The organism is Lysobacter sp. P5_C4, from assembly GCF_054049695.1.
In genome coordinates this window covers 1-54,856 of the sequence record NZ_JBFULX010000005.1, presented here as the reverse complement: position 1 = coordinate 54,856, position 54,856 = coordinate 1, and the positions used below count along the sequence as shown (strand labels likewise).

Below are 54,856 nucleotides of genomic sequence, written 5' to 3'. Positions count from 1 at the left end.
GCGTGGCCAACAAGGTCATGCGCGCCAAGCGCGAGCGCTCGTTCTACGGGCCGCTGTTCAAGTAAGTCCCGCGGGAAGTTGCCACGCGGCGTTCAGCCGGTCGCGATCGGTGCGTTGTCGGTGGCGGCCGAGCAATCGCGCGATGGTGGAGGGCTCGATCAGCCGCACCGGCACCGACGACAGCGCGCGGTGCCTGAGCCCGTGCAGGCCGATGCGCAGTGCGAGATCCGCCGTTGCGCAATCGAGGTCGCGGTAGGACGGATCGAAACCGCTGTCTCGCAGGAAGACGGTGCGGCGCACGGCGATGCATCCCCAGGCGATCGCATCGTCGTTGTCGTTGCGTTGCGGCGCGACGAGGCCCGCGTCCTCGCGTCGTGCGTGCGACATCAGTTCGGTCAGCCATCGCGCATCGAACCCCCGGCAACGGCTGTCGAGGAGCACCACCGTGTCGTTCGAAATGGCCTGGATCGCACGATTGCACGCATCGGCGATTCCCGCATGCACCGCGCTCGCCCAACGCACGCCGGTGAACAGCGCATTGCGCAGGGGCGGCGCGCGGGTGGAGGCCACGACCACGTCGAACGGCGCGTGGTCGGTCTGCGCACGCACGTGGTGGAGGCATTGCTGCAGGGCCGACAGGCCGGCGCGGTCGACAATGACGATGGCGACGTCACGCACGCTCCCGCGCTCGACCGTGGGCTCCGCAAATGTGATGGCCATCGGATTGCGGCTTACTGATGAGGTATCGGCCACGCTAGGGCGAAGCCGCTTCAGCATCGACGAGAAAATTCTCCAAATAGAGAAAAGCGGGACATTCCGTTGCAAACCCGTGGATTGCCGGCGTTCGCGGCCGTAACAATCTGCCCCGAGGGCCAATGGGTAAACGGTTGCAGCCGGCGTCGAATAAGTGAAAGCTGAACGCCGTGCCGTATTTTTCACCATCCGTGTCCGATCCGTGTGGCAAGTCCACGTAACCTTTGACTCACCTGCCCAGGAAGTACCAGGCCCTCATGTCGCCAGGAAGCGCATCTTCAGCCCGCCGTCGACCGGAGCCGAGGCTGCCCGCGGTCGAAACGGCAGCGCATGCATCGCACATGCCGCGCGTGTCGGTCGCGCTATGCGTGTACAACGGTGAACGGTGGTTGCCGGCGCAGCTGGATTCGCTGCTCGCACAGCAGGATGTCGTGCTCGAGATCATCGTCGTCGACGATTGTTCGACCGATCGCTCGCGCGAAATCCTGCGTTGGTATGCGCGGCGCGATGCGCGCATCCAATTGCATGAGAACAAGGCCAACCTGGGCCACCTGCGTTCCTTCGAAAAATGCATGGCGATGTGCACCTCGCCTTTGATCGCACCGTGCGACCAGGACGACATCTGGCATCCGCGCAAACTCGCGATCCTTGCCGACGCCATCGGCAATGCCGACATGGCGTATTGCGATTCGGCCTACATCGACGAAGCGGGCCGCCCGCTCAACCGCCGCATCTCCGACGATCTGGGCGCGATGCACGCCGGCCGGGATGCGTTGCGTTACGCCTTCCAGAACACGGTATCGGGCCACGCGATGGTGGTGCGTCGCCGCGTGTTCGACAACGCGCGGCCGTTCCCCGAAAAGCTCTATCACGACTGGTGGCTCGCGTTGTGCGCGGCAAGCGGCAATGGCGTGGCCTATGTGGACCAGCCATTGGTGCAGTTCCGCCGGCACGACGATGCGGCATCGCCGCTCGGCAAGGATGCGTCGGGCAAGCTTCGGCCCACGCCGCTGGGTGCGCCCTCGCGCAACCGCAGGTGGCTCGAACAGTTGACTTACATGATGGGCGCGATCGGCGACACCCGTTGGGCCGTCGCCACGCAGGCACGCGATTGGCAGAAGGCGCTGCGCACGGGCCTGGACAACGACTTCCGCGGCCTGCTGAAGCTCACATGGCGCGACCGCGCGTCCGTGCCGCCGTGGAACGGTGGCTACTCGTGGCTGCGTGCCATGCGCTTCTACGCGCGCTTCCGTCGCAAGGCCAATCGCGCGCGCCGCGAGCCGAAGCTCACCACCTCGCTGTTCGGCGGCTGATTCAGCGCGGCGTGGTTCAGCGCGGCGGGTGCGCGTACCAGTAATGCTTCGACTTGTTGCCCAGGTTCGGGCTGTAGGCCGGATCGAGCATCGTCGACAGCGCCCACGTTGATTCCAGCTTGCGGTTGTCGGCATCGTTCGTCGCGAACGCGTTGCCTGCCGCGTCGACGCGCATGCGCAGCGACGGCACCCACGTGTGGCGCAAGCCGCTGCGCCCGATGCGCAGCGTGAGATCGAGCATCGCGCCGGTGAGCGTCGCGTAGGTTTCGTCCAGGCCGCCGGCATCGACGAACACGGCCCGCGGCAAGGCCACCAGGCCATGCATCAACGCGGTGAGGTTCTGCGGCAGTTTCGCGCGGCCGGCATACCCATCGCCGTCGGCGCGCGCGCCACCATTCATCGCCGACCACGCGCCATCCACGCCGATCAGCACGCCGTTCCCGATGACGTGCTTCTCCGGATCGAACAACTTGCCGCCGATCGCGCCGCCCTTCGGCCGCGCGGCCCAGGTCACCGTGCGGAGCAGCCACGTGTCGTCTTCCGGCACGCACCGGCCGTCGATGAAGACGACGATGTCGCCTGCAGCCGCGCGCACCGCGGCGTTGAGCGCGGCAGGCGTCGAGGCCGCGACGCGGAGGTCGAGGCCGGGATAACGGGTTCGCTGCACGGCTTGCCGGCAAGCCTGCAACAGCGCCGCATCGCCGGGATCGGCGATCACGACCGTCGCGCTCGGCAAGGGCGAAGGCGGCGCGTAATCGACGATGTAATGACCGGTCGGATGCGAGTGCACTTCGCCCGACAGACCATTGCGTTCGAGATGCTCGAGGATCGCGCGGCGACCCGCCTCGAGCGCATACGGTTTCACCGCATTGCCCGCGGCGGTGCTCGCGTCGTGGATGCGCCAGTGATACAGCACGTGCGGAACATGCACGACCTGCGTCGGTGCGAGGCGGTCCACGCAGCGCAACATCAGATCGTAATCCTGCGCGCCTTCGTAACCGACGCGGAAGCCGCCCACCTCGCGCAACAGCGTCGTGCGATACGCGCCGAAATGCGACACCAGGTTGTAGGCGCGCGCCAGCTCCGGGTTCCAGTCGGGCTTGAAGAAGGCTTCGCGGCGGCGGTTCGCGTCGTCGACCTTGTCTTCATCCGAATAGACCACCCCGGCGTCGGGGTGCGCTGCCACCGCTTCGGCGACGCACAACAGCGCGTGCTCGGGAAGCAGATCGTCGTGGTCGAGCAACGTGACCCAGGGCGCGGTGACGATCTCCAGGGCGGAGTTCGATGCAGCGGAGATGTGGCCGTTGACGGGGCGATGCACGACGCGGATGCGTTCGTCGCGTTGCGCGTAGGCATCGAGTGTCGCGACGACTTCGGGATCGGTCGACAGATCGTCGGCGATGCACAGCTCCCAATGCGGGTACGCCTGCGCGATGACCGAATCGATCGCTTCGGCGAGCCACGCCGGCGACGGGTTGTACACAGGCATCACGACGGCGATGGGCATCGGCGGCAGCTTGTTCGCGCGTTCCACCAGCGCGGCACGCTTGCTGTCGTCCACCGTGTCGAACTGCGCCACCCATTGCGTGTAATCGGGGCCTTCGCCGCGGCGATCGGCGTGGTGGATGCGGCGCGCGTCGAGGCGACGGCGGTTCCAATCCCTGAGGCGGCCGCCCGCGCGTCCGGCGAGGTCGCCCTGGCCGAACGCGCTGCGCGGCAGGACGAGCTTCACCGCGCGCTCGACGCTCTTGCGGCGCAACCCCGGGTGCATCAGGCCGCGCCAGAGCGGCGCCAGCCAGCGATGCCGCGGCTGGTCGAGCACCGCTTCGCGCATGTCCGCTTCCAGCGCGTACATCTGTGCCAATTGCAGGCCCATGGCGCGTTTGCCTTCGGGCAGATCCGGACGCGCGGCCACGCACTTGCGCTGGTCGGCGGCGATTTCGCGATACATCGCGAGCACGCGGCGATTGCGGCGCTCGTAGGTGGCCGCATCGTTCGCGCTGCGGTCGAATACCCAATCACCGAGGTTCGCATCGTGCCGGCGATAGCCGAGCAACGACTGCTGCAAACAGAAGCAACGCCCCGCAAGCACCGCGCGCAGGGTGAGCATGTTGTCTTCGACCATGCCTTCCATCGGCGGGAAGTCGGTCAGCAACGTGCGGCGAATCGCCATCGATGCACCGAGCACCGCGGCCAGCTTGCCCCGGCGCAACAGCCAGTCCTGGTCGATTTCGTACGGCGTGCCGCGCACCGCGAGTTCGATCGGCTTGCCGCGCGCGTCGATGTCGTCGACCAGCGACCCGACGATCTGCGCATCGGGGTCCGCGGTGAACGCCGCGAGCAGCCGATGCACGCGCTGCGGATACGAAACATCGTCGCCCGCCTGGCAGATGAGCACGTCGCCGGTGGCGATGCCCGCCAGTTCGGTCAGGTGCGCGCACAGGCCGAGGTTGCGCGGCGTGCTGCGCACCGTCACGCGATGCGGGCCGCTGTAGCCTTCGAGCGCCTTGCGGGCGGCGGCCAGCGTACCGTCGGGCGAGCAATCGTCGGAGACGATGATTTCGCACGGGATCGTCTGCGCCAGCGCCGAGCGGATGGCGTCGGCGATCATCGCCTCCATCTTGTAGGCGATGACGAGGATCGTCGCGGTCGGGGTGTCGTCGCCCATCGAAGTTGCGCCCTGCGAATCGTGTGTGGCGAAGCCGGCTCAGCGAGCCTTGCGGATCTGCGCCTCGACGGCGGCGATGGCGGTCATGTTCACCACGCGGCGCGGCGTACTGGCGGGCGTTAGGATGTGCGCCGGCTGGTCGATGCCCATCAGGATCGGTCCGATCGCCACGCCGTCGGTCATCACGCGCACCATGTTGTAGGTGATGTTCGCCGAATCCAGGTTCGGCATCACGTACAGGTTGGCGCGACCCTTGAGCGTGGTGTTGGGCATGATGCGCAGGCGCAGGTCTTCGTCCCACGCGGTGTCGCCCATCATTTCGCCGTCGACTTCCAGCTTGGGCACGCGCGCCTTGAGGATCTCGCGCACCTGGCGCATCTTGCGCGCGCTGGCGTCGTCGTGGCTGCCGAAATTCGAATGCGAGAGCAGCGCGACCTTCGGTTCGATGCCGAACAGCTTCAAACGATAGCTCGCCTGCAGCGTGCTCTCGGCGATCTGCTCGGCCGTGGGGTCCAGCTGCACGTGCGTATCGAGGAAGAACCACACGCCCTGCTCGTTGATCACGCCCGTCATGGCCGACGTGCTGGTCAGACCGGGGTCGAGATCGAACACGCTGCGCAGGTAGCCCAGCTTCTTGTGATAGCGGCCGACCAGGCCGCAGATCATCGCATCGGCTTCGCCGCGTTCGACCATCAGCGCGCCGATCAGCGTCGGGCGCGAACGCATCAGGTTCTTCGCCGCCGCCGGCGTCACGCCGCGGCGTTCGGTGAGCGCGTGGTATTGGTGCCAGTAATCGTTGAAGCGCGGATCGTCGTTGATGTTCGTCAGTTCGAAATCCACGCCCGGGCGCATGCGCAGGCCGAGGCGTTCGATGCGCGTTTCGATGACGTCCGGCCGGCCGATCAGGATCGGCGCGGCCATGCCTTCGTCGATCACCGTCTGCACGGCACGCAGCACCGTTTCTTCCTCGCCTTCTGCGTACACCACGCGCTGCTTGTCGCCGCGCGCGCGGTCGTAGACCGGCTTCATCAGCAGGCCGGTGCGATAGATGAACTGGCCGAGCTTCTCTTCGTAAGCGGCGAAGTCGAGGATCGGGCGCATGGCGATCCCCGAGTCCATCGCGGCCTTCGCCACGGCGGGTGCGAGCATCACGAGCAGGCGCGGATCGAACGGGCGCGGGATGATGTAGTCGGGCCCGAAGCACGGCATTTCGCCACCGTAGGCGGCGCCGAGATCGGAGGCTTCGCGGCGCGCGAGCGCGGCGATCGCGCGCACGCATGCCAGCTTCATCGCCTCGTTGATTTCCGTGGCGCCCACGTCGAGCGCGCCGCGGAAGATGTAAGGGAAGCACAGCGCATTGTTGACCTGGTTCGGATAATCCGAACGGCCCGTCGCGATGATCGCGTCGGGGCGCACGCGCTTGGCTTCTTCCGGCGAGATCTCCGGGTTCGGGTTGGCGAGCGCGAGGATGATCGGGCGCCGCGCCATCGTGACGACCATCTCCGGCTTGAGGATGCCGCCGGCCGACAGGCCGAGGAAGACATCCGCACCATCGAGGATCTCGGCGAGCGTGCGCTTGTCGGTGTCGCGCGCGTAACGCTGCTTGTCCGGATCCATGTGGCCGCGGCCGGTGTAAAGCACGCCCTCGCGATCGAAGGCGAGGATGTTTTCCGGCTTCATGCCCAGCGCGACCAGCATGTCCAGGCACGCGATGCCCGCGGCGCCCGCGCCGGCGGTGGCGAGCTTCACTTCGGAAATCTTCTTGCCGACGATCTCCAGGGCGTTGAGCACTGCGGCGCCGACGATGATCGCGGTGCCGTGCTGGTCGTCGTGGAAGACCGGGATGTTCATCCGCTCGCGCAACTTGCGCTCGACGATGAAGCACTCCGGCGCCTTGATGTCTTCCAGGTTGATGCCGCCGAAGGTCGGCTCCAGCGAGGCGATGATGTCGACCAGCTTGTCGGGGTCGCGCTCGTCGATCTCGATGTCGAACACGTCGATGCCCGCGAACTTCTGGAACAGCACGCCCTTGCCTTCCATCACCGGCTTGCCGGCGAGCGGGCCGATGTCGCCCAGGCCCAGGACCGCGGTGCCGTTGGTGATCACCGCGACCAGGTTGCCGCGCGCGGTCATGGCGCTGGCCTGGTTGGGATCGGCGACGATCGCTTCGCAGGCGTAGGCCACGCCGGGCGAGTAGGCCAGCGACAGGTCGCGCTGGGTCACCATCGGCTTGGTCGGGACGACCTTGATCTTCCCGCGCGGCTCCATGCGGTGGTAGTCGAGCGCGGATTGCTTGAGATCGTCGGACATGTTGGCCGTGGCGCGGGGTGGGGTCGTCGATTCTACCCACCGCGCCGGGCGGTGGTTGCCGCGCGATGCTTAGAATGCAGCCTGTCTTCACGGAACCTTCTTTCCATGGGCGTTGCGTCCCTGTCCCCGCGGTGGTCCGCGATGCTGGCGCGCCCGGCGCCGTGGGCCGTCGCGCTCGCGGTGTTCCTGCTCCAGGCGCCGCTGGTACTCAATCCGGGGTACTTCAGCCACGACGAGCTCCAGTGGGCGTACTTCGCGACCCACCTGGACCATTCGGTCGACTGGTTCGACGTCGCGACATTCCAGTACCGGCCCCTCACCTTCAACCTGTGGATGGTGCTGTCGCGCGCACTGTTCGACACGCCGCAGGCCTTCCATGCGGTCCTGGTCGCCTGGGGCGCGGGGAATGCGACGCTGCTGTATGCGATCGGCCGCCGCGCGGGCATCGATGCGCGCACGTGCGCGGTGGCGGTGCTGGTGTTCGCGCTGAGCCCGTACGCGGTGGTCGCGCACGGTTGGGTGGGGACGATCGCCGACCTGGCGTGGCTTTCGTGCGGCCTGGCGATCGCGTGGTTCGGGCTGCGCGCGCAGTCGTTGGGGGCGATCGCCGTCTTCGCCGCGGTCGCGACGCTCGTCGCCCTGCTCGCGAAGGAAGCCGCGCTGTCGATTCCGCTTGTCGCTTCGGTCGCATGGGCGTTCACGCGCCAGAAGCGCTGGGGCGCGGCGGCGCTGGGGGCCTGGGCTGCGGCCGCGGCGTACCTGGCCGTGCGCCTGCCGGTGTTGCTCGAGACGACGGACAAGCCGGCGCTCTACACCGCGAACGTGGCCAATGTCGCCGTGCGCTGGGTCGAATACCAGTTGTTCTCCCCGATGGTCCGCGTGATCGAAGGACAGGCCACGCTCTCCCAGTCGAGCTTCAAGTACCTGCTGATGGCCGCGGTGTTGTGGTGCGCGTGGCTCGCGGCGATGTGGCGCGGCAGCCGGCGCCTGGCGGCTTTCGCGATCATCGCCGGCGGCGCGGCGCTCGGCCCGGTGTTGCTGCTCGGCGCCTCGGCGAACCACTATGCCTACGGCTTCGCGGCCGTGTATGCGCTGTGCGGCGCGGCGGCGTGGGCGCGCACTGCGCGGTGGGGTCGCATGGCGCTCGGCACGATGGCCCTGATGACCGTGCTGCACGGCGTGGTGGTGATGGGCGTGATGCTCGACGTGGGGCGCGTGCAGTCGGTGTTTTCACCGGCGCTCGCCGATGTGCTGCGGAACCGCGCGCTCGATGGACCGGCCTTGCGCCTGCGGCCTGCCGCGGACGCCAAGGGATGGATGTTCCAGCGCCTGACGCACGAGATCCCCGCGTATCGCGAAGTGCCGATCGGAGACCGCATCCGCCTGGTCGGCCCCTCGGAACCGGCCGACTACACGATCGCGCACGACGGCCGGCTCGCACCGGCCCGCTGATCACTGCAGTTCGAACAGGCCTTCCGACGCCATCACCTGGTCGAGCCGGATGCGGTTGGCGAACAGCGAGAAGGCGAGCATGCCGGCGAGCCCGTTGGCGCGCGATACCCATTGGGGCAACCAGCGCGGGTGCGTCAGCGCGCCGCAATCGAACATCGGTTCGAACCGCTGCACGTCGGCGAGCGTCATCTTGCCCGCGAACAACATCCGGCACAGCCGCAGCTTGCGATTGCGCAACGCCCAGCGGAAGAAGGTGTGCACGCCGATCAGGCCGCGCACATAGACCGTGTCCTTGGTGAACGCATAGCCGCCGGTCGTCGGCACGCCCCGGAACACGCGTTGCGCCGAGACGAAACTCTCCAGCGGCGGATTGTCCGCGTCGAGGAAGAAGCGGAACACCTCGATGAAATCCGCGCCTTCCAGCGCGCGCGCGACCGCCTCGATGCGCAGGCTGATGCGCTTCATGCGCTCGATGTCGATGCTGCCGGTGATCTGCTCGGCGAAGGTCGCCAGGCCTTCCTGGGTCGCCGTCGTACGCGGCGAGGACAACGACAGGCTCTGCAATTGCGGCTGCTCGCGCCCGTTGAGGGCGGTGAGCGAATGGACGAATGCTTCGTGCTCGAGCAACTGGTGGCGATCGTAGTCGCTGAACGCGGCGCTCGACCTCAGACGGATGCGCGTGGCGCCGGCGGCGGCCTTCGCGATCAGCTCGGGGTCGAGCACCACTTCGATCAGGCGCGCGTTGAAGAAATCATCGAGCGAGGCCTGCAACTGCAGCTGCAACGCGGTCGCGGAGATCTGCACCTGTTCTTCCGGCGCGAGCAATTCCTTGTCGAGCTCGTTGGCGATGTCGATGAAGTGATGCGCCGCCTCGCGCGTGGTCGGACCGCCGCCGGGCAAGGGTTCGTCGGGGCGGCCGAACAGGCGGATCGAATGTCGCGTGACCTCCGGCGTGCCGAGGTTCTCCAGCAACTCGCAGGCGATGCCCCAGCTGCGCGCGGAATCGCAGACGTAATGGCCGAGCGGATGGTCGGGGTCGGCGGCCTTTTCGATCGCGGCGAGCTCGCGGCGCGCTTCGGTGAAATCGTACTTCGGGTATTCGTGCCTGGGCAGCGCGTATTCGCCGCGGTTGTAGGAGGCCATGAAGCTGGCTTGTTCGCTCGCCGGCCAACTCACCATGTTCAGCAGCCGGATGCTGCGTGCGGCCTTCACCATGCGCGCGTCGAGTGCCGCATGAAAGAGGATGTCGTCGGCCAGCTCGACCATCAGTGGCGACCGTATTTGTCGTCGATGCGTTTGTACAGCGCCTTGTTTTGCACCTTGTCGTTCGCTTTCTGGCTCAGGCGCGTCGCGAGCTGGTTGGCGGCGCCGGCGACCTCGCCGCGCAGCTTCAGGAAGTTGGCGAAGCGATGCGGATCCAAGGTGCCGGCTTCGATCGCCGCGCGCACCGCACAACCGGGTTCCCTGGCGTGCTGGCAATCGCGGAAGCGGCATTGCTCGGCGAGCGCTTCGATGTCGCCGAAATTCTCTGCGATGTCTTCTTCGCCCGTCGGCTTGAGCTCGCGCATGCCCGGCGTATCGATCATGCAGGCGCCCGAGGGCAGCGGGATCAGCGCGCGATGCGTCGTCGTGTGGCGGCCGCGGGAATCGCTTTCGCGGACTTCGCCGGTCTTCATCTTTTCCACGCCGAGCAGCGTGTTGGTGACCGTGGACTTGCCCGCGCCGGAAGACCCCACCAGGACGATGCTCTGCCCCGCACCCAGCCAGGGTGCCAGCGCGGCGACGCTGTCGGGATCCTTCGCGTTCACGGGCACCACGTGCACGCCCTGCGCGACGCCTTCGAGGGCGGCGCGCGCATCGTCGATGGCGTTCGCGTCTTCGGCCAGCGCCTTGTCGGCCTTCGTGAGCACGACGACCGGCACCACGCCGCTGCCGCCGATGAGCACGAGGTAACGTTCGATGCGGCGCGGATTGAAGTCCGCGTCGAGCCCGCACACGACGAACACCGTGTCGATGTTGGCCGCGATCAATTGCTGCTTGTAGTGCTCCCCCGCCGCGCCGCGCTTGATCGCCGTGTGGCGCGGCAGCAGCGCGACGATGCGCTTGCCTTCCAGCAGCACCCAATCGCCGACCGCCGCGCGCTCTTCCGGCGCGATGCCGCCCTTGCGATAGCTGGAGGCGCGCTGCCACTCGGGCGGGGATTCGGCCTTGAAGCCGGCGTCGGGACCTTCGGCGACGACGTAACCGGTGCGGTGCTGTTCGGTCACGCGCGCCGGGCGCGCCTGCGGATGTGCTGCAAACGTTTCCCGCCAGGCCGCGTCGTCCACCTGCGCGGCGTAGGGCCAGCCGATGGCGCGCAGGGAAGGGGTCACGGGCGGGTGCGGGTCGTCATCTGCCGGATTCTAGCGCTCCCCGTGCTGGTAGGCTTGCGTGCCTCCACGTTTTTCGAATGCCGCCGATGTCCCTGCGCAGCCTGAAGACCCGCGAACGCCTGTCCGAAGTCCGATACGAGATCCGCGGGGAGCTGGCGCGACGCGCCCGCGAGCTGGAGGCCCAGGGCCGTACCCTGGTGAAGCTCAATATCGGCAACCCGGGCGCCTTCGGCTTCCGCGCGCCGGAACACCTGCAGCGCGCGATTGCCGACGGAATCGCCCAGACCGATCCCTACACGCACCAACAGGGCCTGCCCGCCGCGCGCGAGGCGATCGCGCAATTCCATCGCCGCCGCGGTACGCCGAACGCTTCACCCGAACGCGTGTTCGTCGGCAATGGCGTCAGCGAGCTGATCGATCTCAGCCTGCGCGCGCTGCTCAATCCCGGCGACGAAGTCCTGCTGCCCTCGCCCGACTACCCGTTGTGGTCGGCGGCGACGATCCTCAACGATGGGCGCCCGGTGTATTACCGCTGCGAGGCGGAGAACGGATTTCTCCCGGACCCGGAAGAGATCGCGACGCTTGTTTCGCCGCGTACGCGCGCGATCGTGTTGATCAATCCCAACAACCCGACCGGCGCGAGCTACCCGCGCGAACTGCTCGAACGCATCGTGGCGATCGCCGCGAAGCATCAGTTGCTGCTGATGTCCGACGAGATCTACGACGAAATCCTGTACGACGAGGCCACGTTCCAACCGCTCGCGCCGCTGGCCGGCGACCTGCCGTGCCTGTCGTTCGGCGGTTTGTCCAAAGTCCATCGCGCCTGCGGCTGGCGCGTGGGCTGGGCGGTGTTGAGCGGCGATCCGCTGGCCAGCGGCGACTTCCACCACGCGATGGATCTGCTCGGCGCGCTGCGTTTGTGCGCGAACGTGCCGGGGCAATTCGCGATCGAGCAGGCGCTGCACGGCGTCGACACCATCCGTGCGTTGACCTCGCCCGGCGGACGCCTGCATGCGACGCGCGAGGCGCTGATCCAATGCTGCGAAGCCAGCGAGCATCTGTCGCTGGTCGCACCGCAGGCCGCCCTGTACGGCTTCCCCGCCGTCATCGGCGAGGCCGCCGAAGGTTTCGACGACCATGCCTTCGCCCTGGAAATGCTGGAGCACGAAGACGTGCTGATCGTGCCCGGATCGAGTTTCAACGTGCCCTTCCGCAATCATTTCCGGGTGACCTTGTTGCCCGAAGCGCCGGTATTGCGCGAGGTGTTCTCGCGGATCGAGCGCGTTCTCGGACGATGCGCCGAAGCGGCCCTCGCGCAACGCAGCGCGGTGGCCTGATGCGCAAGCTCGCCGGCATGCGGTACCTCGCGCTCGGCGACAGTTACACGATCGGCGAAGGCGTCGATGCGTCGCTGCGCTGGCCGGTGCAGCTTGCGCGGGCCTTGCGCGAGGAAAAGATCGGCCTGCGCGATCCGCGCATCATCGCCACCACGGGCTGGACCACCGACGAACTCAACGCCGCCATCGACGCGGCCGAGCCCCTCGGCCACTGGGACCTGGTGTCGCTGCTGATCGGCGTGAACAACCAGTATCGCGGGCGCACGGTGCCGGACTATCGCAGCGAATTCCGGGCGTTGCTCGCGCGCGCGATCGGGTTCGCGAACGGCCGCGCGGACCGCGTGCTCGTCCTGAGCATTCCCGATTGGGGCCTCACGCCCTTCGCGAAGACCGAAGCGCGCGAGCGCGCGAACATCTCCGGTGAAATCGACGCGTTCAACGCAGCCGCGCGCGAGATCGCGGAACAACAGGGCGTTGCATTCGTCGACATCACGCCCGCGAGTCGCGCCAATCCCCTGCAGGTGGCCGAAGACGGTCTGCACCCCGACGGCGCGGCCTACACGACGTGGACGCAGCTCGCGCTTCCCGTCGCGCGCGGGTTGTTGGCGCGATGAACGACGCCGCGCTGCCGGCAGCCGATGCGCTGCGCATCGCTCGGGCGTTCCTGCCGGATCGCTGGTACGGCAATCGTTCGCTGTACTACTACTCGCGCGTGAAATTGCGGACCGACCCGTTGTATCCCGGCGTGATCGACGCCTTGCGCGGGACGTCCGCGCCCGTGCTCGATCTGGGCTGCGGCATCGGCCTGCTCGCACATGCATTGCGGACGCATGGGTTGTCGATGCCGTACCGCGGCGTGGACATCGACGCACCGAAGATCGCGCAAGCGCAGCGTGGCGCCCTGCGCGCAGGGCTGCGGGATGTCGCCTTCGACGTGGTCGACCTGGCGGCCGGCATGCCCGCGCACGACGGAAGCGTCACCGTGCTCGACGTCCTGCAATTCGTCCCGCCGCAAGCGCAGGACGCGATCCTCGCCAGCGCGATCGCGTGCATCGCGCCGGGCGGGAAACTCGTGATCCGCACGGGCCTGGACGACGGCAGCGTGCGCGCACGCACGACGCGACGCATCGATGTGTTCTCGCGCATGGTGCATTGGATGCCGTCCGCGCCGAAGGCCTACCCGGACGCGGACGACCTTCGCGTGCGTTTCGAACGCGCGGGCCTGCGTGCGACGTTCACGCCGCTCTATGGCAACACGCCGTTCAACAACTGGCGGATCGTCGCGACCCGCGACTGAGAGTCCCCTTCAACCGGGAAGCACCACGCGATAACCGCGCGCCTGCAATCGCTCGAGCACCGCGCGCAATGCCTCGACATTGCGGCCGTGCTTCGCGCCTTCGTGCAGCAGGACGATGGCACCGGGCGAAAGCTGTCGTTCGATGCGATCGGCCACGCGGCGTGGATCCGAAGCGAACGCATCGTATCCGCGCGCGCTCCACGCCACGCGCGTCATGCCCTGCGCCTTCAACACCGCCGCAACGAACGGATTGGCCATGCCGACGACCGCGCGGAACCAATGCGGCGTCGCGCCGGTGAGTTCGCGCAGCGTGACCTGCGTCCGTTCGATTTCCTCGCGCATGCGCGTAGGCGGCAAGGCCCAGAACCAGGCTTGCGGATGCGTCGCGCTGTGGTTGCCGATGCCGTGGCCGCGGCGCGCGATTTCGCGCACGAGGTCGGGGTGCGCACGGGCACGTTCGCCGACGAGGAAGAAGGTGGCCTTCGCGTCGAACGCATCGAGCAAGTCGAGCACCGCGGGCGTGTCCTGCGAGGGGCCATCGTCGATCGTCAGCCAGGCCACTGGCGCCTCGGTCGGCAGGCGCCGCAACACCGGGCTGAACAGGGCCGAATCCGGCACCAGCGTCGCCCACCAGAACGGCGCATGCGAGGCGACCATCGCCGGCAGCCCGACCTGCCAGCCGAAACGCCACCACAGCCACGCGACGAGCGCCTGCGACAGCACCAGGCACCACGCCCAGACATGGGGGCGGCGCGGGACAAGGCGGGGAGCGACGACCACGGTCATGGGTGCATCTTGCCCCAAGGATTACAATTGGCGCTCCAGCAGTTCCGGAATGCCCCCATGTCCCTCGACCCCGCCCTGCGTTCGCGCATCGACTCGCTGCTCGCGGACAACCGCATCGTCCTGTTCATGAAGGGACAACCGCAGGCGCCGCAGTGCGGCTTCTCGGCGAAGGCCGTGGGCGCGCTCAATTCGCTTGGCATCGACTACAAGCATGTCGACGTGCTGGCCGACCCGGAAATCCGCGACGCGATCAAGCTCTACGGCGATTGGCCGACGATCCCGCAGCTCTACATCGGCGGCGAACTGGTCGGTGGCAGCGACATCATCGAGCAGATGGCCAACTCGGGCGAACTGCACGGCGCGCTCGGCCTGCCGCCGCCGGATCGCACGCCGCCGACGATCCACATCGGCGAAGCCGCCATCGCGATGCTGCGCACGGCGATCAACGATGCCGGCGGCGATGTCGTCGTGCGCATGGACATCGATCCGCAATACCGCACGCGCCTGCACCTGGCGCAGCCCGATCCGAATGCGATCACCGCAACCTTCGACGGGATCCGCGTCGAGTTCGACCTGGCCGGCGCCCGCCGCGCCGAAGGCCTGCGCATCGATTGGGCCGACGACGCCCGCGGCCGCGGCCTGGTCATCGAGAACCCGAATGCACCGCCGGTGGTGAAATCGATGACGCCGGCCGAGGCGATGCAACGCCGCGATGCCGGCACGTTGCGCATCGTCGACGTGCGCCCGTCGGAAGAACGCGCACTCGCGGCGATCGGTGGCGAGGTGCTGAATCTCGACGGCGGACTGGAATCGATCGAAGCGCTGCCGAAAGACACCGCGCTCGCGTTCCTGTGCCATCACGGCAACCGCAGCGCGCAGGCGGCGGAACATTTCCGTCAGCAGGGGTTCGGCGAGGTCTACAACATCGCCGGCGGCATCGATGCGTGGGCGGACGTCGAGGCGGGCGTCGCGAAATACTGAGTCAGCGCGCCAACAGTGCGCGCACGCCGCGCAACAGCGCGACGACGCCGAGGACGGCGAACAACGCGTCCATCACCAGCCGTGGTTGGATGGGGGTCGTCGCACCCAGGGCATTGTTGTTCGCCTGCATGAATCCGGCGAGATGCCAGAATCCCCAGCCCGCGAGTGCGGCACCGATGAGCAACAGGCCGATCGCCTGTTGCAGCCCGGGTTTCGACCGACGCCTGTAGTCGCCCGTCGTCACTTCGTGAACGACACTTCAAACGAGATGTAGAACGGCGCTTGTTGCGGCACGTAGAACATCTGCCGCGACAGCTTCTCGTCCATGCACTTGGCCAGCGCGGTCTCCGCGCTGCGCCAGTGGTTCGTCGCCCTGCCCTGCGCGTCGAGTTCGAGCACGACGGTGAAGGACTTCGGCGCCTCGTCCGTGCGGCAACTGTCGGCGGCGCGATCGAGCACGCCGGCCTGCGAACGCCGCAGCATGCCCGCGGAAAGCTTCGGCATCGCGGCTTCGTCGCGATCGGCCAGCGCCTTCGCGGCGTCGTAGTCGAGTGTTGCAACGGCGGTCGCCGCCGGGGCGGTGGTCGCGGCTGCGGCGGGCGTGGTCGCCGTGGCGGCGAGGAGCAGCAAGGTGGTGATCATGGTCGCGATGCTAGCGCACTAACCGAAACCGCCACCCGCATCGAGCCACGCTTGTTCAGCCGCCGTGCTCTCGCGGCCCAGCACGCGGTTGCGATGCGGATAGCGGCCGAATTGCGCGATCACGTCGAAATGCTTCTTCGCCCAGCCGCCCTGGTCACCGTTGGGCATCTCGGCATACAGCGCAGCGGCGCGCGTTTGGTCGGCCATGTCTTCGGAGTGTTCGAAGGGCAAATAGAAGAAGACACGCAGCGCCGGCTCGATCTGCCGGTCGTGGCCGGCATCCACCGCCTGCCGCGCGATGCTGCGGGCCAGGCTGTCGGTCGCGAACTGGTGCGCGGTGCCGCGGAAGATATTGCGCGGTATCTGGTCGAGCAGGATCAGCAGCGCGAGCGTGCCCTCCGCAGTCGCCTGCCATGCATCGAGCTCGCGTGCCGCGGCCCGGAAATGCAGGTCGCGAAAGCGCGCGTCGCACTCGCTGTCGAATTCGGGGCCGCCGCCGAACCACTTTTTCTGCCCCGCGTCGCGCCAGAAATCGACGATGTCGTTCGGAACATTCATTCGTCGAACCGCAGGTGCTTCACGCTCTTGCCATGGCGACGGATCAGGCGCAGCGCTTCGATGCCGATCTGGATGTGGCGCTCGACGAATTCGGCGCTGACCCGTGCATCCGACGCTTCGGTCTTCACGCCTTCGGGCACCATCGGTTGGTCGCTCACCAGCAGCAGCGCGCCACTCGGGATGCGATTTGCGAAGCCCGCGGCGAAGATCGTCGCCGTCTCCATGTCGATGGCCATGCAGCGCATCACGCGCAGGCGTTCCTTGAAGGCGGCGTCGTGTTCCCAGACACGGCGGTTGGTGGTGTACACCGTGCCGGTCCAGTAATCGTGGCCGAGGTCGCGGATCATCGTCGACACCGCGCGTTGCAGCGCGAAGGCCGGCAGCGCGGGGACTTCAGGCAACAGGTAATCGTCGGAGGTGCCTTCGCCGCGGATCGCGGCGATGGGCAGCACGAGGTCGCCGAGTTGGTTCTTGCGCTTGAGCCCGCCGCACTTGCCGAGGAACAACACCGCCTTGGGCATGATCGCCGACAGCAGGTCCATCATCGTCGCGGCATTGGGGCTGCCCATGCCGAAGTTGATCATCGTGATGCCGTCGGCCGTCGCGCTCGGCATCGGGCGGTCCATGCCGACGACCTGCGCGCCGGTGAGCCGCGCGAAGTGGCCGAGATAGCCACCGAAGTTGGTCAGCAGGATCGTTTCGCCGAATTGGTCGAGCGGCACGCCCGTGTATCGCGGCAGCCAGTTCTCGACGATCTGGGGTTTGTCTTTCATGCGGCACTCGCTTTCATGGGGCGATTATGACGAAAGACATGGTGGCGCTCGCATCACGTCTCGGGCTAGCGTTCGGGATCGCGCCACCAAGGGGATGTCCGTGTTGCCCAAGCCCATCGTTGCCGTCTTCGCGACGGTCCTCATCGCCGGCTGCGCCAGCACGGGCGCGACCAAGTCCACCGCAGACGCACCGGCCAGGCCGAGCTGGCTCGACGATCCGTATCCGAGCACCTACCAGCGCGTGCAGTCGCCGCCCGTGCTCCTCACCGGCGCGACCGTGCTGACCGGCACCGGCACGCGCCTGGAAAACGCCGACGTGCTGTTGCAGGACGGCAAGGTCGTCGCCGTCGGTGCGGGCCTGCAGGCGCCGGCCGACGCGACCCGCGTGGATGCGCACGGCAAGTGGATCACGCCGGGCATCATCGACATCCACTCGCACCTGGGCGTGTATCCGAGCCCGGGCGTGAGCGCGCACAGCGATGGCAACGAGATGACGGGCCCGGTCACGCCGAACGTCTGGGCCGAACATTCGATCTGGCCGCAGGACCCGGGCTTCCTCACCGCGCTCGCTGGCGGCATCACGAGCCTGCAGGTATTGCCGGGCTCGGCCAACCTCATCGGTGGCCGCGGCGCGACGTTGAAGAACGTGCCGTCCACGACCTACCAGGCGATGAAATTCCCCGGCGCGCCCTGGGGACTGAAAATGGCGTGCGGTGAAAATCCGAAGCGCGTGTACGGCCAGAAGGGTGGCCCGGCCACGCGCATGGCCAACGTCGCCGGTTACCGCGCAGCCTTCATCGAAGCGGCCGACTACATGAAGAAACAGCAGGACGCGAAGGAAGGCCCCGGCAAGCGCGACCTGAAGAACGACACGCTCGCCGGCGCGATCAACGGCGACATCCGCGTCCACATCCACTGCTATCGCGCCGACGAGATGGCGACGATGCTGGACCTGGCGAAGGAATTCGGTTTCAGGATTTCTGCGTTCCACCATGGCGTGGAGGCTTACAAGATCGCCGACAAACTCGCCGCGGCAGGCACCTGCGGCGCGCTGTGGGCCGACTGGTGGGGCTTCAAGATGGAAGCGTTCGACGGCATCCAGGAAAACATCGCGCTCGTCGACCGCGTGCCCAACGGCTGCGCGATCGTGCATTCCGACAGCGAGGAAGGCATCCAGCGCCTCAACCAGGAAGCGGCGAAGGTGATCGCCAACGCGCATCGGATCGGCCTCGACATCACGCCCGAACACGCGATCCGCTGGCTCACGCAGAACCCCGCGAGGGCGATGGGCATCGACGGCATGACCGGCACGCTCGAGCCTGGAAAGATGGGCGACGTGGTGGTGTGGAACGGCAATCCGTTCACCGTCTACGCGCATGCCGAGCAGGTTTACATCGACGGCGCGCGCTTGTACGACCGCAACGATCCTTCGCGACAGCCGAAGTCGGATTTCATGCTCGGCCAGGAGGAAGTCGTGGGAGGTGTGCGATGACCGCCGCCCTCGTCAGGACGCTCGCCGTCGCCTGCGCGCTCGCGCTCTCGGGAACGGCCACGGCGCAGGACCTGCTCATCCACGACGCGAAGGTGCACACGGCGACATCACGCGGCACGCTCGAGCACGCCGACGTCCTCGTCCGCAACGGCCGCATCGCCGCCATCGGCGCCAACCTGCAGGCCGGCAACGCGACCGTCGTCCAAGCCAACGGCCGCGCGCTGACGCCCGCCCTGTTCGGCGGCATCACCGATATCGGCCTGGAAGAAGTCAGCGGCGAAAGCACCACCGTCGACAGCCAGCAATCGCTCGGTGAAGAAAAGGATCCGGCGGTGCGTCCGGAGTTCGACGTCACGCTCGCCTACAACCCCGAGTCGGTGTTGCTGCCGGTCGCGCGCGTGGAAGGCATCGGTTGGACGATGCTGGCGGCGGGCTCGACGACCGGTGGTTCGATCATCGGTGGCCAGGGCGGCGTCGTGCGGCTGGACGGCAGCCTCGATCCCGTCGGCCCCAGGGCTTTGTTCCTCTCGCTCGGTTCAACGGCATCCAACCTCACCGGCAGCTCGCGCGCCGCGCAATGGATGATCCTCGACCAGCTCGTCGCCGAAGCACGCGGGCGCATGTCGGCGGATTCGAAATTCGCGATGCTCACGCCGATGGGGCGCGCGGCGCTTGCGAAGTTCCTCGATCGCCGCGGGTTGATCGTCGTGAACGTCAATCGCGCGGTCGACATCGTGCAACTGCTGCGCTGGAGCAAGCGCAACAACGTACGCGTGGCCGTGACCGGCGGCGCGGAAGCGTGGAAGGTCGCCGACCAACTGGCCGCGGCGAAGGTGCCGGTGTTCGTCGATACGCTCGCCGACCTGCCTGCGGATTTCGATCAACTGGGTGCGACCCTGGAGAACGCTGCGCGTCTGCACAAGGCCGGCGTGGAGGTCGCGATCCAGAGCGCCGGTTCGCATCACGCACGCAAGGTGCGGCAGATGGCGGGCAACGCGGTCGCCAACGGATTGCCGTGGGAAGACGGCCTGGCGGCGTTGACGCGCGTGCCGGCGGAAGCCTTCGGCGTCGATGGCGATTTCGGCACGATCGCGGTGGGCAAGCGTGCGGACCTGGTGCTGTGGAGTGGCGATCCGCTCGACGTCACCGCCCTCGCCGAGGCCGTGTGGCTCGACGGACGCGCGCAGCCGATGCGTTCGCGCCAAACCGAGTTGCGCGACCGCTACCTGCGTTCGCCCAACGGCCTGCCCCGCGCGTATCCTGCCGGCTCCGACTGAAGGCGCCGGGGAGGCTCCGCCATGCATCACCTGAACTGGCTGGCGATCGTGGCTGCGGCGGTGTCCGCGTTCGTGCTCGGGGGTCTCTGGTACGGGCCGTTGTTCAAGCACGCGTGGTGCCGCGAAGCGGGCGTCGAGCCGAACGCGGCACCCAAATCGCACCCGGCGAAAACCTTCGGCGTCGCGTTCGTCGCGGCGCTGATCGCCGCCTACGGGTTCGCGATGCTCCTGCACCTGATGAACACCGGGCCGGAGCTGTGGAAGGCGGTGCATGCCGGCGTAATGGTCGGTTTCTTCTACGTGGCGATGAGCTTCGGCATCAACTACGCCTTCGCCGGCCGCAGCCTCAAACTGTGGCTCATCGACGCGGGTTACCACATCCTGCAGTTCGCGCTGTACGGCCTGATTATCGGCGCCTGGCACTGAAGTGGACGCGCCGCTGCGCTGGTATTTCGATTTCCTTTCGCCCTTCTCCTACCTGCATTGGCAGAAGGTGAAGGGCCTGCGTGCGAGGCACGCGGTGGAACCGGTGCCCGTCGTGTTCGGCGCGATCCTCTCCGCGCATGGGCAGAAGGGCCCGGCGGAAATCCCGGGCAAGCGGGAATTCACGTATCGGCACGTGCTGTGGCAGGCGCGCGCCGAGGGCGTGCCGATGACCTTCCCGCCCGCGCATCCATTCAACCCGCTCGCCGCGCTGCGCGCATGCATCGCCGCGGGCAGCACGGTCGAAGCGGTGGATGCACTCTTCGACTGGATCTGGCGCGACGGGCACGCGGGCGATTCCGAAGCAGCCCTCGCGCCGCTGCTCGATCGGCTCGGCATCACGCCGGGCGCGATCGCCGCCGCGGAAACCAAGGCGGCCCTGCGTACGAATACCGAAGCGGCCATCGCGGCCGGCGTGTTCGGCGTGCCGACCCTGCAGATCGGCGATGCCTTGTTCTGGGGCAACGACGCCCATGCCTTCGCGCTTGCTGCACTGCACGATCGCGCGGTGCTCGACGATGCGCAGATGCAGCGCGTGTCGACCCTGCCCGTCGGGATTTCCCGCCTGCCCTGAGTTGCGGTAGGGTCCGCGAACTGCATCACATATTTCCGCGGAGGGACGTCGGCAATGCGTATCGGTCTGGTGGTGGATTCGGCGTGCGACTTGCCTGGCGATTACTTGCGCCGCAATGGCTTCACGATCCTCCCCATCACCGTCCGCATCGGCGATGAAACCCGCGAGGACCAGCGCGACGAACGCGTCACGCTCGACTTCCTGCACACCCACGTCTCCGAGCACGGCGCCGAAGCGGAGACCGCGCCGTTCTCCGTCGAACAGATCACCGATGTCTTCCTCAAGAAGCTGGTGATCGACTACGACTACGTGTTCTGCATGACGATCACGCGCACGCGCAGCCCGATCTACGACAACGCGCTGCAGGCCAGCTACGCGATCCTCAACGAATATCGCACGGTGCGTTCGGCCGCGGGCCACGACACGCCGTTCGCATTGCGCGTGATCGATACGCAGACCTTGTTCGCCGCGCAGGGCATCACCGCGGTGGAAGCCGTGCGCCTGGTCAAGGCAGGCGAAGGCGCGCCGAAGATCCGCGCGCGCCTGGAAAACCTCGCGCTGCACACCTACGGATTCATGATCCCGCGCGACCTGTATTACCTGCGCGCGCGGGCCCGCACGAAGGGCGACCGCAGCGTGGGCCTGCTCAGCGCGGCGCTGGGTTCGGCGCTCGACATCAAGCCGGTGCTGCGCGGCTATCGCGGCCAGACCGAGCCGATCGCCAAGGTGAAGGGTTTCGACAACGCGGTGCAGAAGTTGTTCGCGCACACCGCCGATCGCGTGCGCCGCGGCCTGATGACGCCGACGGTCTGCCTGAGCTACGGCGGCGAGCTCGCGGAAATGCGCGCCCTGCCCGGCTATGAAGACCTGCGCGTGACCTGCCAGAGCTACAACGTCGAATTGTTCGAGAGCGTCATGAGCCTCACGGGCATGGTCAACGTGGGCAAGGGCGCGCTGGTCGTGGGCTTCGCGTCGGAGCCGCACGCGTTCGAAACCTGAGGCCTTGACGCCGCGCACGCGCCCGGCGGGCGAGCATCGTTGCATCCCGAAAGGAGTCGAACGCCATGACCCGTTACTACCTCACCCTGCCCGATCCGAAAGCCGCGCGCGGCAGCGACGCGAACACGTCCTTCAACGCGCACGGCGCCGCGGAATTCGCATCGGAGTTGGAGCAGGCGTTGCGGTCGACCGCATTGTTCGAACGTTGGCGCGGGCAGCAGAAGGATCCCGATGACATCGACCAGGCGCTGGCCGCGGTCGATCCGGCGGCCAGCGTCACCGGCGAACAGAACGACCTGCGCATCGACCTGGTGGCGACGACCTCGCTGCCCGCGAGCATCCTGCGCCATCGCCTGCGTTTGCTGGCCGGCGATGGTTGGCAGTTGCGGGATGTCGGCGCGTAACCGGAGCGAGGTGGTCTAGGTCGAGGTGGTCGCGCGCTCGCCGACATGCGCTGCGAGCAGCGCCATGCGCCCGTGCACGCCTTCGCGTTCGAACACGTGGTGCAGGTGCGTCTTCACCGTTTCCGGGCTGATGCCGAGTTGCCGCGCGATCTGCTTGTTGCTCATGCCGCGCGCGGCCCAGTGCACGATTTCGCGCTGGCGTTCGGTCAGCGAGGACCAGTCGCCCGTGTGATCCGGCGTGCCATGCAGGGGCGCTTCGGCGATCGGCGCCGGCGCGGGAACGCCGGTGCCGGCGTGCAGGGCCTCGAGGAGCAGCTCGGGCGCGACCACGAACAGGCCCGACTCGGCCGCACGGATCGCACGCATCACCGCGTCGGGGGAATCGTGCTTGTCCAGGCACGCGTGCCCCTGCGCCTCGACGCAGTGCTGCAGTGCCTCGATGTTGGGGCTGCGGTAGAAGTACAGGCGCCGCGGTGCCGGGAGTTGCGGTTTCCGGCGTTCGCGATCGACCTCGGGGTCGTCGCCGTCGAGCAGGAGCAGCGCGGGCTGGCCGTTCGGGGATTCGCGCGGCTGGCCCGGGGCATAGGCGCCCAGCCAGTCGAACTCCCCGCGCATCGCCAGCAGGCGCTGCATGCGAGAGCGCCAGGCGGCGTCGAGACCGATTACGAGCACAGGCATCGCAGCCATCGGGGGCCCTTGGTTGGACACGGTGCGACGCCTCCCCCCGGATGCTCTCGCCGCTCACTCGTGAACGCTGGTCTCCCCGCAAACCGGACACGCGACCGTTCCCCCGACACAGCGATTGCGCGCAGGGGCTGGCACGCGGAATCTCCAATCGCAGCACGAATTCGAAGTCGTGCGCCTCGTCCTGAGTTGCATGCACCCCTTCATGCAACCCCCTGGCGACGGAGACCCAAGGCTCCGTCGCCTTTTTTGTGTGGAACGTGAGGTCGGGCGAGAATGGCGTTCGCTTCGCGTGAGGACGCCGCATGACACCCGACCGACGCCAGGCCCTGTTGTCGTGGAGTGGCGGAAAGGATGCGGCGTGGGCGCTGCACGCGTTGCGGGCCGCGGGCGAGGTCGACGTGGTCGCGCTTGTCACGACGGTCACCTCCGGTTTCGACCGCATCGCGATGCACGGCATCCGCCGCGATTTGTTGCACTTGCAGGGGTTGGCGGCGCGATTGCCCGTGATCGAAGCGATCATTCCACCGCAATGCGACAACGCGACGTACGAAGCATCGTTCGCGACTGCGTTGGCAGCGGCTCGGATGCAATGGCCGGCCTGCGCGGAAATCGCGTTTGGCGATCTGTTCCTTGAAGACGTGAGGGCGTGGCGCGAAGCGTTGTGTGCGCGGCTGGGGTGGACGCCGCTGTTCCCATTGTTCGGGCGCGACACGGCGCAGCTCGCGCACGAGATGATCGACGGCGGATTGCGTGCGCACTTGTGTTGCGTGGACACGCAGCAACTCGATGGCGGCTTCAGCGGGCGCGCGTTCGATGCCCGATTGCTGGCGGCGCTGCCGGTGTCCTGCGACCCGTGCGGAGAGCGCGGTGAATTCCACACACTCGTGCACGCCGGCCCGATGTTCGCCGAAGCGATCGCCGTCGAACCCGGCCAATCGGTGTTGCGCGACGGGCGCTTCGCCTATACGGACTTCAGCGCCGCCGCGTGATGCGCGATGTGTTCGCCGATGAACGAGGCGACGAAGTAGAAACCGTGGTCGTAGCCGGGGCGCATGCGCATGTGGAGTGTGTGTCCCCCCTCGACGCAGGCCGCGCGCAGCAGCTCGGGTTGCAGCCTGTCCTGCAGGAAGGGATCCGCCTCGCCCTGGTCGACCAGGAGTTGCAATCGGTCCTCCGAAGCGCGCAACAGGTCGCATGCGTCCCATTGGCGCCACGTCTCGGGGTCTTCACCGAAATACGCCGCGAACGCTTTATGGCCCCAGCCGCGCGACGCCGAACAGATCGGGGCGAGCGCCGACACGCTGCGATAGCGGCCCGGATTGCGTAGCGCGCAAATCAGCGCACCGTGCCCGCCCATCGAATGCCCGGTGATGCCGCGCACGTCGCTCACGGGGAACGCGGCTTCGATCAATGCGGGGAGTTCCTGCGTCACATACGCGTGCATCTTGTAATTCGCCGACCAGGGCGCTTGTGTCGCATCGACGTAGAAGCCCGCACTCAAGCCGATATCGTCGCCTTCGGCATCCGCGACGCCGGCGCCGCGTGGGCTGGTATCGGGACTGACGATGATCAGCCCGTGTTCGGCGGCGTAACGCTGCGCACCGGACTTCGTGATGAAGTTCTGTTCGGTCGACGTCAAGCCGGACAGGAAATACAGCACCGGGCAACGTGCGTGCTGCGCCTGCGGTGGAACGAAGACGCCGAAGCGCATCTCGCACGCGGTCGACTCGGCCGCGTGCGCCCAGACTTCCTGCGTGCCGCCGAAGCACGCGTGCGATTCGAGCTTGCGCATCAGAAGTGAATGACCGTGCGGATGGATTCGCCGCGATGCATCAGGTCGAAGGCTTCGTTGATGCGGTCCAGCGGCAGGTCGTGCGTGATGAACGGATCGAGTTGGATTTCGCCGCGCATCGCCTGCTGCACCATGCCCGGCAGTTGCGTACGGCCCTTGACGCCGCCGAATGCCGAGCCGCGCCACACGCGACCGGTGACAAGTTGGAACGGCCGCGTACGGATCTCCTGGCCTGCGCCGGCGACGCCGATGATGACGCTCTCGCCCCAGCCCTTGTGGCAGCACTCCAGCGCCGAACGCATGACATCGACGTTGCCGATGCATTCGAAACTGAACTCCACGCCGCCGTCGGTCATTTCGACGATGACCTCCTGGATCGGCTTGTCGTAATCCTTCGGATTGATCGTGTCGGTCGCGCCTTGTTCGCGTGCGAGATCGAACTTCGTCGGATTCGTATCGACGCCGATGATGCGCGCCGCGCCTGCGGCTTTCGCGCCCTGCACGACCGCAAGCCCGATCCCGCCGAGACCGAACACCGCGACGTTGTCGCCGGGTTGCACCTTCGCGGTGTTGTGCACGGCGCCGAGGCCCGTGGTGACACCGCAGCCCAGCAGACACACTTTTTCGAGCGGCGCCTGCGGATCGATCTTCGCCAGCGAGACCTCCGCACACACCGTGTATTCGCTGAACGTGCTCGTGCCCATGTAGTGGAAGATCGGCTTGCCTTCGTACGTGAAACGCGACGTGCCGTCCGGCATCACGCCCTTGCCCTGCGTCGCGCGCACGGCCTGGCACAGGTTGGTTTTCCCCGATGTGCAGAACTTGCACTTCCCGCACTCGGCCGTATAGAGCGGGATGACGTGGTCGCCGGGTTGCACGCTCGTCACGCCTTCGCCGACCTCGACCACCACACCGCCGCCTTCATGGCCGAGCACCGCGGGGAAGAGGCCTTCCGGGTCGTCGCCGCTCAGCGTGAAAGCGTCGGTATGGCACACGCCGGTGTGCGTGATGCGCACGAGCACTTCACCCGCGCGCGGCGGCGCGACGTCGATCTCGACGATACGGAGCGGTTCTCCGGGGGCAAAAGCGACGGCGGCGCGTGACTTCATGGCGTGGGCTCCGTTGGGGGAGCCCACGCTACACCGGCGGGGCGACGCTTGGAATGCGTCCTGTCGGCGCGGCGCATTGCGTTTGCCTTCCTGTCTCGACAGCAGGAGCCACCCATGCGTCGTTCACTCGTCTGGTCCGCGCTCGTCGCAACTGTCGTGCTCGCCGCGTGCGAAGCACCTGCGCCACGCAACGATGCTGCGGCAGCGCAGGCACCCCCGCTCTTCGAAACCTTCGGCGAATTGCATCGCGACATCGGCACCCCGGTGCCGGGTGCACAGCGCTACTTCGACCAGGGACTGCGGCTCGCCTACGGTTTCAACCATGACGCTGCTGGCCGCGCGTTCGCCGAAGCAGCCCACCTGGATCCGCAATGCGCGATCTGCGTCTGGGGCCAGGCCCTCGTGCTCGGGCCGAACATCAACCTGCCGATGGCGCCCGAAACAGCGCCGCAGGCAACCGCGCTCGCCAGGAAGGCGCAGTCGCTCGCCGACAATGCAAAGCCCGCGGACCGCGCATTGATCGATGCATTGGTGAAGCGTTACGCCGATCCCGCACCCGTCGATCGCGCGTCGCTGGACAAGGCGTACGCCGATGCGATGGCGAATGTCGTCGCGCAGCATCCCGAGGACGACGATGCGCAGGCCCTGTACGCCGAAGCGCTGATGAACCTCACGCCGTGGAATTACTGGACCGCCGGCAAGCCCAATGCCGACACGCCCAAGATCCTGGGCGCGATCGAAACCGTGCTCAAGCGCAACCCGAAGCATATCGGCGCGATCCACTACTACATCCATGCGGTCGAGGCGTCCGACGATCCGGGCCGCGCCGAAGCGCTCGCCGACACGCTCGGCAACCTCGCGCCCGGATCGGGCCACCTCGTGCACATGCCCGCGCACATCTACATCCGCACGGGGCGCTACAACGACGCGACGCTCGCGAACTTCCGCGCGTCCACCGCCGACAAGGACTTCCTGGCAGTGTGCCACGGCACCAACGGGATGTATCCGCTCGGTTACGTGCCGCACAACTGGCACTTCGCCACCCTGAGCGCGGGCCTGATGGGCTCGCGCACGCTTGCTACGCAAGCTTCGGAACAGACCGCGCAGCGCGCGGACATGAAACAGCTCGACGCGCTCAACTTCATGCAGCACTTCGTCGTCGTTCCGATGCAGACGCAAGTGCGCTTCGGGCAATGGGACGCGATCCTCGCGCGCACGCAATCGCCCGCCCCGCAGCCCTATCCCACGGGCATCTGGCACTTCGCGCGCGGCATGGCGCAGTTGCGCAAGGGCAATGCTGCGGAAGCGCAGCGCGAACTGGCGGCACTGCAACAACTGGCAGACGACCCGGCGATGGGCAAGCTCATGCTCGGCACCACCAACTACGCCGGCGATCTGCTCAAGGTAGGCGCCGGTGTCCTGCGCGGTGAAATCGCGTCGTCGCAGGGCAAGCACGAGGAGGCCATCGCGTCCCTGCGCAAGGCCTCCGCGCTGGAGGACACGCTCACCTACAACGAACCCGCGGACTGGCCGCTGCCCGTCAGCAATTATTTGGGCGCCGCGCTGCTGCAGGCGAAGCGCCCAGCCGATGCGGCGAAGGCATTCGAAAACGACCTGCAGAAATTCCCGAAGAACGGTTGGGGCCTGTATGGCCTGGCGCAGGCGCAGGAAGCGATGGGCGACCGGCAGGCCGCGGTCGAAACGCGCAAGCAGTTCGATGCGGCGTGGCAGTGGTCCGACACGAAGCTGCAGGCCGCGGTGTTCTGACTCAGTACTGGAATTCCGAAAACACCCGGTCGATGTTCCCCGCCCACGGGCCTTCGTAAAACGCGAGCTTGCGTTCGGCCGGTGTCTGGTTCGCTTCCGCGCTTTCGATCAGCGGATCGAGGAACACGCGCTCGTCGACGCCGCTCTTGTTGCGGCGATCGCGGCGCGCGAGGCCCGCGGCGGAAATCTTCAACACTTCGATCGCGAGCTCGCGCACGGTCGCCTGCGTGTTGCCCAGGCGCGCGGGGAGCTTCAACGCGTGCCGCGGCACGCCGTCGCGCAGGGCGTGGCGTTCTTCGCGCGAGTAATCCTTCATCAGGTCCCACGCCGCGTCCAGCGACGCATCGTCGTACAGCAGGCCGACCCAGAACGCAGGCAACGCGCAGATGCGATTCCAGGGACCGGAATCGGCGCCACGCATTTCCAGGTACTTCTTCAGCCGCACTTCGGGGAACGCGGTGGTCATGTGGTCCGACCAATCGCGCAAGGTCGGCAGCGCACCCGGCGTGACGTCCAGCTTGCCGTCCATGAACTTGCGGAACGACTTGCCGGACGCATCGAGGTATTCCCCGTTGCGATACACGAAATACATCGGCACATCGAGCAGGTAATCGGTGTAACGCTCGAACCCGAACCCGTCTTCGAACACGAAGTCGAGCATGCCCGTGCGATCGGGATCGGTGTCGGTCCAGATGTGCGAGCGATAGGAAAGGAAACCGTTCGGCTTGCCTTCGGTGAACGGCGAATCGGCGAACAGCGCGGTCGCGATCGGCTGCAGCGCGAGCGAGGTGCGGAACTTCTTCACCATGTCCGCTTCGCTGGCGAAGTCGAGGTTGACCTGCACGGTGCACGTGCGCGTCATCATGTCCAGGCCCAGATCGCCGCGCTTTGGCATGTAGTCGCGCATGATCTTGTAGCGGCCCTTCGGCATCCACGGCATTTCGTCGCGGCGCCACTTCGGCTGGAAGCCCATGCCGAGGAAGCCCAGGCCGAGTTCGCCCGCGACCGCTTTCACTTCGTCCAGGTGGCCGTTCGTTTCGCGGCACGTGTCGTGGATGGTTTCGAGCTGCCCGCCGGAGAGTTCGAGCTGGCCTGCAGGCTCGAGCGTGACGCTCGCGCTGTCGCGCGAAAGCGCGATCGTGCGGCCGTGTTCCTGCACCGGCGTCCAGCCGAAGCGCACCAGGCCTTCGAGCAGGGCTTCGATGCCGCGCTCGCCGTCGAAGGTGGGCGCGCGCAAATCGTCCGTGCGGAATCCGAACTTCTCGTGCTCGGTGCCGATGCGCCAGTCGGTGGCCGGCCTGCTGCCGGACGCGAGATATTCGACCAATTCGCGACGGTCGGTGATGGGCAGTTCGGCGACGTTGCTCAGACTCGACATCGGGTCCATCCGTTGCAGGCCCGGCACTATAGTCCTCGAAACGTCCACGCGATCCTCACGCGGACAGGACGCCGCCGTTCCAATGTTGGCACTTGCGCAGGGCGTTCCCGCGCGAGCTGGCTGCCGTCAGACGCCCAGCCAGCGCGAGACCACGGCGCGCGCTTCGTCGACGCCCTGCTTGGATTCGGCCGAGAAGGTCTGCACCGACACGCTGTCGCCGTACACGCGCGTCAGTTCCATGCGTACGGCCTGCAGCGTGTTGGCGGCCGCGCCGCGCGAGAGCTTGTCGGCCTTGGTCAACACCGCATGCGCGGGAATGCCACGGTTCAAGGCGTAGCCGAGCATCTGGCGGTCGTAGTCCTTCAGCGGGTGGCGGATGTCCATGATGACGACCAGGCCCTGCAAGGCATCGCGCGTGGAGAAGTAGCCGTCGAGGAATTGCTGCCAGTGCGACTGCAGGTCCTTGGGCACCTTGGCGTAGCCGTAGCCGGGCAGGTCGACCATGTGGCGCTGCGGGGCGACTTCGAAGAACACCAGTTGTTGTGTCCGGCCCGGGGTCTTGGACACGCGGGCGAGCGCGTTCTGCTGGGCGATGGCGTTGAGCGCGCTCGACTTGCCGGCATTGGAGCGGCCGGCGAAGGCGACTTCGGCGCCGGCATCGGGCGGCAACTGACGGTAGTTGTGCGCCGAAAGCACGTAGCGGGCGCGGGCAAGGGGGTTGGCCATGGGGACAAGGATCGCATGCCGCGCAAGCCCGGCCGGCCTCCGGTTTGACCGGTCGGCGGCCCGACGTCGATAATCCCGCACCTTCGCGACCCGATTTCGGTCCGCGACCACCCGGCGGCCTGGTTCGCCGGACCCAGCAATTTCGGAGCTTTGCATGCGCCACGCCCGCGTCCTGCGCTACGCCGGTCTGACCGCCGCTCTTGCGGTGGCCGCCGTCGCCTTCGCCCAATCCAAGGTGACGCCCGTCGCCCCGGATGCCCAGGTGGAAACCAAGCCGCTGGTCGAGGCCAAGCCGGTGTGGGGCGACGTCAAGCGCGGAGACCAGAAGGCCGGTACGTGCGCGGCCTGCCACGGCCTCGACGGCAACCCCACCGATCCGCAGTACCCGCGCCTGGCCGGCATGCCGGAGCGCTACATCGCGCACCAGCTGGAACTGTTCAAGAACGGCCAGCGCAACTCGGGCATGGCCGCGGTGATGAAGCCCTTCGCCGATGCGCTCACCGCGCAGGACATGCGCGACCTCGGCGCGCACTTCGCGATGCAGAAGGCGGGGGCCGGCGTGGCCGACGACACCGCCATCGCCGCCGGCCCGAACAAGGGCATGAAGTTCTACGAAGTGGGCGAGCGCCTGTTCCGCCAGGGCGACCTGGCGCGCGGCATCCCGGCGTGCATGTCGTGCCACGGCCCTGCCGGTGGCGGCAACCCAGGCCCGGCCTACCCGGCGATCGCCGGCCAGCAATCGGCCTACGCGCAGCGTCGCCTCGAGGAATACCGCGCAGGCACGACCACGCAGACCGACCCGCACCTGTTCAACATCATGGCGTCGGTCGCCAAGCCGCTGACGGATGAGGAAATCCAGTCGCTGGCCAGCTACGTGCAGGGCCTGCACAAGCGCTCCGACGAAGCCACCGCGCAACAATAACCACGGCGGAACCTGCGCCGGCGGAAGCTGTCGAAGCGTTCACGACCTTGATCAGCACGCCGGTCCCACACTGTGGACCGGCGTTTTTTTTGACACCCACAAGGATCCGCATGACCCGTCGCATCGCGCTCCTCCTGCTGGCCCTGCTGCTTCCCGTCGCGGCCTTCGCGCAAACGGCGCCCGCGCCGGTCGAGAACGTCGACTACGAAGTGCTCGACAACCCCGGCACGTTCGACAAGGTGGGCAAGGGCGAGATCGAAGTCGCCGAAGTCTTCGCCTATACCTGCCACCACTGCCACGACCTCGCGCCGAAGCTCGACGCCTGGCGCGCCACGCTGCCGAAGAACGTCAAGGTGCGTTACGTGCCTGCCGGTTATGACGTCGGCGATCCCTTCGGGCGCGGGTTCTTCGCATCGGAACGACTCGGCGCCCTGGCGCGCACGCATGCGGCAACCTTTCGCGCGTTGCACGACGAACAAGTGCTGCCGATGAACCCCAGCGATGCCGAACTCACGGCGTACTACGCCACCCTCGGCGTGGATGCGAAGCAGTTTTCGGCGGCGCTGTCGAGCCCGCAGGTCGCCGCACGCATGCAGGCCGCGCGCGATTTCTCGCTGCGCATCCAGCTCCAGGGCACGCCGACGCTCATCGTCGACGGCAAGTACCGCGTCCTGGGCCGCTCGCTCGACGACATGCTGCGCATCGCCGGCGCGCTGATCGCGCACCCGCCCCGCTGACGTTTTCCCGTCCCATCCATTCCGCCCACCTGGCATTCATGCATCCCGCTGGAGGATCGACCCCCATGACCCGACGCGCCCTGCTCCCCTTGCTCCTCCTCGCCCTCGCCGCCTGCGGCAAGACCGAAGCGCCGACGGCCGCCGCGCCGACCGCGCAGGCCACCGCCGCGATGCCCRCCAGCGCCGACGAACCGGCCGCAAGCACGTCGGCTGCGCCGGTTTCGGCTTCGACCGGCGCCCCGGCCCCCACCGCCGCGGCCGACGCCGCTGCGCAGAAGGCCCTCGCGGCCGCGAGCGATCCCTCCGGCCTGGTCGAAGGCCGCGATTACGTCGCCATCAAGGGCGGCGAGCCGTGGAAGCCGCTGGACGGCAAGATCGAAGTCGTCGAAGTCTTCGGCTACGTCTGCCCGGCGTGCGCCGCGTTCGATCCGCTGGTTTCGGCGTGGAAGGCCAAGCTGCCCGCCGACGTCCGCTTCTCCTACGTGCCAGCGCCGTTCGGCCCGGAGTGGAACCCGTACGCGAAGGCGTTCTACGTCGCCGAATCGATGGGCCTGGTCGAGCGCTCGCACAGCGCGCTGATCAAGGAGATCCACATCACGCAGACGATGCCGGGCGAAGGCGATCCGGTCGACGAGCAGAAGATCGCGAACTTCTACGGCAAGTACGGCGCGAACCCGAAGGAATTCCTGAGCACGATGAATTCGTTCTCGGTGAACGCGCAGGTCAGCAAGGGCCGCCAGTTCATGATCCGCTCGGGCGCGAACAGCACGCCGACGTTGATCGTCAACGGCAAGTACAAGGTCACCGGCAACAGCTTCGAGGACATGCTGCGCATCGCCGGCGGCCTGATCGCGAAGGAGCGTGCCGCGGGCGGTGCGCCTGCCGCCGCGGCGTCGCAGGGCTGATCGCGTCGATCACCGACGGACGATGACGCACCGCCGCCTCAAGCTGCTCAGCGCGAACATCCAGGCCGGGTCGAGCACCCGTCGCTACACGGATTACGCGATGCGCAGCTGGTCGCACGTGCTGCCGGCGGGCAACAAGCGCGGCAGCCTCGATGCGATCGCGCAACTCGCGGGCGGCCACGACATCGTCGGCCTCAACGAAAGCGACCCCGGGAGCCTGCGCTCGGGGTTCACCAACCAGACCCATTACCTCGCGCAACGCGGGGGCTTCGCGTACTGGAGCCACCAGCCGAACCGCAACGTCGGCGGTTTCGCGTCCAGCGCGAACGGCTTGCTGTCGAAGCTGGAGCCCGTCGAAGTGCACGATCATCCCCTGCCCGGCCGCGTGCGCGGGCGCGGCGTGCTGGTCGCGCAATTCGGCAATGGCGACGACGGGCTGACGGTGGCCGTGGCGCATCTGTCGCTCGGCGCCGGTTCGCGCGCATCGCAACTGTCGTTCATCGCCGAGCTGCTGCACGACCATCCGCACGCGATCCTGATGGGCGACTTCAACTGCGATCCGGACCGGCCGGAGATGCAGCAACTGTACAAACGCACGCGCCTGCAACCGCCCGCGTCGTGCGTGCCGACCTTTCCGAGCTGGCGGCCGCAGCGCGCGATCGACCACATCCTCACCACCGGCGACCTGCGGATCGCGCGCATGGAAGCGTTCGCTGCGGCGTATTCGGATCATCTGGCGATCGCCGCGGAGATCGATGTGCCGGAACACGCGCTGCGTTGAGTGCGTCTGAGGGATTCCTGACGTTCGCTCGGGTGGTTTGCTGACTGATCGATTCACGAGGCGTCGGCTATAGTCGGTGCCAGGTCGTTCGTCTCCCCCAACGGATCGTCCATGCTGCGACATACGCTGCCGCTTCTCGCCGCTCTTTTGTGTTGCTCGTCCACGGCGATCGCACAACAGGGCAAACCCGCGTCCGCGCCCGCGCCCGCCGGCAAGATCGTGCCGCCGCCGCTGCGCAATGCGCCGATCGTGGTCGTTCCGCAACGCGACCAGATCCGCGAAGCGTTCGCCGCAGCCGAGCGTGGCACCGTGTCGCCGACCCAGATGGCGGCGATCGCGAATCATCCCCTCGCAGGCTGGGTGGAGTACGCGCAGCTCAAGCGCGACATCGATACCCTTCCGGCGCCGCGCGCGCAGGCCTTCCTCGCGAAGTACAAGGGGCAGGCGCTCGAAGGCGCCTTCCGCGAACTCTGGCTCGCCGCGCTTTCCCGTCGTGAAGATTGGCCCGCGTTCCGCAGTGCGTGGTCGGCGTCGGTCAAGGACGGCGCATTGCGATGCGCCGAACTCCAGTCGCGCGCGGCGACGGGCAATACCGACGCCACCTGGGTCGCCGACGCGCAAGCGATGTGGCGCAGCACGGGCAAGGCCTTGCCGACGGCGTGCGATGCGCCGTTCGCGATGTTGGCAGCGAAGGGCGGCTTGCCTGCGTCCTTGCGCTGGGAGCGCATCGATGCGGCCGCCAACGCATGGGAGCCGTCGGTCATGCGCAGCGCCGCACGCGGGCTGCCGCCGGCGGACATGGCGCTGGCCAACGACTACGCCGCGTTCTTCGAAGCCGTCCACGATCGCGCGCTGACGTGGCCGAAGACGGCACGTAGCCGGCTGATGGCCTCGCAGGGGCTCGCGCGCCTTGCGAAGTCGGTGCCGATGCTCGTCGACACGCAACTGCCGAAGTTCGCGAACGCGCTGCAATTCACCGATGCCGACCGCGCACGCCCGCTGTACCAGGCCGCGTTGTGGACCGTCGCGTCCTACGAACCCGATTCCGCGCGCCGCCTCAATGCCGTGCCCGACAGCGCGTACGACGAACGCCTGCACGAATGGCGGGTGCGCGAAGCCATGTCGCGCAGCGATTGGCCCGCCGCACTGGCCGCGATCCGCAAGATGGGCGACAAGCAGCGCAGCGATTCGCGCTGGACCTACTTCCAGGCGCGGCTTACCGAAATCGCCGGCGACAAGGCGGGCGCGCAGGCCTTGTATCGCGACGCCGCCAGCAAGCCGGAATTCCATGGCTTCCTCGCGGCCGATCGCATCGGGCAGCCCTATGCGCTGTGCCCGGTGGACGTCGCACTCGGGACGTCGCAGCAAGCGGCGATCGCACGCGATCCCGCCGTCGTGCGCGCAATGGCGCTCTACCAGGCCGACCGCCCCGGCTGGGCGCAACGCGAATGGGACGACGCGCTGTCGCGCTTCGACGACAAGCAGCGCCGCCTGGCCGTTGCGGTCGCGCAGGATTACGGATGGTTCGACCGTGCGGTGTTCGCACTCGGCAAGCAGCCCGAAGAAACACGCATGTACGGCCTGCGCTTCCCCCTGCACCACGATGCGACGATCCGCCGCGAGGCCGCAAAAAACGGGCTCGATCCCGCGTGGGTCGCCGCCGAGATCCGTGCCGAGAGCGTCTTCAATCCGAATGCCCGCTCCGGCGCCAATGCGATGGGCCTGATGCAGGTCGTGCCCGCGACCGGCATGGCCACTGCAAAACGCATCGGCCTGCCGTGGAGCGGGGCATCCACCCTCTACGACCCCGACGCGAACATCGCCATCGGCACCGCGTACCTGCGCCAGTTGTACGACAAGTACGGCCCGCCCTACATGGTCCTTGCCGGCTACAACGCGGGGCCTGCGCCGCTCGCGCGCTGGCAGGCGCAGCGGCCCGGCATGGATCCGGATTTCTGGATCGAAACCATCAGCTACAAGGAAACGCGCGAATACGTCGCACGCGTGCTGGCCTTCAGCGTGATCTACGACTGGCGCCTCAATGGCGACGCCGCGCCGGTCAGCGATCGCATGCGTGGGCGCGCGGGGACGCGCAAGGCCTTCACCTGCCCGGCGACGGTCGTGCTGAACACCCCCTAGAATCGCGCCGATGGAGATCTTCCTCGTCGGCGGTGCGGTGCGGGACCGGCTGCTGGGCTTGCCGGCGGGCGATCGCGATCATGTGGTCGTCGGCGCAACGCCCGATGCGATGCTGGCGCAGGGCTTCAAGCCCGTGGGCCGCGACTTCCCGGTCTTCCTGCATCCGAAGACGGGCGAGGAGTACGCGCTAGCGCGCACCGAACGCAAATCGGGTCGTGGGTACCGCGGGTTCGTCGTCGATGCCGACCCGGGCGTGACGCTCGAAGAAGACCTGCAGCGGCGCGACTTCACGATCAATGCCATCGCAGAGCGTGACGACGGCACGCTTGTCGATCCCTGGCACGGTGCACGGGACCTCGAGCAACGCGTGTTGCGGCATGTGGGGCCGGCATTCGTCGAAGATCCCTTGCGTGTGTTGCGCGCGGCGCGGTTCATGGCGCGCTTGTCCGCCCTCGGGTTCACCGTTGCGCCGGAAACGACGGCCCTGATGCGCGAAATCGTGGCATCGGGCGAGTTGGCCGAGCTCGTCCCCGAGCGCGTGTGGCAGGAGCTGGTGCGTGCGCTCGCGTCGAAGACGCCGTCGGCCTTCCTGCGCACCTTGCGCGCGTGCGGCGCGCTGGCCGTGGTGCTGCCCGAAGTCGATGCGTTGTACGGCGTGCCGCAGCGCGCGGAATACCACCCGGAGGTCGACACCGGCGTGCACATCGAACTGGTGTGCGACATGGCGGCGCGGCTCGCGCCGGGGGATGCGGTGGTCGGGTTCGCCGCCCTCGTGCACGACCTGGGCAAGGCGCTCACGCCGGCCGACGTCCTGCCGAAGCATCTGGGGCATGAGCACGCCGGCCTGGCGCCGCTGCGCGCGCTCTGCGATCGATTGAAGGTACCTCTCCAGCATCGCGATCTGGCGAAGATCGCGTGTCGCGAACATCTCAACGTGCATCGCCTGTTCGAACTGCGCGACCGCACGGTGCACGAGTTGCTGCAACGGTGCGATGGGTTTCGCCAGCCTGCGCGAATCGCCCAACTCGGGTTGGTGTGCGAGGCGGACAAGCGTGGCCGCGCAGGACTGGAGGATCAGCCTTATCCGCAGCGCGAGGCGTTGATCCGCTTGCTGGAAGTCGCGCAGTCCGTCCGCGCCGCCGACGTCGCTCGCGAAGGACTGGAAGGTCCGGCGTTGGGCGAAGCGCTTGCGAAGGCACGCATCCGCGCGATCCACCAGGCACGCACACCCGCCTGAGGCACTTCAGCGCGCATCGATTCGCAGCAGCGCATCCCGCGACGGCATCAACACGCTGGTCATCCCCAGCACCACCCCGCACGTATTCGCCACCGCATCCCACGCATCCATCTGCCGCGTCGTCGTCAGCACATCCTGCGCAATCTCGATGCCGATGCCGAGCGCCACCAGGAACAAAGCCGCCGACAGCAACGCACGCCGCGTCGCGAACACCTGCACCGCCATCGCCGCGAGGATCGCGTAACCCAGCAGGTGCTCGACCTTGTCGCCCCCCTCCGGCAGATCGGGCAGGAGCAACGCAGGCAGCAGCGACCCGACGATCACGACCGCGATCATTCCCCACCAGATGCCGAGCCAACGCTGCGGGCGCGCGAACGGCTTCGCTGCGCCGGATCCCAACAGCCGCATCACAGGCGCCAGCTCAGATCGCCGACCAGGAAGGCGGCGCCGAATTCGACGTCCCGCTGGAAGCCCATGGCCTGGAAACGTTCGCCCATCTCGCCGGGCAAGGTGAGGTGCTTGGCTTCCTGGCGCAGGCGATAGCGTTGCGCTTCGTCGTGTGCGCGTGCTTCGGCGGCGAGCAGGTTGGGCTCCAGCCCGTTGCCGATGAGGAAGCTCGCCTGCGTGCAGTAGCCGGCGAGATCGAAGCCCGCGCCCGTGCCCGCTTCGGCGAGCGCGGTGAAATCCACGGAGGCGGTGATGTCCTGCAGGCCCGGCAGGTCGTACACGTTCCCGACCATGCGATGGCGGCGAAACGCGCGCAGTGTTCCGTTCGTGCGCTGCGGCGAATAGAACTCGCGCCGCGGGTAACCGTAGTCGATGAACAACATCGCGCCCTTGCGCAGCCCACCCATGACCGCCTGCACCCAATACGGCAATTGCGGCAACAGTTCGGAGCGATAGCCGTCGGGGAAGGGTTCGTCGCGCTGGCGTTCCACGTGCCGCACCGCTGCGGCGAGCAGCGCATCGGCCGGGCGATCGGCGCGCACGAAGCGGCCTTCCCCATCGATCGCAACATGTTCCTCGAACACTTCGCCATCGCGCAATGTGAAGCGCGGCGTCGGCAGCGCATCGATCACCTCGTTAGCGAACAGCACGCCGTCCCACGGTTCCTGTGGTGGTGCGTCCAACCATTCGACCAGATCGTAGAGCAGCGGATTCAAGCGTTCGCGCAGCCGTCCCTGCTGGCGTTGGCGCAAGTCGGCGCTCGGTTCGAGGATCGCGTATCGCGCAGGCAGCGCGTCGGCCGCAAGCAGCTTCTTGAGCGCGACCTCCGCGAATGCGCCGCTACCCCCGCCGAGCTCGACGACATCCGATTGCGGCCCGAGCTGCTGCAACACCGGCGCGAAGCTGTCGGCCACGCACGCGGCGAACAACGGCCCCAGTTCCGGCGCGGTGATGAAATCGCCGCTCGCGCCGAACTTGGTCGCGCCCGCGCTGTAGTAGCCCAGCCCCGGTGCATAGAGGCTCAGCTCCATGAAGCGCGAGAACGGGATCGCGCCGCCCGCGGCGTGGATCTGTTGCTGGATGCCCTGGCGCAGGCGTTCGCTGTGGGCGAGCGCGTCGGCGTCGGGCACGGGGATGGCATGGGGTTCCGGCGATGCGGACATGGACGGCAAATACATCGACAATGCCGACAGGATAGCCGCAAGGACCGCAAGCGCCCATGACGACCGCCCGTCCCGTTGCCCTGGTCACCGGCAGTGCCCGCCGCCTGGGTGCGGCGATCGTGCGCCGCCTGCACGCCGACGGGTTCGACGTGGCGATCCACTGCCACGCCTCGCGCAGCGATGCCGATGCGCTGGCCGGCGAGCTCGAGGGCGCGCGCGCCGGTTCGACCGTCGTGTTGCAGGCCGATCTGCAGCAGTTCGACCGCCTGCCTGAACTCATTGCGCAGACCATCGGCCGCTTCGGCCGCCTCGATGCGCTGGTCAACAACGCGTCGTCCTTCTTCGCCACCCCGCTCGGCCAGGCGACGCCCGACCAGTGGGACACGCTGTTCAACGCGAATGCGCGCGCACCGTTCTTCCTGGCGCAAGCCGCCGCACCGCATCTGCGCGCGACGCGCGGCGCGATCGTCAACATGGCCGACATCTACGCCGAGCGCCCGCTGCACGCGCATGCGCTCTACGGCATGAGCAAGGCCGCGTTGTTGCAGATGACGCGCGCGCTCGCGCTCGAACTCGCGCCGGACGTGCGCGTCAATGCGATCGCGCCCGGCGCGATCCTCTGGCCCGATGGCGGGAAGGAAGACGCGGCGAAGCAGGCCATGCTCGACCGCACGCCGTTGCACCGCACGGGCACGCCGGAGGAAATCGCCGAAGCCGTGCGCTGGTTGTTGCGCGACGCCACGTACACCACCGGCCAGGTCCTCCGCCTCGACGGCGGACGCACGCTCGAAAGCTAGAGCGTCACCGTTTCGAGCGTTTCGCCGAACGCCGGATGCGCGCGCCACAATTCGGCCAGCGTCACCTTGCGCACGGGGTCGACGAACGCCGGCGCGATGTCCGCCAACGGGCGCAACACGAATGCATGCCGCAATTCCGGCCGTGGCAGTTGCAACTGCGGCAGGTCGAGCACCAGATCGTCGAAATAGACCAGGTCGACATCGAGCGTGCGGTCGCTGAACTTCACGTGCCCGCGGATGCGGCCGTTGTCGGCTTCCAGTTCGCGCAGCCACTCGATCAGTGCGAACGGATCGAGGTCTGTGTCGACGATCGCCGCGGCGTTGAGGAAATCCGGGCCTTCGAAGCCCACCGCCGGCACGCGATACACCGGGGACACCACGATCTCGCCGAAGCGCACGCGCAGCGCATCGATCGCCGCGCGCAGATGGCGCTCGGGTTCGACGTTGCTGCCGAGACTGAGGTAGGCCTTGGTCGTCACGCGCGGCTGCGTTCGATGGACACGCCCACCGCGCGCGCACCGCGCACCGCGCCGGGCTTGCTCAGTTTCAGGCGCACGTGCGAGACGGCGAATTCGTCGAGGATCAACGCGGCGCACCGTTCCGCGAGGGTTTCCACCAAACCGAATTCCGACGCCGACACGTAGGCGATCAGGCGCTTGCTGACCGCCTTGTAATCCAGCGTGTCTTCGATCGCGTCGCTCGCCGCGGGCTTGCGGTTGTCGAAGGCCATCTCGATGTCGAACACGAGCGGCTGCCGGATGCGGCGCTCCCAATCGTAGATGCCGATCAGCGTTTCGATCTGGAGGCCTTCGATGAAGACTTTGTCGTTCATGCGGTCGCGGGCTGGACGGCAGGCAACGATGCCATATCCCAGCGCGGCTGCACGTGGACTTCTCGACCGCTGCGTTGCCCGGCCTGCAGGCGCAGCGCGCCGGCGAAGGCGATCATCGCGCCGTTGTCCGTGCACAGCGCGGGGCGCGGAAAGCACACGCGGCCGCTGCGTTTGACGGCGATGGCGTGCAACTTCTCGCGCAGGCGTTTGTTCGCGCCGACGCCGCCGGCGACCACGAGCGTGTCGCAGCCCGCGGCATCCAGCGCGCGCTGGCACTTGATCGCGAGCGTGTCGACGACGGCATCTTCGAACCCGCGTGCGATGTTCGCGCGCGTGGCGTCCGTCTGATCGCTGTTGCGCCAGGCGAGCAGGACCTGCGTCTTCAAGCCGCTGAAACTGAAATCCAGGCCGGGCCGATCGGTCATCGGTCGCGCGAACTTGAACACGCCGGGCGTGCCGGTTTCGGCGAGCTTTGCGAGTTGCGGGCCGCCCGGATACGGCAGCCCCATGAGCTTGGCGGTCTTGTCGAAGGCCTCGCCCGCGGCGTCGTCGAGGGTCTCACCGAGCAGCCGGTAGCGCCCGATGGCGTCCACGCCGACCAGTTGCGTGTGGCCGCCGGAGACGAGCAACGCGACGAAGGGCGGCTTGAGGTCCGGATCCTCCAGCAGCGGCGCAAGCAAGTGGCCTTCCATGTGATGCACGCCGATGGCGGGGACCTCCAGGGCCCAGGCCAGGGAACGCGCCACGCCGGCGCCGACGAGCAGCGCACCGACCAGCCCCGGGCCGGCGGTGTAGGCCACGCCATCGAGGTCGGCGGTCGTGAGGCCTGCCTCGTCGAGTGTCTGGCGAATCAGGGGGAGCAGCTTGCGGACGTGGTCGCGGCTGGCCAGCTCGGGCACCACGCCGCCGTATTCGGCGTGCAGGGCGATCTGGCTGTAGACGGCGTGCGCACGCAGACCCTCGGGGCCCGGGCGCGCGGTGTCGTAGACGGCCACGCCGGTTTCGTCGCAGGAGGTTTCGATGCCGAGGACGCGCATGGGAGGCAGATGGGGCCTGCGGAGGCTGAAATCGAGGCCGCCGCGCGGTTGCGCCAGCGGAAAGGACGCGGGTATCATACGCGGCTCCCCGGGTCTGCCCGGTGGTCGTCCACTTGTGCAGCAACCCCAGACAGAAGACCGAGAAACCGTATGCCGAGCGTCAAAGTCCGCGAAAACGAGCCTTTCGAGTTTGCCCTGCGCCGCTTCAAGCGCACCTGCGAGAAGGCCGGCGTGCTCGCCGAGACCCGCAAGCGCGAGTTCTACGAGAAGCCGACGCAGGAACGCAAGCGCAAGGCCGCCGCCGCGGTGAAGCGCCAGGCGCGTCGTACCTCGCGCGACGTCACCAAGCGCCAGCGCCTGTATTGATCCCGCGCCGGCGGCGAGCCTCTCGCCCCGCGTCGAATCGATCAGCACCCCGCGAAGCCGGCCGCGCCACAAGCGCCGCCGGCTTTTCGCATTTCTGCGGTGCCCGCCTGTAGAACGGGCACCGGACCCCGCACGGAGCACGCCATGACCCTCAAGAACCAGCTGACCGACGACATGAAGACCGCGATGAAGGCCGGCGAGAAGGAACGCCTCGGCGTCATCCGCCTGATCAATGCCGCGATCAAGCAGAAGGAAGTCGACGAGCGCATCAGCCTGGACGATGCCCAGGTCGTGGCCGTTCTCGACAAGATGGTCAAGCAGCGCCGCGATTCGGTGTCGCAGTATGACGCCGCAGGCCGCGAGGACCTCGCGGGCATCGAACGCAACGAGATCGCGATCATCGAGCACTACCTCCCCGCCCGCATGTCCGAAGCCGAGATCGAGGACGTGGTCGACGGCGCGATCCGCGACAGCGGCGCCGCGGGCCCGGCCGACATCGGCAAGCTGATGGGCGTGCTCAAGCCGCGCCTGGCCGGCAAGGCCGACATGGGCGAGGTCTCGTCGATCGTGAAGCGCCGCCTCGCCGAAGGTTGATCGCGGCGTGGCATCCTGACGCCGATGGCCCGCATCCCCGACGCTTTCATCGACGACCTGCTCGCGCGCACCGACATCGTCGAGGTGATCGCCGCGCGCGTGCCGCTCAAACGGCAGGGCAAGGAATTCGCGTCGCGCTGCCCGTTCCATGACGAACGTTCGGCGAGCTTCACCGTCTCGCCGACCAAACAGTTCTACCACTGCTTCGGCTGCGGCGCGCACGGCACCGCGATCTCCTTCCTGATCAACTACGACCGCCTCGAATTCCTCGACGCGGTCGACGAGCTCGCCAAGCGCGTCGGCATGGAAGTGCCGCGCGACACGCGGCAATCGAACGAAAACCACGACACGACCGACCTGTTCGCCGCGCTCGACGCCGCGGCGAAGTTCTTCCGCAAGCACCTGTCCGCGAGCGACAAGGCGAAGGCCTATGTCGAGAGGCGCGGCATCGCGCCGGAGATCGCCGAGCGCTATGGCATCGGTTACGCGCCCGACGGGTTCAACGCGCTGCGCGACGCGCTCGGCACCGATCAACGCCGCATGCAATTGCTCGAGCGCGGCGGGATGTTCTCGAAGAACGACAAGGGCCACGTCTACGACAAGTTCCGCGATCGCCTGATGTTCCCGATCGCCGATCGTCGCGGGCGCACGATCGCCTTCGGCGGGCGCGTGCTCGATCCCGAGGATTCGCCGAAATACCTCAACTCCCCCGAGACACCGCTTTTCCACAAGGGCCGCGAGTTGTACGGCCTGTGGCAGGCGCGGCAGGTCAACAGCAAGCTGGATCGGCTGATCGTCGTGGAGGGCTACATGGATGTCGTCGCGCTCGCGCAGTACGGCGTGTCGCAGGCGGTGGCCACGCTCGGCACGGCGACGACGCCGGACCACGCGGAGTTGCTGTTCCGCAACGCCGCCGACGTGTTCTTCTGCTTCGACGGCGATCGCGCGGGCCGCAACGCCGCGTGGAAAGCCCTCGAATCAGTGTTGCCGCGCATGAAGGACGGCCGCCAGGCGTTCTTCCTCTTCCTGCCCGACGGCGAGGATCCCGACAGCATCGTCCGCAAGGAAGGCAGCGATGGCTTCGATGCGCGCCTGCGCCAGGCCACGCCACTGTCGGAGTTCTTCTACGGGCAGATGAGCAACGATGTGAACCTGTCCAGCATCGACGGCAAGGCGCGCCTGGCCGAACGCTGCAAACCCTTGCTCGCACAGATTCCCGACGGCGCCTTCGGCGACTTGATGAAGCAGCGCCTGACCGAACTCACCGGCGTCGGTGCGCGTGCGAGTGCGCCGGAAACGCACGTGCCCGCGCAGCGCGCGCGCAACGCGCCGAATGTCCCCGCGCCGAAGCGCAGCCTGGTGCGCAGTGCGATCGCGTTGTTGCTGCAGCAGCCCTCGCTGGCGCTTGCCCTGGAACCGCCGTATCGATTCGCGGCGCTGCGCCAGCCCGGTGTGGAACTGCTTTCGGAACTCGTGGCGCTGGTACGCGAGCGGCCCGATATTCGCACCGGCGGCGTCCTCGAACACTTCGGCGGTCGCGACGAGGCCGCGGCCCTGCACAAGCTCGCCACGCAATCGCTGCCCGGCGAGCAGGAGTGGGAGCGCGAATTCCTCGACGTGATGGTGCAACTCGAAGACCAGACCGTGCAGCAGCGCATCGAGGAACTCAATTCGAGCGATACACCGCTCGATGCTGCGGAAAAAGCCGAATTGCGCGCACTCCTGCTCGATCGCCGGGCGGCAAAGCGCTGACCACCGCGCGCTACGGATACGGATACGGGTAAGGCGGCGGATTCGGCGGCGGCATCGGTGGCGGTTCGGTGGGCGGTGGCGGTGGCGGATCCAGTTCCGCCGCGCCGTTGACGCTCCACTGCAGGTTGGCCACCGACGCGCAGGCGAGCGTTGTCGTCGCATTCGCCGAACGCCAGACGACGTTCTGCCCACTGCCCGTATTCCGCCAGAGCAGGTCCGCGTGCAGGTCTCCATCGAAATCGCCGACGCCGGCGATCCGCCAGGCCATACCCACGGCCTTGACGGCCTGCGGCGTCGCCCTGTTGGCCGAACGCCAGATCACGTTCGCGCCACTGGTCGCGTTGCGCCACAGGATGTCGGCGGCGCCATCGCCGTTGAAATCGCCGACGCCGGCGACGTTCCAGGACAGCCCCACGCTCCCCAGCCCCGCCGCGGTTGCGGCGTTGCCCGATCGCCACGCAACCGCCTGCCCGGTGCTGCGGTTGCGCCACAGAATGTCGGCGTAACGATCGGCATTGAAGTCGCCGACGCCCGCCACGTCCCACGCCACGCCCGCCGATGCGACGGCGAGGGTCGTTGCCGCATTGCCCGATCGCCAGATGCGGTTCTGGCCCGTCGTCGCGTTGCGCCACAGGATGTCGGCGACGCCGTCGTAGTCGAAGTCGCCCGCGCCGACGACGTCCCAGGGCGACGCGAGCGATGCGAGGAACATCGGCAATCGCGAATCCCCCATGCGCCAGATGCGGTCCTGGCCGGACGTGTTGCGCCACAGCACGTCGGCCACGCCGTCGCCGTCGAAGTCCGCGAGCGCGGCGATGTGCCAGATGCCCGGGACCGATGTCAGCGCGGATGCGTGCGATGCATCGGCTGACTTCCACACCACCGTCTGGCCGCTGGCGGCGTTACGCCACACCAAGTCGGCTTGTCCCGCCTGTGCCATGACCGGCCACAGGGCGATCGTTACGGCAGAGCTCCACAGTTGCGCGCGCATGGCCCGCCTCCACCGCCGCACTCAGCGACGCGCGAGTGGATGCGTGGGTCCGCGGCAACGGTTCAAATGCCCCCGCGAAGGCAGGGGAAGGCGAACGGCGGATGCCATCGGCGCACGGTCGCGCATCGGCCTCCACGCTGCCTGCCCCTGCCTGCGCAGGAGGAGTCGATCAGGCCGGCGCGCTCGCCAGCGCCCAGGAGACCGCGGCGCAAAGTGCGAGGAAGAGCAGCAAGCGCGCACTGCGTTCGCTGCGGTCGGCGTTCTTGTCGTGGTGCATGTTGGAATCCCCAGGTTCCGGGGGACCGATATGACGCGCGCGGCGTTGCGATGTTTGGGCAGCGCGTCACATCCCGGCCCTGCGCGGACGGGACGGTGCGGAGTTTGCGGATCAGTGCGCGATGTAACGCGACGTGCGGCCCAGTTTCAGCGGGCAGTCAGCGCCAGGCGAGTGGTTGGAAGTCCAGCGCGGAGGCCGGCGCCAGCCACGGCATCAGCCAATGGTCGATCAGCAGGAAGGCGAACAGCGCCATCAGGTACACGATCGAATACTGGAACGTGCGCATGGCGAAGAACTCGTCCGGCGGATCCAGCAGGCGCCATGCGTACCAGAGGAACACGCACCCCAGCACCACGGCGCCGCCGATGTAGAACGTCCCGCTCATGTGCAGCGCCCACGGCAACAGCGTCGCCAGCACCAGCAGCACGGTGTAGAACAGGATCTGCCAGCGCGTATAGGTCACGCCGTGCGTGACCGGGAGCATCGGGATCATCGCCCTGGCGTAATCCTCGCGGCGGAAGATCGCCAGCGCCCAGAAGTGCGGCGGCGTCCAGAGATAGATGATCAACACGAGCGTCAGCGCGTACGCCCAGTCCGCTTCGCCCTGCATGCCGGTGATCGCCGACCAGCCCAGCAGCGGCGGCGCGGCACCCGCGATGCCGCCGATGACGATGTTCTGCGGCGTCGCGCGCTTCAGCCAGCCGGTGTAGACGATCGCATAGCCGATCAGCGAGGCGAACGTCAGCAACGCGCACAGCGGATTGACGAGGAACACCAGGATCGCCATCGATGCAAGGCCCAGCGCGAGGGCGAACACGACCGCCTGCGACGTCCGCAACCCGCCGGTCGGCAAGGGGCGGTCGTGCGTGCGCGCCATCAGCGCATCGATGCGCTGGTCGAGGATGTGGTTGATCGCCGCCGCGGACGCCGCCGCGAGCCAGATGCCGAGCAGGCCGAACAAGGCCTTGTCCCAATCCGGCAACCCCGGCACCGCGAGGAACATGCCGACGAGCGCGGTGAACACGATCAGCGCGACGACGCGCGGCTTGGTCAGCGTCCAGTACTGGGCGATGTGCGAGCGCACGTGCGTCAGGCGTCCGGCGCGCGCACGCGCGCGATGAGGGTGACGAGCACGAACAGCAGCAGCGCCGCGCCGGCGTTGTGCGCGACCGCGACATGCAGCGGCAGCCCGAGCTTCACGTTGGCGATCCCCAGTGCGACCTGCGTCAGCAGCAACGCGGCGAGCGTGACCCCCCACGCGAGCATCCCCGGGATGCGCATCAGGCGAACGCCGAGAATCCCGAGATACACGAACACGACGCCGGCCATGATCCGGTGCGCCATCTGGATCGCGATGCGCGACTGCCCGTCGAGCACGCCGCCTTCGTAGTCCACGCCGATGCCGCGCCACAGCACGAAGCCTTCGCGGAAATCGGTCGGCGGCCACCACTGACCGACGCACTTCGGGAAATCGTTGGCGCACGCGAGCGCGGCGTAGTTGGCGCTGGTCCAGCCGCCGAGCGCGATCTGCACGGCGAGCAGGCCGACGCCGACGACGAGCAGGAGGCGAATTCGTTTTGCCTGCGCGAGCCGGATCGGCATGTCCGTTGCCCGCCACGCCATCCACGTGAGCAGCGCGAACGTCAGCAGGCCGCCGAGCAGGTGGCCCATCACGACGATCGGTTTGAGCAGCCACGTGACCGTCCACATGCCGAGCAAGGCCTGGAAGACGATCACCATCAGTGTGAGTGCGGCGGTGCGCGCGAGGTCGACGTTCGACCAGCGCAGTGCGGCGATGAGCAGGATCGCTTCGCCCGCGATCGCGAACACCGAGGCCGCGACGTGCTGCCCGTGCATGTACAGCGGAATGCCGATGCCCACCAGCAGCGATGCGAGCAACACCTGCGCGATGCCGAAACGGCGGCGGCGCGCTGCGAGCAACGCGAGCGCAAGCACGATCAGCCCAAGCGAACCGGCGAGCATGCGATGCAACTGTTCGCGCCACGCCTTGTGCGGTTCGACGGCGCGGATCGCGGTGGCGACGTGGTCGACCGCTTCGTTCGCATGTTGCGGCCACGCAGCGCGGCCATAGCACGTCGGCCAATCCGGGCAGCTCAGGCCCGCGTTCGACAAGCGCACGAAGCCGCCGAACACGATCACGCCGAGCGCGAGCGCGACGGCAAGCCATGCCAGGCGATGGAAGTTGCGATGGATGCCGTGGCGGACGATGGACGAGGCGTTGGACGCCATCTCAGTTCACCTTGAGCAGGCGGGACAGGTCGGTCCGCACGTCCCCGGGGTCGGAGCCGGGAGCGTAGCGCAGAACGACGAAGCCGTTCGGATCGAGCACATACACGGGCATGCCCTTCGGATCTTGCGAACGCGGCAAGCCATCGCGCAGCGCATCGCTGGGGCGCAGCACATGCAACGTGGCTGGCCGCGGGCCGTGTGCGGGCAATGCGCCGACCCACAACACGTGCACGCGGTCGGCGTCCTTCCCGGAGAGTTGCCAGACCTTGTCCAGATCGGCGAGCAGGCGTTCGCACGCCGCGGCATTGGTCGTGTCGCAACGCTCGGTCATCGCGAGGAGGCGCCACGTGCGTTCGGCGTCCTTCCACCGGTACGCGGTGCCATCGGCGAGCGTCGGCGTGAGTTCGCGCAGGTCGGCCGGCGGTTGCAGCAGTTCGCCCTTGTTCTTCAGGCCTTCGGGGCGCCAGCCGGAAAAGCGCAGGAGGCCGGCGAGCACGAGGCCGCCGAAGAACAGCACGAAGATGCCGACGAGCATCCAGCGGTTGCGATTGCGCGTGGCGTTGTCGACGGGTGCATTCATGCGCGGGGCTTTGCTTTGCGAATGGTGAGGACGAGCGCGGTGATGAAGACGGCGAGCGACAGCGCCCACCATTGGACCGCGTAGCCGAGGTGGCGTTCGGGAGGCAGCGTGTTCGGGAGGACGTCGAGGTCGCGTGCGTAGCCGATGGGCAGCTTTGGATCTAGGCGGATCACGCGCGCCGGCACGGCGACGTGGAGGGTCGCGCGGATGGCATCGGCGTCCGCCCGCGCCATCAGCCAGCGCATCCCGTCGAGCTGCTGCATCGGCATGCCCACGCGCAGGCCACTGGAGGGCAGCGGCGTCATCAGGCCGCGCACATGCAGCGGACCGGCGGGGCACGCCGCGTCGGGCATCGTTCGGTCGGGCTTCACCGCGAGCCACCCCAGGTCGACGAGGCGGTCGGCGACGCCTGCACGCGCGATGCAATACACGTGGACGCCCGGCGTGCCGTCGCGCATCTGGTTGTCGAGCAGCAGCGTGCGCGCGTCGATCGTCGCCTCGCCTTCGACCCAGGCCAGGTCGGTCGTGCCGGGCGCATCGATGGCCACCGGCGGGGTCTGCAGCGCTCGCTCGACGTTGGCGAGCAAGGCCTGCTTCTCGTGCATCCGCGCGAGTTGCCAGAAGCCCAGCCGCGCAAAGACCGCCATGGCGAGAAGCGCCAGCGCCCAACCGAACCAGAACGTCCCGCGACGCATCACGCGCGTGCCCCGGCGCGGCGCGATAATGCCGGCGAGTAGCGGACGTGCGAGGCGCGGACGCGCGGCATCCCAAGGACCTTCGCCATGAACGACTCGCTGAAAACCCTGTTGATCATCGCCGTCCTGATCCTCATCGTCTGGAACCTCGGCGCGGGGCTGTACTACATGCTCGTCGACAAGGGCACCACCAAGCGCACCGTCAATGCGCTGACCAAGCGCATCGCGCTCTCGGTCGCACTGATCCTGTTCGTCGCGCTGGCCATCTACATGGGCTGGATCACGCCGCACGGCATCGGCCGCGCGCCCTGAGCCGACCCCGGAGACGGCACGGGCCGGCGCATGGCCGGCCCGCGACGGGAATTGCTTGCGTTGCGGCCGTTGCGCGTGCGCGCCTTACAGCACGTACACGAACAGGAACAGGCCCAGCCACACCACGTCGACGAAGTGCCAGTACCAGGCCACCGCTTCGAACGCGAAGTGGTTGTCGCGGTTGAAATGGCCGGCGGCGCAGCGGAACCAGATGATCGCGAGCATGATCGTACCCAGCGTCACGTGCGCGCCGTGGAAGCCGGTGAGCATGAAGAACGTCGAACCGTAGATGCCCGAGCCGAGCGTCAGGTTGAGCTCGCGGTACGCATGCATGTATTCCTCGGCCTGGAAGGTCAGGAACGAGGCGCCCAGCAGCACCGTCAGCCCGAGGAACAACAGCAGTTGCTTGCGGTGGCCGGCCTTCAGCGCGTGGTGCGCGATGGTGACCGTCACACCCGAGGACAGCAGGATCATCGTGTTGAGCAGCGGAAGGCCCCACGCCGGGATCGTCTGGTACGCACCGCCGATCGCGCCCGGACCGTTGCTCGGCCAGCCGCCGGTGAAGTCCGACCACAGCACCGCGTGCGTGGCGACCTTGTGGCCTTCGCCCGTGAGCCACGGCAACGCGAACTGGCGCGCGTAGAACAGCGCACCGAAGAACGCGGCGAAGAACATCACCTCGGAGAAGATGAACCACACCATCCCCATGCGGAAGGAGGTGTCGACCTGCTTGTTGTAGTAGCCGCGCAGCGATTCGCGGATCACGTCGCCGAACCACTTGAACAGGATCGCGGCGAGGAAGGCCAGGCCGAGGAAGAACACCGGCTTGCCCCAGCTGACTTCATTCAGCCACTGCGCGAAGCCGATCATCGTGGTGAACAGCGCGACCGACGCGATCACCGGCCAGCGGCTGCCGTGCGGCACGTAGTAGACGTTGGTGTCGTGGGACTCGTGGGCTTGGGCCATGACGGGTTTTCCGGGTTTCGTATGAGGCTCAGGGAGCCGCGTGCGGCAGGTTCGATCCACCCTTGGGCGCGTTCACCTGCGCGGTCTGGGCATCGTTCTTGAAGAAGGTATACGACAACGTGATCGTGTTGACGTCGGACGGCAGCGCCGGATCGACGATGAAACGCACTGGCATCGCGCGGCCTTCGCCGGCGTCGAGTTCCTGTGCGGTGAAGCAGAAGCACTCGGTCTTGCTGAAATACCCCGAGGCGCGCGCCGGCGCCACCGAGGGCACGGCGTTGCCGACGATCGCGCGATTGCTGGTGTTGCGCGCGAAATAGCTGGCTTCGTACTGCTGGCCGGGGTGGACCTGCATCCTGGCCTGTTGCGGTTCGAAGTCCCACGGCAGCTTGGAATTCACGCCGCCGTCGAACACGACGGTCACGGTGCGCTGCGTGTTGGCCTTCTCGTCCAGCGGTGCGGAGATGGCCTCTTTCTCGAGGCGAACGCCGAACACTTTCTCGCACGCGATGCGATACAGCGGCACGAGCGAGAAGGTGAATGCGAACGCGCCTAGCGCGACGCCCACCATCTTGCCGACGCCGAATTTCTTCCGGTTGTTGTTGTCGGGTGTGTTCGGCGCGTTCATTTGCCGAGCACCCCCGACAGCAGGAACGCCAGGTACACCGCGAGCGCGACCAGGCCGATCGCCCACGCAGTGCGCAGCACGCCCTTGCGGCGGGCTGCGACCTGTTCGGGGGTCAGGGGCTTGGGGGCTTCGGGCATGGTGGTCACTTCAGGCACTGTGCGTCCGGCAACAGCCGGCCGTCAGTCGAAGTCCATGTGCGCGAAGTCGCCGTGCGCGAGGTCGCCATCCTTGATGACCGGCGGCGTCGAGAACGTGTGGTGCGGGGCCGGCGACGGCACCGTCCATTCCAGGCCGCGCGCGCTTTCCCACACGCGGTCGGTCGCGCGCTCGCCGTTCTTCAGCGACTGCAGCAGGATGGCCAGCATGATGAAGGGCGTGGCGAACATGCCGAACGCGCCGATCGACGAGACCAGGTTCCAGTCCGCGAACACGACGTTGTAATCCGGGATGCGGCGCGGCATGCCGGCCAGGCCCAGGAAGTGCTGCGGGAAGAACAGCAGGTTGACGAACACCACCGACCACCAGAAGTGGAACTTGGCGGCGGCCTGCGAGTACATGCGGCCCGTCCACTTCGGCCACCAGTAGTACACCGCGGCGATGATCGAGAACACCGCGCCGGTCACGAGCACGTAGTGGAAGTGCGCGACGACGAAATAGGTGTCGTGGTACTGGAAGTCCGCCGGCACGATCGCGAGCATCAGGCCCGAGAAACCGCCGATGGTGAACAGGATCACGAAGGCGATCGCCCACAGCATCGGGGCTTCGAACGAAATCGAACCCTTCCACATGGTGGTGACCCAGTTGAACACCTTCACGCCCGTCGGCACGGCGATGAGCATCGTGGCGAACATGAAGTAGATCTCGCCACCCAGCGGCATGCCCACCGTGAACATGTGGTGCGCCCACACGATGAACGACAGGAACGCGATCGACGCGGTGGCGTACACCATCGCCTGGTAGCCGAACAGCGGCTTGCGCGAGAAGGTGGGAATGATCTCCGAAGCCACGCCGAAGGCGGGCAGGATCATGATGTAGACCTCGGGGTGCCCGAAGAACCAGAAGATGTGCTGGAACATCACCGGGTCGCCGCCGCCGGCGGCGGTGAAGAAGCTGGTGTCGAAGAAGCGGTCGGTGAGCAGCATCGTCACCGCGCCGGCGAGCACCGGCATCACCGCGATCAGCAGGAACGCGGTGATCAGCCACGTCCAGCAGAAGATCGGCATCTTCAGCAGGTCCACGCCCGGGGCGCGCATGTTGAGGATGGTGGCGATGATGTTGATCGCGCCCATGATCGAGCTGATGCCCATCATGTGGATGGCGAAGATCGCGAACGCCAGGTTGCTGCCGCCTTGCAGCGAAAGCGGCGGATACAGCGTCCAGCCGCCGGCGGGCGCGCCGCCCGGCAGGAACAGCGTGCCCAGCAGCAGCGTGAAGGCGAACGGCAGGATCCAGAAGGACCAGTTGTTCATGCGCGGCAGCGCCATGTCCGGCGCGCCGATCTGCAGCGGCACCATCCAGTTCGCCAAGCCCACGAAGGCCGGCATCACGCCACCGAAGATCATCACCAGCGCATGCATGGTGGTCATCTGGTTGAAGAACTCGGGGTTCACGTACTGCAGGCCCGGCTGCATCAGTTCGGCACGGATCACCACCGACATCGCGGCACCGATGATGAACATGCAGAACGAGAACAGCAGGTACAGCGTGCCGATGTCCTTGTGGTTGGTCGAGAAGAACCAACGATCAAGGAAACTCTGCTGATGTCCGTGATCGTCGTGATGGACGGCGGCGTCGTACTGGGCCATGGCCTGCAACCTCAGGTAATGCGCGTGATTCGGTGGGAAACGTCGGAAACCGTGCGTGCGCTCAGTGCGTCACGGGCTCGGCTTTCTCGGGCGTCGGTGTGTTGCTGGTGTCGGGGGTGGCCGGCTGGCGCGGGGCGATGCCTTCCGGCGAGGCCTTGATCGCGTCCTGCGCGGTGGCGTTCGCAGCGGCGGGCGACGGCGCACCGTGCTTCGCCTTCTGCTCGGCGAGCCAGCGCTGGAATTCCGCCTTCGAAACCGCCTTCACGACGATCGGCATGAAGCCGTGGTCCTTGCCGCACAGCTCCGCGCACTGGCCGCGGTAGATGCCGGGGGTGTCGATGTCGGTCCAGGCTTCGTTGATGATCCCGGGGATTGCATCCTGCTTCCAGCCCAGCGAGGGCACCCACCACGCGTGGATCACGTCGTCGGCGGTGATGACGAAGCGGATCTTGGTGTCGACCGGCACGACGAGCATGTTGTCGACTTCGAGCAGGTAGTTGCGGTCGGCTTCGTTCTTCCAGGACGGCACCTGGCCGGATTGGCGCTTGGCGTCGCTGGTCTTGGCCAGGCGGCTGGTGAACTCCACGCCTTCGCCGAGATATTCGTACTTCCACATCCACTGGTAGCCGGTGACCTTCACGGTCATCTGCGAATTGCGGGTGTCGTACATCGCGATGAGCTTGGCGGTCGCCGGCCACGCCATGCCCACGAGCAGGATGACCGGGACGAGCGTCCAGACGATCTCCAGCTTGGTGCTGTGCGTGAAGCTGACGTCCGGCACCGCGCCCTTGGAATGGCGGAACTTGAACATCGCGTAGAACATCGCGGCGAACACCACGATGCCGATGACCACGCAGATCCACAGCGCGACCATGTGGGCGTCGTAGGCCATCCGCGAGGAGTGCGTGACGCCCTCGCGCATGTTGAGCTGCCACGGGTGCGGCGCGGTCGGCTCGGCGGCCGGCGTCGCGAACGCGGCGGCCGAAGCCAGGAGCGCGAACGCCGCGGCGGCGGCACGAACGGCCAATGCCTTGGCGCCGGAAGGTTTGAAGCCTGCTTTCATCGGTACGAGCCCCGCAGCTGAATGCAATGTCATGTCGTCGGTGGCGAACGGCTGGCCTCGAGCAGCGCCCGCAGGCGCATGACGAGTTGCCGGCGTTCGCCGGGGCCGAGGAAGGCGCCGACCTCGCAGCGGACTCCGCTGGAGGACAGCACGATCGACGCGTCGTCGCCCAGCACTTCCATGCGCACCCAGACCGGGTGTGCGCGGAACGCAGGCGCCGGCTGTGCCGACCGCCAAACCTCGACCGCTTCCGGCCCGACCGAAATGATTTCGCGACGCTCTCCCAGCCGCCACGCCCATCGCAGTGCCACCGCCACGAACACGCTATCCAGCAGCGCGAACGCGGGGGCGAAGACGTTGCCGCCCCACCAGCCCAGGCCCGCGACCAGCCACATCGCGGCGGCCAGGGAAGCGAACAGGGCGAGGAACTGCCGGGCCGTCAAAGCCCGTCGCGGGCGCAACCGCAGTTGCGCACCCGTCCCGACCCCCGACGACACCATCTCGATCATGCCGAACCACAACCGGTGTGACGCAAAACCGGCTGCGGAAACGGGAAATGGTAGTCCCCACCGACCATGCGGGGCAAGCCGCGCGGCATGCACGCCGCTACAATATGCGGCTCGCCACGTACCAACGCGGGCCCGATGAATTCGCTTCCCCTCCCCGCGACGGCCGAACGGCCGTTGCTCACGCCGGAATTGCCGGCGTCTCCCGATCCGCTCCGCGCAGCCATCACGGCTGCCTGGGTGCGCGACGAAACCCAACACGTGCGCGAACTGCTCGCGCAGGCCCGCCAGCCCGAAGCCGACGGCAAAGCCGTCCAGGCGACCGCCGCCGACCTCGTGCGCCGCGTGCGCGCCCGCGCGCAAGACCAGGGCGCGATCGAAGCCTTCATGCGCCAGTACGACCTCGGCAGCGAGGAAGGCGTGCTGCTGATGTGCGTGGCGGAGGCGCTGCTGCGCATTCCCGACCAGGACACCGCCGACAAGCTCATCCGCGACAAGCTCGGCGAAGCGGACTGGAAGCGCCACATGGGCCAGTCCGATTCGATCCTCGTGAACGCGTCGACCTGGGGTTTGATGCTCACCGGCCACCTCGTGGACTTGGCCGATGACACCAAGCGCGACGTCCACAACGCGTTCAAGCGGCTGGTCGGCCGCATCGGCGAACCCGTCGTGCGCCTGGCCGTGCGCCAGGCGATGCGGATCATGGGCCACCAGTTCGTCATGGGCCGCACGATCGGCGAAGCGCTGTCGCGTTCGCGCAAGGGCGACAACGCGGCGTACCGCTATTCGTTCGACATGCTCGGCGAAGGCGCGCTGACCACGAAGGACGCGCTGCGCTACCTCGGCGCCTACCGCGCGGCGATCCAGGCGATCGGCACGAGCGGCAAGTTCGTCGGCACCGATGTGTTCGCCGCCCCGTCGATCTCGGTGAAGCTCTCCGCCCTGCACCCGCGTTATGAACTGGCCAAGCGCGCGCGCGTGATGGCAGAACTCGTCCCGCGCGTGCTCGAGCTGGCGCAACTGGCGAAGTCGCACGGCATCGGATTCACCATCGATGCCGAGGAAGCCGACCGCCTGGAGCTCTCGCTCGACGTCATCGGCGCCGCCGACCGCCTGGAGCTCTCGCTCGACGTCATCGGCGCCG

Annotated in this window: 58 protein-coding genes (1 of these 58 cut by a window edge); 27 read left to right on the top strand and 31 right to left on the bottom strand. The window is 67.5% G+C overall.

Annotated elements, in window-relative coordinates:
• On the top strand, positions 1-65 hold the 3' end of the coding sequence (locus ACXJJ8_RS12795) for a glycosyltransferase (protein ID WP_499030683.1). It extends 907 nt beyond the left edge of the window; 65 of the gene's 972 nt are visible here — the last part of the coding sequence; its start codon lies beyond the left edge, outside the window; its stop codon occupies positions 63-65.
• Here the strand turns inward: ACXJJ8_RS12795 and ACXJJ8_RS12790 are convergent.
• The gene (locus tag ACXJJ8_RS12790) at positions 58-720 is read right to left on the bottom strand and encodes a glycosyltransferase family 2 protein (protein WP_499030680.1); all 663 of its coding nucleotides are present in this window, start codon (positions 718-720) and stop codon (positions 58-60) included. The two genes, ACXJJ8_RS12795 and ACXJJ8_RS12790, sit on opposite strands and share 8 nt — an antisense overlap.
• A gap of 374 nt (positions 721-1,094) precedes the next feature.
• Here ACXJJ8_RS12790 and ACXJJ8_RS12785 point away from each other — a divergent pair, with 374 nt between their 5' ends.
• Positions 1,095-2,066, top strand: coding sequence for a glycosyltransferase family 2 protein (locus tag ACXJJ8_RS12785; protein ID WP_499030677.1), 972 nt, complete (start codon positions 1,095-1,097; stop codon positions 2,064-2,066).
• A 16-nt stretch (positions 2,067-2,082) separates the two neighbouring features.
• Here ACXJJ8_RS12785 and ACXJJ8_RS12780 read toward each other — a convergent pair whose 3' ends face one another.
• Together ACXJJ8_RS12780 and ACXJJ8_RS12775 are read right to left on the bottom strand one after the other, a co-directional pair.
• The gene (locus ACXJJ8_RS12780) at positions 2,083-4,734 is read right to left on the bottom strand and encodes a glycosyltransferase (protein WP_499030674.1); all 2,652 of its coding nucleotides are present in this window, start codon (positions 4,732-4,734) and stop codon (positions 2,083-2,085) included.
• 39 nt (positions 4,735-4,773) lie between these two features.
• Entirely contained in the window at positions 4,774-7,044 is a 2,271-nt protein-coding gene (locus ACXJJ8_RS12775; protein ID WP_499030672.1) for an NADP-dependent malic enzyme, read from the bottom strand.
• A 105-nt stretch (positions 7,045-7,149) separates the two neighbouring features.
• Here ACXJJ8_RS12775 and ACXJJ8_RS12770 point away from each other — a divergent pair, with 105 nt between their 5' ends.
• Entirely contained in the window at positions 7,150-8,496 is a 1,347-nt protein-coding gene (locus tag ACXJJ8_RS12770) for a glycosyltransferase family protein (RefSeq protein ID WP_499030669.1), read from the top strand.
• Here ACXJJ8_RS12770 and ACXJJ8_RS12765 read toward each other — a convergent pair whose 3' ends face one another.
• On the bottom strand, positions 8,497-9,762 hold the full coding sequence (locus tag ACXJJ8_RS12765; RefSeq protein WP_499030667.1) for a flavohemoglobin expression-modulating QEGLA motif protein: 1,266 nt from the start codon (positions 9,760-9,762) through the stop codon (positions 8,497-8,499). It lies immediately after the preceding gene.
• Positions 9,762-10,868 (bottom strand): ribosome small subunit-dependent GTPase A, encoded by a 1,107-nt coding sequence (gene rsgA, locus ACXJJ8_RS12760; RefSeq protein WP_499030665.1) that lies wholly within the window; start codon positions 10,866-10,868, stop codon positions 9,762-9,764. Before rsgA ends, ACXJJ8_RS12765 begins: the two co-directional genes overlap by 1 nt.
• Positions 10,869-10,945: 77 nt before the next feature.
• Here rsgA and ACXJJ8_RS12755 point away from each other — a divergent pair, with 77 nt between their 5' ends.
• From ACXJJ8_RS12755 to ACXJJ8_RS12745, 3 genes are read left to right on the top strand one after another with little or no spacing between them, the layout of a single operon-like run.
• Positions 10,946-12,205 (top strand): aminotransferase class I/II-fold pyridoxal phosphate-dependent enzyme, encoded by a 1,260-nt coding sequence (locus tag ACXJJ8_RS12755; RefSeq protein WP_499030662.1) that lies wholly within the window; start codon positions 10,946-10,948, stop codon positions 12,203-12,205.
• A complete protein-coding gene (locus ACXJJ8_RS12750; protein ID WP_499030660.1) occupies positions 12,205-12,819 on the top strand; it encodes an SGNH/GDSL hydrolase family protein in 615 nt (204 codons plus the stop codon). The genes ACXJJ8_RS12755 and ACXJJ8_RS12750 overlap by 1 nt, the downstream gene beginning before the upstream one ends.
• A gap of 11 nt (positions 12,820-12,830) precedes the next feature.
• Positions 12,831-13,502 carry a class I SAM-dependent methyltransferase gene (locus tag ACXJJ8_RS12745; RefSeq protein ID WP_499031099.1) on the top strand — a complete coding sequence of 224 codons (672 nt, stop codon included), beginning with the start codon at positions 12,831-12,833 and terminating at the stop codon, positions 13,500-13,502.
• Between the two features lie 9 nt (positions 13,503-13,511).
• Here ACXJJ8_RS12745 and ACXJJ8_RS12740 read toward each other — a convergent pair whose 3' ends face one another.
• On the bottom strand, positions 13,512-14,288 hold the full coding sequence (locus tag ACXJJ8_RS12740) for a polysaccharide deacetylase family protein (protein WP_499030657.1): 777 nt from the start codon (positions 14,286-14,288) through the stop codon (positions 13,512-13,514).
• Between the two features lie 57 nt (positions 14,289-14,345).
• On the opposite strand from ACXJJ8_RS12740, the gene grxD reads away from it, so the two are divergent.
• Entirely contained in the window at positions 14,346-15,269 is a 924-nt protein-coding gene (gene grxD, locus ACXJJ8_RS12735; protein WP_499030655.1) for a Grx4 family monothiol glutaredoxin, read from the top strand.
• A 1-nt stretch (position 15,270) separates the two neighbouring features.
• On the opposite strand, the gene ACXJJ8_RS12730 is transcribed toward grxD, so the two are convergent.
• The 4 genes from ACXJJ8_RS12730 to ACXJJ8_RS12715 are packed head-to-tail and all read right to left on the bottom strand — an operon-like array spanning position 15,271 to position 17,242.
• Entirely contained in the window at positions 15,271-15,513 is a 243-nt protein-coding gene (locus ACXJJ8_RS12730) for a hypothetical protein (RefSeq protein ID WP_499030652.1), read from the bottom strand.
• Positions 15,510-15,911 (bottom strand): hypothetical protein, encoded by a 402-nt coding sequence (locus tag ACXJJ8_RS12725; protein WP_499030650.1) that lies wholly within the window; start codon positions 15,909-15,911, stop codon positions 15,510-15,512. The genes ACXJJ8_RS12730 and ACXJJ8_RS12725 overlap by 4 nt, the downstream gene beginning before the upstream one ends.
• A gap of 18 nt (positions 15,912-15,929) precedes the next feature.
• The gene (locus ACXJJ8_RS12720; RefSeq protein WP_499030648.1) at positions 15,930-16,469 is read right to left on the bottom strand and encodes a DUF924 family protein; all 540 of its coding nucleotides are present in this window, start codon (positions 16,467-16,469) and stop codon (positions 15,930-15,932) included.
• Positions 16,466-17,242 carry an AMP nucleosidase gene (locus tag ACXJJ8_RS12715; protein ID WP_499030645.1) on the bottom strand — a complete coding sequence of 259 codons (777 nt, stop codon included), beginning with the start codon at positions 17,240-17,242 and terminating at the stop codon, positions 16,466-16,468. Before ACXJJ8_RS12715 ends, ACXJJ8_RS12720 begins: the two co-directional genes overlap by 4 nt.
• Positions 17,243-17,342: 100 nt before the next feature.
• On the opposite strand from ACXJJ8_RS12715, the gene ACXJJ8_RS12710 reads away from it, so the two are divergent.
• The 6 genes from ACXJJ8_RS12710 (at position 17,343) to ACXJJ8_RS12685 (ending at position 22,471) form a co-directional block, all read left to right on the top strand.
• Positions 17,343-18,734 (top strand): amidohydrolase, encoded by a 1,392-nt coding sequence (locus ACXJJ8_RS12710; protein ID WP_499030643.1) that lies wholly within the window; start codon positions 17,343-17,345, stop codon positions 18,732-18,734.
• Entirely contained in the window at positions 18,731-20,011 is a 1,281-nt protein-coding gene (locus tag ACXJJ8_RS12705; protein ID WP_499030641.1) for an amidohydrolase family protein, read from the top strand. The genes ACXJJ8_RS12710 and ACXJJ8_RS12705 overlap by 4 nt, the downstream gene beginning before the upstream one ends.
• Before the next feature lie 21 nt (positions 20,012-20,032).
• Positions 20,033-20,437, top strand: coding sequence for a DUF1761 domain-containing protein (locus ACXJJ8_RS12700; protein ID WP_499030640.1), 405 nt, complete (start codon positions 20,033-20,035; stop codon positions 20,435-20,437).
• 1 nt (position 20,438) lies between these two features.
• Positions 20,439-21,068 (top strand): 2-hydroxychromene-2-carboxylate isomerase, encoded by a 630-nt coding sequence (locus tag ACXJJ8_RS12695; protein ID WP_499030638.1) that lies wholly within the window; start codon positions 20,439-20,441, stop codon positions 21,066-21,068.
• 54 nt (positions 21,069-21,122) lie between these two features.
• Positions 21,123-22,067, top strand: a complete 945-nt coding sequence (locus ACXJJ8_RS12690) for a DegV family protein (protein WP_499030636.1) — start codon at positions 21,123-21,125, stop codon at positions 22,065-22,067.
• A gap of 65 nt (positions 22,068-22,132) precedes the next feature.
• Positions 22,133-22,471, top strand: coding sequence for a hypothetical protein (locus ACXJJ8_RS12685; protein ID WP_499030634.1), 339 nt, complete (start codon positions 22,133-22,135; stop codon positions 22,469-22,471).
• 15 nt (positions 22,472-22,486) lie between these two features.
• Here the strand turns inward: ACXJJ8_RS12685 and ACXJJ8_RS12680 are convergent, their stop codons facing one another.
• On the bottom strand, positions 22,487-23,149 hold the full coding sequence (locus tag ACXJJ8_RS12680) for a helix-turn-helix transcriptional regulator (RefSeq protein ID WP_499030632.1): 663 nt from the start codon (positions 23,147-23,149) through the stop codon (positions 22,487-22,489).
• Between the two features lie 311 nt (positions 23,150-23,460).
• Between ACXJJ8_RS12680 and ACXJJ8_RS12675 the strand changes: the two genes are divergently transcribed.
• Positions 23,461-24,147 carry a Dph6-related ATP pyrophosphatase gene (locus ACXJJ8_RS12675; protein ID WP_499030630.1) on the top strand — a complete coding sequence of 229 codons (687 nt, stop codon included), beginning with the start codon at positions 23,461-23,463 and terminating at the stop codon, positions 24,145-24,147.
• On the opposite strand, the gene fghA is transcribed toward ACXJJ8_RS12675, so the two are convergent.
• Together fghA and ACXJJ8_RS12665 are read right to left on the bottom strand one after the other, a co-directional pair.
• Positions 24,120-24,950, bottom strand: coding sequence for an S-formylglutathione hydrolase (gene fghA / locus ACXJJ8_RS12670; protein WP_499030627.1), 831 nt, complete (start codon positions 24,948-24,950; stop codon positions 24,120-24,122). The genes ACXJJ8_RS12675 and fghA overlap by 28 nt on opposite strands.
• Positions 24,950-26,059, bottom strand: a complete 1,110-nt coding sequence (locus ACXJJ8_RS12665) for an S-(hydroxymethyl)glutathione dehydrogenase/class III alcohol dehydrogenase (RefSeq protein ID WP_499030625.1) — start codon at positions 26,057-26,059, stop codon at positions 24,950-24,952. Before ACXJJ8_RS12665 ends, fghA begins: the two co-directional genes overlap by 1 nt.
• Positions 26,060-26,173: 114 nt before the next feature.
• Here ACXJJ8_RS12665 and ACXJJ8_RS12660 point away from each other — a divergent pair, with 114 nt between their 5' ends.
• Positions 26,174-27,826 carry a tetratricopeptide repeat protein gene (locus ACXJJ8_RS12660; protein ID WP_499030623.1) on the top strand — a complete coding sequence of 551 codons (1,653 nt, stop codon included), beginning with the start codon at positions 26,174-26,176 and terminating at the stop codon, positions 27,824-27,826.
• A 1-nt stretch (position 27,827) separates the two neighbouring features.
• On the opposite strand, the gene ACXJJ8_RS12655 is transcribed toward ACXJJ8_RS12660, so the two are convergent.
• Both ACXJJ8_RS12655 and yihA read right to left on the bottom strand, forming a co-directional pair.
• Positions 27,828-29,213, bottom strand: a complete 1,386-nt coding sequence (locus tag ACXJJ8_RS12655; protein ID WP_499031097.1) for a glutamate--cysteine ligase — start codon at positions 29,211-29,213, stop codon at positions 27,828-27,830.
• A 117-nt stretch (positions 29,214-29,330) separates the two neighbouring features.
• Entirely contained in the window at positions 29,331-29,930 is a 600-nt protein-coding gene (gene yihA, locus ACXJJ8_RS12650; RefSeq protein ID WP_499030621.1) for a ribosome biogenesis GTP-binding protein YihA/YsxC, read from the bottom strand.
• A 154-nt stretch (positions 29,931-30,084) separates the two neighbouring features.
• Here yihA and ACXJJ8_RS12645 point away from each other — a divergent pair, with 154 nt between their 5' ends.
• From ACXJJ8_RS12645 to ACXJJ8_RS12620, 6 genes are all read left to right on the top strand, one after another.
• The gene (locus tag ACXJJ8_RS12645; RefSeq protein ID WP_499030619.1) at positions 30,085-30,852 is read left to right on the top strand and encodes a c-type cytochrome; all 768 of its coding nucleotides are present in this window, start codon (positions 30,085-30,087) and stop codon (positions 30,850-30,852) included.
• 110 nt (positions 30,853-30,962) lie between these two features.
• Positions 30,963-31,589, top strand: a complete 627-nt coding sequence (locus ACXJJ8_RS12640; RefSeq protein ID WP_499030617.1) for a thiol:disulfide interchange protein DsbA/DsbL — start codon at positions 30,963-30,965, stop codon at positions 31,587-31,589.
• Positions 31,590-31,654: 65 nt separating this feature from the next.
• A complete protein-coding gene (locus tag ACXJJ8_RS12635) occupies positions 31,655-32,494 on the top strand; it encodes a thiol:disulfide interchange protein DsbA/DsbL (protein WP_499030615.1) in 840 nt (279 codons plus the stop codon).
• 43 nt (positions 32,495-32,537) lie between these two features.
• A complete protein-coding gene (locus ACXJJ8_RS12630; protein ID WP_499031095.1) occupies positions 32,538-33,275 on the top strand; it encodes an endonuclease/exonuclease/phosphatase family protein in 738 nt (245 codons plus the stop codon).
• A gap of 111 nt (positions 33,276-33,386) precedes the next feature.
• On the top strand, positions 33,387-35,414 hold the full coding sequence (locus ACXJJ8_RS12625; protein WP_499030613.1) for a lytic transglycosylase domain-containing protein: 2,028 nt from the start codon (positions 33,387-33,389) through the stop codon (positions 35,412-35,414).
• 10 nt (positions 35,415-35,424) lie between these two features.
• Complete coding sequence (locus ACXJJ8_RS12620; RefSeq protein WP_499030610.1) at positions 35,425-36,651, top strand: multifunctional CCA addition/repair protein; 1,227 nt, start codon at positions 35,425-35,427, stop codon at positions 36,649-36,651.
• Positions 36,652-36,657: 6 nt separating this feature from the next.
• Here the strand turns inward: ACXJJ8_RS12620 and ACXJJ8_RS12615 are convergent, their stop codons facing one another.
• Positions 36,658-37,059, bottom strand: a complete 402-nt coding sequence (locus tag ACXJJ8_RS12615) for a VanZ family protein (protein WP_499030607.1) — start codon at positions 37,057-37,059, stop codon at positions 36,658-36,660.
• The gene (locus ACXJJ8_RS12610; RefSeq protein ID WP_499030605.1) at positions 37,059-38,276 is read right to left on the bottom strand and encodes a class I SAM-dependent methyltransferase; all 1,218 of its coding nucleotides are present in this window, start codon (positions 38,274-38,276) and stop codon (positions 37,059-37,061) included. Before ACXJJ8_RS12610 ends, ACXJJ8_RS12615 begins: the two co-directional genes overlap by 1 nt.
• Before the next feature lie 41 nt (positions 38,277-38,317).
• Between ACXJJ8_RS12610 and ACXJJ8_RS12605 the strand changes: the two genes are divergently transcribed.
• The gene (locus ACXJJ8_RS12605) at positions 38,318-39,058 is read left to right on the top strand and encodes a pteridine reductase (RefSeq protein WP_499030603.1); all 741 of its coding nucleotides are present in this window, start codon (positions 38,318-38,320) and stop codon (positions 39,056-39,058) included.
• On the opposite strand, the gene folK is transcribed toward ACXJJ8_RS12605, so the two are convergent.
• From folK to tsaD, 3 genes are read right to left on the bottom strand one after another with little or no spacing between them, the layout of a single operon-like run.
• Positions 39,055-39,537, bottom strand: coding sequence for a 2-amino-4-hydroxy-6-hydroxymethyldihydropteridine diphosphokinase (folK, locus tag ACXJJ8_RS12600; protein WP_499030601.1), 483 nt, complete (start codon positions 39,535-39,537; stop codon positions 39,055-39,057). The genes ACXJJ8_RS12605 and folK overlap by 4 nt on opposite strands.
• Complete coding sequence (gene folB, locus ACXJJ8_RS12595; protein ID WP_499030599.1) at positions 39,534-39,890, bottom strand: dihydroneopterin aldolase; 357 nt, start codon at positions 39,888-39,890, stop codon at positions 39,534-39,536. The genes folK and folB overlap by 4 nt, the downstream gene beginning before the upstream one ends.
• Positions 39,887-40,927 (bottom strand): tRNA (adenosine(37)-N6)-threonylcarbamoyltransferase complex transferase subunit TsaD, encoded by a 1,041-nt coding sequence (gene tsaD / locus ACXJJ8_RS12590; RefSeq protein ID WP_499030597.1) that lies wholly within the window; start codon positions 40,925-40,927, stop codon positions 39,887-39,889. Before tsaD ends, folB begins: the two co-directional genes overlap by 4 nt.
• 150 nt (positions 40,928-41,077) lie before the next feature.
• On the opposite strand from tsaD, the gene rpsU reads away from it, so the two are divergent.
• From rpsU to dnaG, 3 genes are all read left to right on the top strand, one after another.
• Positions 41,078-41,293, top strand: a complete 216-nt coding sequence (gene rpsU / locus ACXJJ8_RS12585; protein WP_036170822.1) for a 30S ribosomal protein S21 — start codon at positions 41,078-41,080, stop codon at positions 41,291-41,293.
• Positions 41,294-41,437: 144 nt separating this feature from the next.
• Positions 41,438-41,887, top strand: coding sequence for a GatB/YqeY domain-containing protein (locus tag ACXJJ8_RS12580; protein WP_499030595.1), 450 nt, complete (start codon positions 41,438-41,440; stop codon positions 41,885-41,887).
• A gap of 24 nt (positions 41,888-41,911) precedes the next feature.
• Positions 41,912-43,639, top strand: coding sequence for a DNA primase (gene dnaG, locus ACXJJ8_RS12575; protein ID WP_499030593.1), 1,728 nt, complete (start codon positions 41,912-41,914; stop codon positions 43,637-43,639).
• Positions 43,640-43,649: 10 nt separating this feature from the next.
• Here dnaG and ACXJJ8_RS12570 read toward each other — a convergent pair whose 3' ends face one another.
• The 5 genes from ACXJJ8_RS12570 to ACXJJ8_RS12550 all read right to left on the bottom strand — a co-directional run bounded on the left by ACXJJ8_RS12570 (position 43,650) and on the right by ACXJJ8_RS12550 (position 48,432).
• Complete coding sequence (locus ACXJJ8_RS12570) at positions 43,650-44,630, bottom strand: FG-GAP repeat domain-containing protein (RefSeq protein ID WP_499030590.1); 981 nt, start codon at positions 44,628-44,630, stop codon at positions 43,650-43,652.
• A 434-nt stretch (positions 44,631-45,064) separates the two neighbouring features.
• Positions 45,065-45,991, bottom strand: coding sequence for a heme o synthase (locus ACXJJ8_RS12565; protein WP_499030587.1), 927 nt, complete (start codon positions 45,989-45,991; stop codon positions 45,065-45,067).
• A 5-nt stretch (positions 45,992-45,996) separates the two neighbouring features.
• Positions 45,997-47,157, bottom strand: a complete 1,161-nt coding sequence (locus tag ACXJJ8_RS12560; protein WP_499030584.1) for a COX15/CtaA family protein — start codon at positions 47,155-47,157, stop codon at positions 45,997-45,999.
• Position 47,158: 1 nt separating this feature from the next.
• Positions 47,159-47,737 (bottom strand): redox-active disulfide-containing membrane protein, encoded by a 579-nt coding sequence (locus tag ACXJJ8_RS12555; protein ID WP_499030581.1) that lies wholly within the window; start codon positions 47,735-47,737, stop codon positions 47,159-47,161.
• Positions 47,734-48,432 carry an SURF1 family protein gene (locus tag ACXJJ8_RS12550; RefSeq protein ID WP_499031093.1) on the bottom strand — a complete coding sequence of 233 codons (699 nt, stop codon included), beginning with the start codon at positions 48,430-48,432 and terminating at the stop codon, positions 47,734-47,736. Before ACXJJ8_RS12550 ends, ACXJJ8_RS12555 begins: the two co-directional genes overlap by 4 nt.
• 87 nt (positions 48,433-48,519) lie before the next feature.
• Here ACXJJ8_RS12550 and ACXJJ8_RS12545 point away from each other — a divergent pair, with 87 nt between their 5' ends.
• On the top strand, positions 48,520-48,744 hold the full coding sequence (locus ACXJJ8_RS12545) for a twin transmembrane helix small protein (protein WP_499030579.1): 225 nt from the start codon (positions 48,520-48,522) through the stop codon (positions 48,742-48,744).
• Positions 48,745-48,828: 84 nt separating this feature from the next.
• Here the strand turns inward: ACXJJ8_RS12545 and ACXJJ8_RS12540 are convergent, their stop codons facing one another.
• From ACXJJ8_RS12540 to ACXJJ8_RS12515, 6 genes are all read right to left on the bottom strand, one after another.
• Positions 48,829-49,710, bottom strand: coding sequence for a cytochrome c oxidase subunit 3 (locus ACXJJ8_RS12540; RefSeq protein WP_499030577.1), 882 nt, complete (start codon positions 49,708-49,710; stop codon positions 48,829-48,831).
• A gap of 28 nt (positions 49,711-49,738) precedes the next feature.
• Entirely contained in the window at positions 49,739-50,338 is a 600-nt protein-coding gene (locus tag ACXJJ8_RS12535) for a cytochrome c oxidase assembly protein (protein WP_499030575.1), read from the bottom strand.
• On the bottom strand, positions 50,335-50,475 hold the full coding sequence (locus tag ACXJJ8_RS12530) for a hypothetical protein (RefSeq protein WP_499030573.1): 141 nt from the start codon (positions 50,473-50,475) through the stop codon (positions 50,335-50,337). The genes ACXJJ8_RS12535 and ACXJJ8_RS12530 overlap by 4 nt, the downstream gene beginning before the upstream one ends.
• Positions 50,476-50,517: 42 nt before the next feature.
• Positions 50,518-52,143 (bottom strand): cytochrome c oxidase subunit I, encoded by a 1,626-nt coding sequence (gene ctaD, locus ACXJJ8_RS12525; protein ID WP_499030571.1) that lies wholly within the window; start codon positions 52,141-52,143, stop codon positions 50,518-50,520.
• A gap of 61 nt (positions 52,144-52,204) precedes the next feature.
• Entirely contained in the window at positions 52,205-53,206 is a 1,002-nt protein-coding gene (gene coxB / locus ACXJJ8_RS12520) for a cytochrome c oxidase subunit II (RefSeq protein WP_499030568.1), read from the bottom strand.
• 29 nt (positions 53,207-53,235) lie between these two features.
• Positions 53,236-53,715 carry a DUF2244 domain-containing protein gene (locus ACXJJ8_RS12515; protein WP_499030566.1) on the bottom strand — a complete coding sequence of 160 codons (480 nt, stop codon included), beginning with the start codon at positions 53,713-53,715 and terminating at the stop codon, positions 53,236-53,238.
• Positions 53,716-53,850: 135 nt separating this feature from the next.
• Between ACXJJ8_RS12515 and ACXJJ8_RS12510 the strand changes: the two genes are divergently transcribed.
• Positions 53,851-54,856 (top strand): proline dehydrogenase family protein (locus ACXJJ8_RS12510; RefSeq protein WP_499030564.1); only part of this gene is annotated, 1,006 nt, incomplete at its 3' end.

Bases quoted from the DNA above. Each gene is read 5' to 3' on its own strand.
- ACXJJ8_RS12750 (WP_499030660.1), top strand. From the start codon at position 12,205: ATGCGCAAGCTCGCCGGCATGCGGTACCTCGCGCTCGGCGACAGTTAC.
- ACXJJ8_RS12625 (WP_499030613.1), top strand. From the start codon at position 33,387: ATGCTGCGACATACGCTGCCGCTTCTCGCCGCTCTTTTGTGTTGCTCG.
- rpsU (WP_036170822.1), top strand. From the start codon at position 41,078: ATGCCGAGCGTCAAAGTCCGCGAAAACGAGCCTTTCGAGTTTGCCCTG.
- ACXJJ8_RS12705 (WP_499030641.1), top strand. From the start codon at position 18,731: ATGACCGCCGCCCTCGTCAGGACGCTCGCCGTCGCCTGCGCGCTCGCG.
- ACXJJ8_RS12775 (WP_499030672.1), bottom strand. From the start codon at position 7,044: ATGTCCGACGATCTCAAGCAATCCGCGCTCGACTACCACCGCATGGAG.
- ACXJJ8_RS12550 (WP_499031093.1), bottom strand. From the start codon at position 48,432: ATGCGTCGCGGGACGTTCTGGTTCGGTTGGGCGCTGGCGCTTCTCGCC.
- ACXJJ8_RS12725 (WP_499030650.1), bottom strand. From the start codon at position 15,911: ATGATCACCACCTTGCTGCTCCTCGCCGCCACGGCGACCACGCCCGCC.
- tsaD (WP_499030597.1), bottom strand. From the start codon at position 40,927: ATGCGCGTCCTCGGCATCGAAACCTCCTGCGACGAAACCGGCGTGGCC.
- ACXJJ8_RS12620 (WP_499030610.1), top strand. From the start codon at position 35,425: ATGGAGATCTTCCTCGTCGGCGGTGCGGTGCGGGACCGGCTGCTGGGC.
- ACXJJ8_RS12765 (WP_499030667.1), bottom strand. From the start codon at position 9,762: ATGGTCGAGCTGGCCGACGACATCCTCTTTCATGCGGCACTCGACGCG.
- ACXJJ8_RS12530 (WP_499030573.1), bottom strand. From the start codon at position 50,475: ATGCCCGAAGCCCCCAAGCCCCTGACCCCCGAACAGGTCGCAGCCCGC.
- ACXJJ8_RS12560 (WP_499030584.1), bottom strand. From the start codon at position 47,157: ATGGCGTCCAACGCCTCGTCCATCGTCCGCCACGGCATCCATCGCAAC.
- fghA (WP_499030627.1), bottom strand. From the start codon at position 24,950: ATGCGCAAGCTCGAATCGCACGCGTGCTTCGGCGGCACGCAGGAAGTC.
- ctaD (WP_499030571.1), bottom strand. From the start codon at position 52,143: ATGGCCCAGTACGACGCCGCCGTCCATCACGACGATCACGGACATCAG.
- ACXJJ8_RS12615 (WP_499030607.1), bottom strand. From the start codon at position 37,059: ATGCGGCTGTTGGGATCCGGCGCAGCGAAGCCGTTCGCGCGCCCGCAG.
- grxD (WP_499030655.1), top strand. From the start codon at position 14,346: ATGTCCCTCGACCCCGCCCTGCGTTCGCGCATCGACTCGCTGCTCGCG.
- ACXJJ8_RS12640 (WP_499030617.1), top strand. From the start codon at position 30,963: ATGACCCGTCGCATCGCGCTCCTCCTGCTGGCCCTGCTGCTTCCCGTC.
- ACXJJ8_RS12680 (WP_499030632.1), bottom strand. From the start codon at position 23,149: ATGCCTGTGCTCGTAATCGGTCTCGACGCCGCCTGGCGCTCTCGCATG.
- ACXJJ8_RS12715 (WP_499030645.1), bottom strand. From the start codon at position 17,242: ATGAAAGACAAACCCCAGATCGTCGAGAACTGGCTGCCGCGATACACG.
- ACXJJ8_RS12540 (WP_499030577.1), bottom strand. From the start codon at position 49,710: ATGGCCCAAGCCCACGAGTCCCACGACACCAACGTCTACTACGTGCCG.
- ACXJJ8_RS12655 (WP_499031097.1), bottom strand. From the start codon at position 29,213: ATGGACCCGATGTCGAGTCTGAGCAACGTCGCCGAACTGCCCATCACC.
- ACXJJ8_RS12790 (WP_499030680.1), bottom strand. From the start codon at position 720: ATGGCCATCACATTTGCGGAGCCCACGGTCGAGCGCGGGAGCGTGCGT.
- ACXJJ8_RS12720 (WP_499030648.1), bottom strand. From the start codon at position 16,469: ATGAATGTTCCGAACGACATCGTCGATTTCTGGCGCGACGCGGGGCAG.
- ACXJJ8_RS12685 (WP_499030634.1), top strand. From the start codon at position 22,133: ATGACCCGTTACTACCTCACCCTGCCCGATCCGAAAGCCGCGCGCGGC.
- ACXJJ8_RS12690 (WP_499030636.1), top strand. From the start codon at position 21,123: ATGCGTATCGGTCTGGTGGTGGATTCGGCGTGCGACTTGCCTGGCGAT.
- ACXJJ8_RS12515 (WP_499030566.1), bottom strand. From the start codon at position 53,715: ATGATCGAGATGGTGTCGTCGGGGGTCGGGACGGGTGCGCAACTGCGG.
- ACXJJ8_RS12605 (WP_499030603.1), top strand. From the start codon at position 38,318: ATGACGACCGCCCGTCCCGTTGCCCTGGTCACCGGCAGTGCCCGCCGC.
- ACXJJ8_RS12610 (WP_499030605.1), bottom strand. From the start codon at position 38,276: ATGTATTTGCCGTCCATGTCCGCATCGCCGGAACCCCATGCCATCCCC.
- dnaG (WP_499030593.1), top strand. From the start codon at position 41,912: ATGGCCCGCATCCCCGACGCTTTCATCGACGACCTGCTCGCGCGCACC.
- ACXJJ8_RS12665 (WP_499030625.1), bottom strand. From the start codon at position 26,059: ATGAAGTCACGCGCCGCCGTCGCTTTTGCCCCCGGAGAACCGCTCCGT.
- ACXJJ8_RS12645 (WP_499030619.1), top strand. From the start codon at position 30,085: ATGCGCCACGCCCGCGTCCTGCGCTACGCCGGTCTGACCGCCGCTCTT.
- coxB (WP_499030568.1), bottom strand. From the start codon at position 53,206: ATGAAAGCAGGCTTCAAACCTTCCGGCGCCAAGGCATTGGCCGTTCGT.
- ACXJJ8_RS12740 (WP_499030657.1), bottom strand. From the start codon at position 14,288: ATGACCGTGGTCGTCGCTCCCCGCCTTGTCCCGCGCCGCCCCCATGTC.
- ACXJJ8_RS12780 (WP_499030674.1), bottom strand. From the start codon at position 4,734: ATGGGCGACGACACCCCGACCGCGACGATCCTCGTCATCGCCTACAAG.
- folB (WP_499030599.1), bottom strand. From the start codon at position 39,890: ATGAACGACAAAGTCTTCATCGAAGGCCTCCAGATCGAAACGCTGATC.
- yihA (WP_499030621.1), bottom strand. From the start codon at position 29,930: ATGGCCAACCCCCTTGCCCGCGCCCGCTACGTGCTTTCGGCGCACAAC.
- ACXJJ8_RS12785 (WP_499030677.1), top strand. From the start codon at position 1,095: ATGCCGCGCGTGTCGGTCGCGCTATGCGTGTACAACGGTGAACGGTGG.
- ACXJJ8_RS12580 (WP_499030595.1), top strand. From the start codon at position 41,438: ATGACCCTCAAGAACCAGCTGACCGACGACATGAAGACCGCGATGAAG.
- ACXJJ8_RS12700 (WP_499030640.1), top strand. From the start codon at position 20,033: ATGCATCACCTGAACTGGCTGGCGATCGTGGCTGCGGCGGTGTCCGCG.
- ACXJJ8_RS12660 (WP_499030623.1), top strand. From the start codon at position 26,174: ATGCGTCGTTCACTCGTCTGGTCCGCGCTCGTCGCAACTGTCGTGCTC.
- ACXJJ8_RS12535 (WP_499030575.1), bottom strand. From the start codon at position 50,338: ATGAACGCGCCGAACACACCCGACAACAACAACCGGAAGAAATTCGGC.
- ACXJJ8_RS12755 (WP_499030662.1), top strand. From the start codon at position 10,946: ATGCCGCCGATGTCCCTGCGCAGCCTGAAGACCCGCGAACGCCTGTCC.
- ACXJJ8_RS12570 (WP_499030590.1), bottom strand. From the start codon at position 44,630: ATGCGCGCGCAACTGTGGAGCTCTGCCGTAACGATCGCCCTGTGGCCG.
- ACXJJ8_RS12555 (WP_499030581.1), bottom strand. From the start codon at position 47,737: ATGAATGCACCCGTCGACAACGCCACGCGCAATCGCAACCGCTGGATG.
- ACXJJ8_RS12545 (WP_499030579.1), top strand. From the start codon at position 48,520: ATGAACGACTCGCTGAAAACCCTGTTGATCATCGCCGTCCTGATCCTC.
- ACXJJ8_RS12675 (WP_499030630.1), top strand. From the start codon at position 23,461: ATGACACCCGACCGACGCCAGGCCCTGTTGTCGTGGAGTGGCGGAAAG.
- ACXJJ8_RS12770 (WP_499030669.1), top strand. From the start codon at position 7,150: ATGGGCGTTGCGTCCCTGTCCCCGCGGTGGTCCGCGATGCTGGCGCGC.